Origin of the sequence: Sedimentibacter saalensis (assembly GCF_007830175.1) — a bacterium.
GTDB lineage: Bacteria > Bacillota > Clostridia > Tissierellales > Sedimentibacteraceae > Sedimentibacter > Sedimentibacter saalensis.
On record NZ_VLKH01000008.1, the window covers coordinates 1 to 57,671 of the forward strand.

The window sequence follows — 57,671 nt, forward strand, 5'->3', positions numbered from 1 at the left end:
ATTCCCATGTGGTATTGATTGTATACGTCTGTAAGTCCGTCATAAACCATGTAGTCTATGATTTGGCCGTCTCCCATTCTTTGTCCCCATCTTGTCTTAGGTAAAAGATACGGAGCATTTGTCATGGATTCACATCCTCCGCAAAGTATAACATCGCATTGTCCGCTTTCCACAAATTGTGCAGCCATGCTCACTGCTCTTAAGCCTGAACCGCATACCATATTGATTGTCAGTGCCGGAATTTCTATTGGAACTCCTGCACCCAATGTAACCTGTCTTGCAACGTTTTGTCCAAGACCGGCTCCTAAAACATTTCCAAAATATACTTCTTCGATTGCACTTGGCTCAATGCCTGCTCTTTTAATTGCTTCTTTGGCTGCAATCACGCCTAAGTCAACAGCTGATAACGGTGATAACGCTCCTCCGAAAGAACCTATAGGTGTTCTTGCTGCTGATACTATTACTGCCTTTTTCATATATCCTCCTTGCTAACTATTTTTATTAATTGCCCTTTAATCTATAAAATTATTTGCCTGGTAATCATTATGCAATTTTAATGCCAAAAAAAATACAATTAAAATGCGTTGATATTTTAATTGTATTTTAACTTTTAATATTTATTGACATATTATTTGTTGTATTATTACAACAATTATTCCGTTTTAATTGATTAAATTTAATCAATAAGATGAAAAACATTGATTTAATGCTAATATAATGTGTTGCAATATTACAACACTGTTGTCATTTTACAACAATTATCTTTAAATACAAATTAACAATAAATTACAGGTTCTTCAGCTGATTTTGAATGAGCACACCCACTATGTCTGCAAATCTGTCAAGAGTATTTATTTTTGCAAAATTGCGTCCATAGATTTTTTTTGCCGAGGCTACATCCTCATCAAGTCCTGTGAAAACGCATAACACTGATACGCCTTCGTTAATTCCTTTTTTAACTTCCATTGCCGTGTCTTCAACGCCAGTTGCTCCTGAATATTCAATCCTTGCAGGAATTATGCCCGTAGCAGGATTTGTCTGTATGTCATTTGGCTTGCAATCTGAAAGCACTATGAGTATTTTGTGCTCGCTGTCAGAATTTTTCATCATGTGAAGGGCTGTCCTGATTGCCAGGCCGTCACGGTTGCATCCTGCAGTATTGTAGTTAAAAATTCTGTTATTCTTGTCAGTTTCCATGTAATCGCGATACATATTAATAATGGTGAAATTTCTCAAACTCGAATAGGAATAAACCCTTACAGGAATCTGACACCTTGTTAGGCTTTCTGCAATTATGAACGCTTGCGCAGCTATTATTTCCTGTCTTTCCACCTGAGATGCTGAAGAATCAAGCAAAATGTCAACAGCAATATTTCCGGGATTGTTCCTGAAATTTTTTACAAATATTTTGTTGTCGTCAAGCAGGACGTTTCTCCAAATTTTTTGTGCTGCAAGAGTTCCTGACTTTGACCAGCTTGATGATGATTCAAAATGTGCTATGAGCGTATTTCTGATTTTGTTTGTGAGTTTTGAAATACTTTCATAATTTCTCGCAAAATCTTGCCTGTAATATTCCAAGTTTGTTTCTCTTTGCAGAAGGGCAGATTTTTTGAAGTACTCGGCATCAGCATCATTTCCTGAATTCTTGTCAAACTCTCCCCGAGTAAAGTGAAGATTGGATTTTTTGTGGTTGCCCACACACAAAATATTTTCAAGTTTTTTTGTCATAGGCTCCGAAAGCGTTGAACAGCCAAAATATTTCTGAATAAACTGTCTGTCTTGATTTACTGTCTTATTAGTTGTTCTTATATCAAAAACAACTTTCTTTTGTTTTTCATCCAGTTCCTGAAAACTTAAGTCTCTTGATGTTTCAGCTGACTCATCAACTGCAATGTCCATTGCCGGAGCGCTTTCAAAATTAGATGAAATTTCATCTGTGCCTTCTTTTGTTGCTTCTGCCACAGAACTTCTTTTTTCTTTTTTTCCTGTAAGTGTTTCATAGGTGCCGGCATTGAATCTGAAGTACAATTTGATGATTTGTTTCATGCTGTCTATTATCTGCTCGGTGTCCATATCATTGTGAAACTCAATTGCGTTTAAAATTTCCAGAAGCCTTCCTGAAATTTTAATTTCCTGTCCCAAAGCCCTCATATAATGGGCTTGTTTAACTTCCTGCAATATGTTTTTTTCGGCTGTCCTTCCATTTTCCAAAACCTTACGTGCATAATCCCTTCGAAGATTTTCAAGGACAGGACGTTCATCCCTTATTTTTTCAAAAGCGCTGTTTTCAAGTCCTATCCACGTGAGTTCTCTGTAAAATTCATGATCATTATCGCTTTTGAGATAATTGAAGAAACTTAAGAGTTTAGGATAGTCGTAATGTTTATGAACTGCTCCTATTATAAAGTTAAAATAAAGCTCTGCACTTCCATCTTCTGCATAAGCGCCATCTTCGCTTGTGAATGAATAGTCTCCTGATGCATTCCATATAATGTTCTGAGCCCTCTTTTTTTCGTCGTTATGATTTTCCATATTAATAATTAAAAATTTCTTCCCTTTCAAGTTTGTCAGGTAATCTTAGTCTGATTACATCTTCAACCAGTTTTCTTTCAAAATCATCAAATGACTTATTTGTTATTCCCATCTGCAGTGCCTTGTTTGCTTCAAGCCCTTTGTCCATAAGATTGATTGCTGAAATAAGCCCTCTTAAATCAACTGATTTTGTTGAAATTTCAGAATTTTCGCTTTTTAATCTCAAGTCCTTGAAAAGTCCTGCAAATTGCTCAAGATATTCTTCTTTTAAGTTTGGATATTCTTTATAGAGCATCTTTTTCAGATTTTTCGTTGATATGTTCGGCATGTTTATTACCATGAAACGGGAAGCAAGTGCCTCATTAAGCTCTCTGGTTCCTGCATAACCGTAGTTCATGGTTGCAATGAATCTCCCTGCATCATCAACTTTTATTTTGTCGTAGCCTGGAACATCTATTATTCTTCTGTAGTCCAGTGTTGCGTGGAGTACTGCAACAGAGTCGTTCTTTGCCATGTTTATCTCATCAAGAACCCCGAATCCGCCCCATGCAGCACATTCATATATAGGGCCACGCCTTAATACAACCTGTCCGTTTTCAAATGTGTCCGTTCCTATTAATGAAGAGGAGTCTGTGTTCACATGGAAAGATATATCCCAGCTTGGTCTTGCAAATACTGCTGCAAGATTTTCAGCAAGAACATTTTTACCAGTTGCCTTTGAACCCACAAGAAGAAGATTTTCTCCGCATAATATAGATGTTATTGCTTCTTCCCACACATCGTTTCCGTAATAGTTATATTTTGGACTTGGAATTCTGTATTCCATTTTTGAATCCACTTTATAAAATTTTCTGAATTTATCTATTTCAGTTATCAGTCTCTCACTGATTCCTTCTTTTCTTAAAAAGTCAAGCATTATTGTCTCCTAAATTTAATTTTCAAATAATTAATGATATCTAGAACAACAAATCCATAGCCTGTCTCACGTTATTAACAGGAACTATTTCAATGTCTTTTAAGTCCTTTGTTGCATTTAAGTTAGCTTCAGCAATTACAGCTCTTTCAAATCCCATTTTCTGAGCTTCAATAATTCGTTTTTCTACAGAATTTACTCCCCTTATTTCCCCAGTAAGACCTACCTCGCCCAGGAGAATTGTTTTGAAATCTATTGGAATTTCCTTGAAGCTTGAAGCAAGGGCACAAAGAATTGCAAGGTCGCAAGCAGGTTCCTTAAGCTGCAGTCCACCTGTGACGTTCAAAAAAGTATCTGAACTCTGAAGTGCCAGTCCTGCTTTTTTTTCAAGCACAGCAAGAAGCATTGCTGCCCTGTTGTTGTCAATTCCCGTTGTTATTCTCTTTGCAAAACCGGCAGGTGAATATGTGACCAGAGCTTGTATTTCTATGAGTACAGGTCTTGTTCCTTCCATTGCAGCCGTTACCACGGTTCCATAGGCATCAACTGGCCTGCCCCTCAGGAAAACTTCCGAAGGATTTTCAACTTCAACAAGTCCTTTTTCACGCATTTCAAAAATACCTATTTCATTGGTGGAACCGAAACGGTTTTTAACAGATCTTAAAATTCTGTAGGAAAAATGTCTTTCTCCTTCAAAATAAAGGACAGTATCAACCATGTGTTCCAGAACCCTGGGTCCTGCAATTGCACCTGACTTTGTAACATGGCCCACAATAAATGAAGCCATTTCTCTTACTTTTGTCATACGCATTACCATTGCCGTAACTTCTCTTACCTGGCTTACGCTTCCCGGAGCCGACACAACTTCAGGCGAATAAATTGTCTGTATGGAATCAAGAATCAATAGGTCCGGCTCTTCCTTCTCTACAAAATCTTTTATAATATCTATGTTTGTTTCAGAAAGTATGTAAAGCTCACCTTCACCAAGTCCAAGTCTGTCTGCTCTTAATTTAATTTGTTCACCTGATTCTTCACCTGAAACATAAAGAACCTTTAAGTTCTTTTTTGACACATGGTCAGCAACCTGCAAAAGAAGCGTTGACTTTCCTATGCCCGGATCTCCTCCCACAAGAACAAGTGAACTTTTGATTATACCGCCTCCCAGAACCCTGTCCATTTCCTTGCTGCCAGTAGATATTCTGTCTTTCTTAGAAGACGTTATATTTTGAATTTTTTCTATTTTGCCTTTGCTTATGCCCCTTTGGCTTTTTGTATCAGAGGCTTTTGATTCTATTTCTTCAACAAGAGTGTTCCATTCTCCGCAGGAAGGACATTTTCCAAACCACTTTGCTGTTTCATATCCGCATTCCTGACAAACAAACTTTGTCTTAACCTTTGCCATAATACACCTCATCTATTTATCAAATACAACTATATATAAATTGTAGATTAATGTCAATATATAATGGCAGTGGTTAAGCTGTCTATATCTGTTGGATTTGCTTCGCAAACATAATTAAAATGTTTAGTCATTTTAAACATTTAATGTTCTATATTCACCAAAATCTTTGATATTACCCTAATTTTACCATTTATGTATTGACATTACAATTCGTCACATGTATAATTATAACTGCTTCAAAGTTTAGTAATTTTAAACTTAACTCATGAGAGGTATGTATGAACATAGGAGAAAACCTAAAAAGAATGAGAGTTGCCAATTCTCTCACTCAGCAGGAACTGGCAGACAGATGCGAACTTACAAAGGGATATATTTCGCAGCTTGAAAGAGATTTGACATCTCCATCCATAGCCACATTAACAGACATTTTGGAATGTCTTGGTACAGACCTGGCAAGCTTTTTCAATGAAGCAGTTGACAGCAAAATAGTATTTAAAGAAGAAGATGTGTTTGTGAAGGAAGCAGATGATAACTACATAATTAACTGGGTGGTCCCAAACGCACAGAAAAATGCCATGGAACCCATAATGGTGGAGCTGAAAAGCTACGGCAAGACAAAACTTCATGTCCCCCACGAAGGCGAAGAGTTTGGTTACATACTGTCCGGAACAGTAATGCTCAATTACGGCAGCCAGGTGTACAAGGTTAAAAAAGGAGAATCATTTTATTTCAAATCAAATAAAAATCATTATATAGAAAATGCGAGTAAAAACCCCGCCCGTGTGGTATGGGTCTGCACTCCGCCAAGTTTCTAGCAGGAGAATTAAATGGACAATGCAATTATCGAATTGAATAATATTACTAAAAAATTTGACGGTGAAACTGTTCTTGATGACATTACCCTGTCAGTTAAAAAAAATGAATTTGTAACATTGCTGGGCCCAAGCGGCTGCGGCAAAACAACAACTCTCAGGATTATAGGAGGGTTTGAAACTCCTGATGAAGGAGATGTTTTTTTTGACGGCCATCTTATAAATGATGTTCCTCCTTTCAAGAGGCAGCTGAACACTGTGTTTCAAAAATATTCCCTTTTTCCGCACATGAATGTTTTTGAAAACATTGCATTTGGGCTGAGAATAAAAAAAATGGATGAACGCCTCATTACAAGCAAGGTGGAAAAAATGCTTGAACTTTTCAATTTGAAAAATTACGGAAAACGAAGAATAGACCAATTAAGCGGAGGACAGCAGCAAAGAATTGCCATAGCAAGGGCTCTTGTCAACGAGCCAAAGGTCTTGCTCCTTGATGAACCTCTTGGTGCTCTTGACCTGAAATTAAGAAAAGAAATGCAGCAGGAACTTAAAGCCATGCAGAAGCAAATAGGAATTACATTCATATACGTTACTCACGACCAGGAAGAAGCTCTCACCATGTCAGACACAATTGTTGTAATGAATGACGGAATAATTCAGCAGATGGGTTCTCCAATCGATATTTACAATGAACCTCAGAATGCATTTGTGGCGGATTTCATAGGAGAAAGCAACATTATAGACGGCATAATGCACGATGATTACCTGGTGGAGTTTCTGGGCAAGAAATTTGAATGTCTGGACAAGGGTTTTGGAAAGGGCGAAGAAGTTGATGTTGTTATAAGACCTGAAGATCTTGATATAACTCCTACCGGCCAGGGAAAACTCGAAGGAATTGTAAAATCCGTCACATTCAAGGGAGTGCACTATGAAATGAGAATTGTTGTCCTTGGTTATGAATTTCTGGTTCATTCCACAGACATGGCACCGGCAGGCTCAACAGTCGGGCTCACTCTCACACCGGATGACATTCACATAATGGAAAAGGGGGAATAGATTTGAAGGACAGAACAAAATATTTTGCCTATCCGTACGCTGTATGGATTGTTATATTCATTTTATTTCCATCATTTCTGGTTCTTTTATACAGTCTTACAACAGATTCCGGAGGGCTTACAAACATTAATTTTACAATCGGCAATTTTATTAAGTTTTTCGACCCATTGTACCTGAACATTTTGTGGGATTCCATATTTCTTGCAGCAATATGCACCATTATATGCCTATTGCTGGGATACCCTGCAGCATACATAATTTCAAAATCAAATTTATCAAGACGAAACACCCTGTTGTTCCTGTGCATACTTCCAATGTGGATGAACATGCTCCTTAGAACGTACGCATGGATGACAATTCTTGGGAACAACGGAATACTGAATAATTTGTTTGAATTATTGGGTTTCCCTAAAGTAAACATGCTTTACACCAGGGGTGCAACTGTAATGGGAATGGTTTACAACTTTCTTCCATTCATGATACTTCCCATTTTCACGGCACTGAGCAAAATGGATACAGGGCTTATTGAAGCAGCCGATGATTTGGGGGCTACAAAGTACATTGTGTTCAGAAAAATCATTCTGCCCCTCAGCATGCCCGGCGTAATATCAGGAATAATTATGGTCTTCATGCCTGCAGTAAGCACATTCATCATACCGCAGCTTTTGGGAGGCAACAAAAGCATGATGATTGGAAACCTTGTTGAAAAAATGTTCATATTAAATGGCGACTGGAACTTTGGCTCGGCAATTTCAATAATAATGATGATAATTATTTTGATTTCAATGTCCATCATGAACAAATTTGACGTGGACAAGGAAGGAGGGGCAAGGCTGTGGTAAAAAAACATTTATCAAGAATTTACATGGGGATGATTTTTATTTTCCTTTATGCCCCCATTGCAGTCCTGGCTGTATTTTCCTTCAACGAATCAAAATCCAGGGGAAACTGGACAGGTTTTTCACTCAAGTGGTATGTGGAGCTTTTTCAGGACGTCGACATACGCTCGGCATTTTATTACACCATATCAATTGCACTGATATCCGCCATAGTATCAACAATACTTGGTACAATTGCAGCCATAGGCATCAACAGCATGAAGGGAAAAACTAAATCGATCATGCTAAATATAAACTACCTGCCGGTTGTAAATCCAGACATAGTTACAGGTATTTCCCTCATGATACTTTATATATCATTCAACATTGATTTTGGATTTAAAACAATGCTTATTTCGCACATTGTGTTCAACACTCCATATGTTATATTGTCCATACTTCCAAAGTTAAAGCAAATGGACGTTAATATGACCGAGGCAGCCATGGATCTGGGCGCCACACCCATGTATGCTTTAAGAAAAGTTATAATACCTGAAATCAAGCCTGGAATAGTAACAGGATTTTTGATGGCTTTTACTCTTTCCATAGACGATTTCATCATAAGCTACTTTACAAAAGGAGAAGGTGTAACAAATCTCTCCATAGTAATTTATTCTATGGCAAGAAGAGGAGTTCGTCCTACAATCAACGCGTTATCAACAATAATGCTCACTGTGGTGTTATTGTTAATGATACTTATCAACAAAAGATCAAGCGGAGCTGAAAAAGCTACTAATAAAAGAAAAGAGGCTTAAAATGAAAAATAAATTAATACTTATTATATGTATTATTGCATTGATACTGACTGCAGGATGCAGCAGCAAAACAGAAGAAAAAGAAGTTCTGAATGTGCTGAACTACGACATTTATATGGATAAGACGCTGATTTCAGAATTTGAAAAAGAAAACAATGTTACAATAAAATATGACACATATTCAACACCTGAAGAAATGTACATAAAGGCTAAAGCCGGCGCTTCCGATTACGACCTTATAATTTCAAGCGAATACATGATTGAGAGAATGATAAGCGAAGGAATGGTAAACAAACTTAACTTTGACAACATTCCAAATTACCAGTTCATAGATGAAGAGTTCAAAAATCAGCCATACGATCCCAACAACGAATATGCTGTTCCTTATTTCTGGGGAACATTGGGAATTCTTTATAACAAAACAACAGTTGATGCTTCTTCAGACAGCTGGTCAATGCTTTGGGATGAAAAATATTCACAAAGAATCATAATGATGGATTCCCAAAGAGATGCTTTTGCAGCGGCTCTTAAGCTTTTGGGATATTCATTAAACACAGTTGATGAAAAAGAACTTGATGAAGCAAAAGCGCTTCTCATCAAGCAAAGACCTCTTGTTATGGCGTACATAACTGACGGGGCTCCTGACATTATGATAAATGAAGAAGCAGACATGGCTCTTGTTTGGTCAGGTGAAGCAGTGTCTGCAATGTCAGAAAATGAAAACCTGGACTTTGTGATTCCTAAGGAAGGAAGCAACATCTGGATTGATGCCATGTTTATTCCGTCAACAACCAAAAATCAACCCCTTGCTGAAGAATTCATAAATTTCCTCTGTTCCAAGGAAGCAACATTAAGAAACATTGACGAGGTTTGGTATTCAACAGTGCACACTGAGGCAATCAAAGAAGTTGATGAAGAGCTTTTAAACAATTCAGCCTTCAACATTCCATCAGAAGACATCAAAAAAATGGAAATGTTCCGGGACCCTAAAGAATTCATAGACCTTTACACATCAAGATGGACTGAAATAATGGCAGAATAAAAACACAAATGAGCGCTTTCGCGCTCATTTTTATATTTACAATTATTCGTTGTCAGTTTGTGCTTCTTTTAAATTCACCAAATGAACCGCACTTGATACTGTTATTATTATCAAAGCTGCTAATACCAAGAATGACATATGTATTCCTCCTTTATCCCCTATATATTCCCTGCTACCATAATATTACATGAACCTTGAAGTTTTCTTAAATGTTACAACATTTCAAGGTGCTAGGCACCCTCAGTTTGATGACAAGTAACTTTTGATGCTGTCATTCTGAGTGCGTAGCCCGAAGAATCTCATCTTTTCAATTAAGATGAGGTCCTTCACTATCGTTCAGGATGACAACATCAGGGTTTGTATATGGCCTGAGGGTTTTACAAACCATTTTCTAAAGAAATTCACAATACTTGCACCCTTTGCATATTTCAACCTTGTTTTCAAATATTTTTTTTATTACATCTATAGTATTTGTTGCTTCTTTGTTTTTCTTGTCTATTTTTGCTTCGTGGATAATTATTTTCTTGGGTGATATGCTTAAAAGTATGTTGATTATAATTTCATCGTACAACACTGTTTTTTCAGTAAGTTCTGTTGAAAACTCTGCATTTGTTATGAACGTTAGCTTCTGCATGTTCTTGTCATAAACCTGAAGTTTGTTATTGTTGTACATGATGTTCACAAGTTCATTTTCTTTTTCATCCTTGTCGGATATGAGCTTAATAATACTGATAAAATCAAGGTATTCTTTCTTCATTAGATAAGAATCAATGCATCTTTCAACAACCTGGACTGCGTAAAGCTTTATGAACTTAAGCCTGAAGTTTATAAATCCGTTTAAATTTATTGTACTGGACCTTTCAAGAACTTCCTTGAATTTATTTTTGATTATAAGCTTGATTTTAATGTCATTGTCTATTTCGTCTTCTATGTCTTCTATTATTGATCCCACTTCATCTTCATCAAAATAAAAGTAGTTTTCCTTAAGACAGTTTATGCTTTCCAATTTTGTGTATTCAACCAGAAGTGTTGTCACCTTTGCAATTATTTTTTCAGTGAGTTCTCTTTTATTTAATTTTTCGTTTGTAAAATATCTTACTCGTATATTTCCTTCATCTGTGGAGGATAATTCTATATTAATATCACTTTCATCTAAATTTGTGATTATTTTGATATTATTAAACAATTCATGATTTTCATTTTCATTTAACTCTAATGATAAAAGCTCCACTTAGTCACTCCTCTCTGCCAGGGAGGTCATATTATTGGTATCAGCGATCCCAAATCTATTATTTGCCTTTTTGAAGCTTCTTCATATATATATCCTGCAGTATGGATAAATTGCTTTAATGAACACAAAATATTTTCATCAAGGATTTTGCCTGTTGACAAAAATATTTTTTCACTAATCTTCCCTGCACAGCCACCGATAAACCCGTGGTCATATCCCTTCAGATACACCACCTTGGGATCTATATACATACAGTCTATATTATATGATTTGAGTTTTTCATGTATCAGGACATCTGATGTCAAAGCTTTTGTTTCACTTACTGGGGCTGTGGAACATTTAGAGTAGCCTTGATTGACATGAATGAATTCAACGCCTGCTTCTTCCAAATAATACTTTAAAACCTGGTCTGTATGCTTTGTATTGTGCACAGCATATCTCCCTATTCTTGCTACATTATATGCTATATCCTCAGGATAGTTTCTACACAGAGTTTTTCCACCTTTAATAACTTTTATTCCTTTGTCTTCTAAAACATTTTTATAATAATCGTACACATTTGGAGCAACTATAAATGTTTCAAAATCAACAGGAAAAATAACCATATCCGGATGTCCGTCAACAGGTTCCTGCAAATCCACGCACCTTATGGTTTTTATGGGCTCAATGTTCATTTTTCTTAAATAATTTAAAATTTCATCATCAGCCTTGTAGTCGATTATGACAAATCGCGGCTTTTTATAAGGTAAGTACGGATTCATAATTGCTCCTTGCACAAATTTATGTTTATATAAAATATTTCTATTATTATATCATTTTATCAATATTTCTGATAAAATACATATATATTATTTTGGGGGAAATATAAATGGAAGAATTACATTACTATTTACAAATACGCCTGGCAAAAAATGAGATTTTTTTTGGTCCAGGAGTATTGGCTCTTCTTACTATGACGCAAGAATGTGAATCTTTAAGCGCTGCTGCAAAAAGCATGGACTTATCTTATTCAAAAGCATGCAAAATGGTAAAGGGCGCTGAAACTGCTCTGGGTTTTAAACTTTTGGACAGAAAAATAGGAGGAGCAGGAGGAGGCGGTTCAAAATTAACACCTGAAGGCATAGAATTATTAGAGAAATACTCTTCCTTTATAAATGAACTTAACAGTCACGCCTCTGAGTCCTTTGACAGGTATTTTAGCAAATATATTTAATCATAGCTGCATCAAAAATGCTTTGATGCAGTTATCAGTTCAGCATCAAAATTGAATCATCAGGAACATTCAAATAAAGATATTTATTGTTTTTTCTTTTATTCCATTCATCCTTGCTGACTTTAAATAACATTTCAGAATTTTCATTTCGTATTTTTTGATTCATGTTTTCAACTATTATGGTATATTCAAAGACTTCTTCAACTATTTTATTGATTTTACATACAACCGTATTTTTCACATCTGCTGTGTCTGCTATTTGAAAGCTGTGCTCTCGAATTCCAACATAATTTATATTTTCAGGAACCAGTTCTTCCGTTTCAAATATAAAATCCCAATCAACAGCATAAATTTGATGATTTGATAAAACATTACATTTTGAAATATTCTTGCATCCTGTAAGCCTTGCTGCAGCAAAAAGGTTTGGCTTGGCAAATAATTCTTTTGTCTTTCCTGACAGAACAGTTTTTCCCCGGTCAATAAAAGCAATATTCTCACAGAATCTATATACCTCATCCATGCTGTGGGTGACCATCAACACTTCTCCCTTATAAAGCTTCAATATATCAATAACTTCCGTCTGAAGTTTATCTTTCAAATGTGTGTCCAGTGCAGAAAAAGGCTCGTCCAAAAGCAACACATCAGGCTCATAAGCAAAAATACGCGCCAGGGCCACTCTTTGCTGCTGACCTCCTGAAAGCTGTGAAGGATACTTGTTTTCAAGCCCTTCCAAATGAAATGATTTAATAAGTTCATTGGCCTTGATCTTCTTTTCTTTCTTCGTCATTTTAAGCCCGGAACCTATATTTTGCTCTGCTGTCATATTAGGAAACAATGCGTAATTTTGAAACAAATAACCTATGTTCCTTTCCTGAGGACTTAAATTTATTTTATTCACAGAATCAAAAAGCACTCTCCCATTGAGTACAATCACCCCTTCATCAGGAGTTTCAATACCTGCAATGCATTTAAGAGTCATGCTTTTTCCGCTCCCTGAGGCGCCTAAAATTCCAAGGTATTCTTCATCTGTTTCAAAATCAGCATCCAGTGTGAAACCTTTGTAATATTTCTTTATTGAAACCAATAAACTCATTTTTCCTCATCCTTATTTGCATATTTTCTTCCTTTAATTGTGAAATAGTTCATAAGTGACAGCACAAAAAAGGAAATCATCAATACTACTGCCACATATCCGTATGCTCCTTCCAAGTTGCCTGCTGCAACTTCGGAATAAATTGCCAATGGAAGCGTCCTGGTCTTGTTTGCTATGTTTCCTGCTATCATTGCAGTTGCTCCAAACTCCCCAAGACCTCTTGCAAATGCAAGTACACCTCCTGAAGCTACACCAGGTAGTGCTGATGGCATCACCACACGCCAGAATATTCTCCTTTCTGACATTCCTAGGGTACGACCTGCCATTATTAAAGTTTTATCCACCTGTTCGAATGCTCCTCTTGATGAGCGGTACATAAGAGGAAAAGAAACAACAACAGCAGCCAATACGGTTGCTGTCCATGAAAATACAATTTTGATGCTTAAAAAATCAAGCAGAATTTTTCCAAATGGCCTTTTAACTCCAAAAATCAGCAGGAGAAAAAAACCTAACACAGTTGGCGGAAGCACTAATGGCATTGTCAATAAACCATCAATAACTATCTTTGCCTTGTCAGATTTCATTCCTATAACAAACCTCGCTGCAAAAATTCCAAGGAAAAATGTAATTAAAATTGACAGCGAGGCTGTCCTTAGTGAAATAAGCATTGGAGACCAGTCCATAACCCCTCCTATTTTAAAGACGTAAATCCATATTTTTCAAAAACAGACAAAGCTTCATTGCTTTTCAGGAATTCAATAAGCAATTTTGACGAATCTTTTTTTGTTGAAGATTTTACAATCCCAACAGGATAAATTACAGGGGATACACTTTTTTCAGGTGCTTCTGCTGCAATAACTACATTTTTATTTGAAGCAGCATCTGTTGAATAAACAACACCTGCATCTGCACTTCCTTCAGAAATCCAGTTTAATACTTCGGTTACATTTGTTCCAAGGCTTGATTTTGCTGACACATCATCCCACAGACCAAGATTTTCAAAAATCTCTTTGGCATACTGACCGGCAGGAACACTGTCAGGATCACCTACAGCAACAGTCTCTGCCTTTAAAATTTCTTCGAAAGCAGTAATCCCTTTATCACTATCCTTGGGAACAATTAGGACTACTTTATTTTCAAGAAGCTTGACTATTGATTCCTTAACCATGAGCTCCTGCTCATCCAATGCATTCATCTGCTTCATTGCTGCTGACATGAACACATCAACATCAGCACCCTCTTCGATTTGAGTCTGCAATTTTCCCGAACTGTCATATGTTGCATCCACTTTAATATTGGGATATTTTTCTTCAAACATGGGAATTAGTTCATCTTCAAAACAAATTTTCAGACTTGCTGCTGCTGCAACAAGTAATGTTTCATTTGCAGCAGGTTCAGCCTCATTCACGGAAGAACCCTTATTTTCATCAGTTTCTGCATTTTTGCTGCATGCTGAAAACCCAAGTGCTAAACATACAATTAAAACTACAGCAATAATTTTTTTCACTTCATCCTCCATCAGTTAATTGACTCAACAAACACTTCAACAATACCGCCGCAAACCATACCTTCTTCTTCAGCGTGTCTTCCCGTCATGTCAACTGAGATTAATTTATGTTTTTTATTGTCAATGCACATCAATGCGTCTCCTCTAATGCTTGATTCAACACATCCTCCGCCAATGGTCCCAATCATGGTTCCATCCTTTAACACTAGCATCTTTGTTCCCACGTACCTTGGAGCTGAGCCCCTTCTTGAAACGATTGTAACCATGGCTTTTGGTACTTCTCTTTTTTCATCCATTAGCACGGTATTTAACAATTCATCGCTATAGGCACTTGAACCTGTTTCTTTGTTTTTTACTTCAATAATCTGAGCCATTATTGCCACTGCAATTTCCTCAGGTGTCTCGGCTCCTATTTTCAGTCCTATAGGTGTGTAAACTTCGTTTAATTTTTCCCGGGAAATGCCTTCACTTTCTAAATAATCAAGCACTTTGGCCACCCGAACCTTGCTGCCGATCATGCCTATATAGGCATTTTCCTTTTGGATAATATTTTCAAGGCAAGTCTGGTCATAACGGTGGCCTCTTGTTACAATAACAAAAAACGTGCCACTGCTGCCTTCAATATCTCTTAATGCTTGTTCAAAGGGCTTGCATATAACCTTGTCAGCTCCTGCTTTTGCAGCATTGTTGGCAAATGTGATTCTGTCATCTATTGCCGTCACAGGTAAATCAAGAAGCTTACATATTTTAATAATCGGAATGGAAATATGTCCTCCCCCGCAGACAACAACATTGTAGCTTTGTCTCACGAATTCAACATATATTTTTTCCCCATCTACTGTTAATGACTGGCTCTTTTTGTTTGCAGGCACGGCAGAAATTATTTTTTCCGTGTTCAAATCATTGTTGTCCTTGTATACTATTTCTCCGTCTGATAAAACAATTTTTTCTCCCATGTTATGGCCTGACAGAATATTAATGACTATATTTTCTTTGTTCTTGTCAATTTGTTTAAGAAACTCATAAAAATCCATCTTATTCTCCTATTGTTTACCGCTTATCATTTAAAATTAATATTTTCCGAAATGACAATTTGGGAAGGTGCATACTTGGCACTTCAGGCATTGTCCTCCATATCCCATTCTGGTAATGTCTCTTTTTACAATAATCTCTCCTGCCATTACTCTTGGCAGCAGTATATCAAATGCTGTTGTTGCAGAAAACATCACGCAACCCGGAAGCCCGAAAACAGGAATTCCACCCAAGTACGCAAACAACAACATTGCTCCCGGCAGTACAGGTGACCCGTATGAAACTATGTCTGCACCGGTTGATTTTATTGCACCTGGTGTTTTATCATCAGGGTCCACGGACATTCCTCCGGTTACAACTATGAGTTCTGCTCCCATTTCTTTGCACTTAAGAATAGTTTCCTTGATAATGTCTGAATCATCAGGCACAATAGTCTTATAAAACACTTCAGCTCCAAATTCCAACAGTTTTCTTTCCACAACAGGTCCGAACTTATCTGTTATTCTTCCCTTGTACACTTCACTTCCGGTCACTATTATTGCTGACTTTAAAGCTTTAAACTTCTTGACTTCAAAAATTTTTCCCTTTTCAACGATAATTTTTTCAACATCTTCAATTTTTGTTTTATTTATTTTCAGAGGTATAACTCTGCATCCGCCTATGAGTTCTCCTTCATTTATAGTTCTGTTCCCATGGATTGTGGCAAGACAAATATCTCCAAGTTCATTGACATCATCAAGTACATCACGACTTATCTTAAGCAGTCCTTTATAGTCTGGAAGAATGTTGATTTTTCCTTCACGAGGAGGAGTTGAAAAGTGCACACCCCTGCCGCATATAAGATTTCCTAAAGCCAATGCTGCTTCATCTTCATGGAGTTCATTTTCTTTGAGTTCAAAAATATATATATGTTCTTTACCTATTCTAAGGAGTCTTTTAATATCTTCTTCCTGTATAACATGTCCTTTTTTAAACGCTACTCCTTTGAATTCTCCTGGCACAATTTCCGTAATATCATGCCCAAGCACCATTCCAACTGAATCATCAGTCCTTACTACTTTCATACAAATCCCTTTCACAAAGCAATCCATTTATTTTCATATTTAAAATTCTTGCTATTAACTAATAATGATTTAATAATTATATCAAAATAATGTTGCAAAATATATAATTAACTAAAATTTATTACATTATTTTAAATATCACATGCAAAATATAAATAAAATCGCAAAACATTTGTATTTAAAAAGTTGCTCCGCAACTCCGCTAGGGGGACCTATGTCCCCCTTAGGCGCAAAAAATACTAACGTATTTTTTGCTGAGCACCCCCCTTGACGGCAAGGGCGTCCCGCCCTTTGCAATCCCCGTTTTTTATATACGAGGAAAGAGAACTTTCCTCGTATATAAAAAATCGCACCTGTTTAGAGTGCGATTTTCATTTTTATGATATTATTTTGTATCAAATATACAACATTTCACTCTGAGAATTAACCTCCGGCTAGCAGATGAAGCATTTGAACATCATCACCGTCATTGACTATAGTTGTCTTGTAATCTTCTTCGTCCACGTGCTGACCATTGATTTTAACTATGATTTTAGGCCATGAAAACTTTTTAATCTTCATTATATCTTCAACAGTCATTCCCTGTTCCCACTGAAAATCACGGTTGTTTACTTTTATCATCTACACACCACCTTTTTTTGATTAAGAATGAATAATGAAAAGTTAATAATGAATGAAGGAATTGTGCAACGCACAATTCCAACCACCATTTTTAATTCTTAACTCTTAATTCTTAATTTCTATTGCAGGCCTCTAACAACTTCTATCAGCTCTGGCATATCCATGCCCAGTTCTTTAAGATGTTCTATGGTTGGAACACCGTTTGAATTCCAGCCTCTTCTTTTGTATACTGCATCTGTTAGTTTTTCATACTGGTCTTCTCTGTAGCTTCTCAATACTGACATTTTTTCTTCAGTAGTTTTTCCAGTTATATCATACCCAATTTTTTCTTTTAATTGCGTGTCATATCTTTCCTGTCTTGATTCATATTCTTCTTTTGTAACAGGTCCCATTGAACGGTAAGGAGTTTTGTCATTTTCTCTCAATCCCTTGCCCAATCTTATGTTGAATATTCTCTGGAAGTTGTAAACTCTTTCAGATTCTCTCACCATGTCGTCTGTTCCAAGTCTTTTTCCCGTCACTCCATACACTATGTCCAGGTAATTTTGCACATGTTCAGGAATTTTTGCAGGTTCTGATGTGAACTTGTTGTTTGCAGGAGCTATGTCGTTCCATGGAAGCTTGCACAGACCGTAAAGGCCAAACCATGTTCTGAACATGGGGAAATAATGCAGTGCTTCTGCCTTGTCTTCAAATGTAGGAATCTGGTTGTTAACCATGTCCATGAATATGAGCCATGCTTCATCGTGCTGAGGTCCCTTGTTTGTTAAGCCGTAACCACCCTGCTGAGCCAGTGATTCTTTTGAACCGTACTCTGAATATTCAAGACCTTTTTGCTCCATTCCTATGTCAAACAAGAAATCAGCATCTGCTCCGTACTGTTCAACAAAAAGTTTTTTCATTCTGTGAATTCCCTGGCCTACGACTACACCAAAGCCTTCGCCCTTTGACATCTGGTGGAGCAGCTCAACGGCTGAATAGAAGTTCCCGAAATTAAGTTCAAGACCTCCTGTTATTTCCTTGTTTATTATTCCTCTTTCATAACACTCCATTGCAAATGCCGTAGCAGTACCAAATGAAATTGTGTCAATGCCGTAAGTGTCACAGTAGAAGTTTAGTTCCAAAATTCCTTCCGGATCAAAAATTGCGCAGTTTGATCCAAGACCAGCTGCATTTTCATATTCAGGTCCATCCACTGTAACCTTATGTCCTTTGTATGGTCCGGTTTTTAACAGGAAATTGTCTGCTGCCTTTGCACATGCTAAAGAACAGCCGTACCAGCATCCGTCTTGAACTCCCTGAGTAATGTACTTGTCTATGAATACTGTAGATTTAATTTTTTGAGTGTCAGGATGGCTTCCATACTGATAGTTCATAACAGGAAGCAAGTCATATTCATCCATTACCTCAATAATATTTGCAGTTCCTATTTTCCTCATGTTGTTTTGCTTAGGGTCAAGATCATGAACTTCTTTGTGAAGCTTGATTCCGGTTCTGTTAAGTATTCCCTGGTCAAAAGGATTGTTCAAATCTCCCTTCACTGAGCTGAATTTTACAACAAGAGCCTTTATTTTTTTATCTCTGAATACTGTTCCTATACCTCCGCGGCCTGCTTGTTTTAATCTGGCAACCTTTCTTCGCGGATCATAGAACGTAAAATTCAAAAGACCCATGCGTGTGTGTTCAGCACCGCTTCCGGCAGTTACAACTGCTACGTTTCTTTTGTCTTCTTCGTTATCAGCATACATTTCTGTAAGCTGTTCTCCAAGAACATGACCGTCAACTGCTTCTAAAGGTGCTTCTTCTATTGATACGGTGCCATTGTTGCCGTCAATAACAATTATTATATCCTTTTCTGATTTTCCCTGCAATTCAAGGGCATCCCATCCTGAGAACTTCAATAGAGGGCCAAAGTATCCTCCCACATTTGAATCAATTGGCATGTCTGTGGCAGGTGAAATACTGCAAACAAGAGATTTTCCTGCACCAGGGTACTGGGTAATGCCGCAAACCGGTCCGCCACAAATTATTATTTCATTTTCAGGGTCATTCCACTTTGTTGAAGGTGTTGTGGCATTCCATAAATACCAGAGTCCAAAGCCCTTGCCTCCTACAAATTTATCTTTCATCATCTGGCTTACGGGTTTTGACTCTATTTTATTTTCTGAAACATTTACAAAAAGTGATCTGCCGGTGTATCCCTTGTCAATTTTACCAAGTTCATACTTATATTCCGCCAACAGCTTATGATTATCTCTTAAAACTTTAATATCCATATTCGCTCCTATTTATTAAAAAGTTTATCAAGCTTAAGTTCCTGTGATTGTGAATCATCTTTTTCAGCAATGCTTATAGCTCCTGTTGGACATTTTTTTGCACATAATCCGCAAGCTATGCATTTGAACGGTTCAATATAATCATCATGCTGCCTCATGGACAATTCAGGGCAAAATCCTACGCACATGAAACACCCAACACAAATTTTCTTGTTTATTCTTACTACTCCCTGCTTGTCCCTTGTTATTGCCATTACCGGACAAATATCGATGCATTTTCCGCACTGGCTGCACACGCTGATTTCCGGCTTTCCCTGTTCTTTGTTAATTTGAATGCAGGATTTCAATCTGTCTTTAGTTTTAAAATAGGCACTTGAACACACTTCTTCGCATGTTCCGCACTGAATGCATTTTTGATCATCTTTAGCCAAATATTTCACCATAAACCTCCTGATATACTTCTTTCATTTCAATTTTATTATTGAACTTGCATAAATATTTTATATTTAATTATAAATGATTTTCTTGAATAATTCAATATCGATTAGTTAATTAAACGGTTGTGAATTTTACCATTTGTCATGTTTTATGAGCCAAAACTTTTAAATGTTACCGCTTTTTAAACTCATATATAATATTATGTAGTTCCTGTCCAAAAAATGAGTTTTAATCTTCAAAAATAAATTTTTAAAAAAATCCAGGATATCCCGAATTTAAAAATCATAATGCGTAGGGGAGGACCTCGTGTCCTCCCGTTAATAACCCCGGGCGGACACAAGGTCCGCCCCTACGATATGTGAAAAATTAAGTTTGTCAAAAGAATTAGGGATATCCAGATTCCACTATGACAGTTATTTAATTTAATTTTGAAATTATCAGTGAATTTGAAGTCATAGCACGTAGGGGAGAGTCTTGTGCTCTCCCGTATAATAACCCCGGGCGGACAGAAATCCGCCCCTACGATATGTGAAAAATTAGTTTGTCAAAAAAACGAATCCGGGATATCCCGGATTCCATTAATGTTAAATGCTATTTAAGGTTTTCAAATAAATTTACCAGCTTTTCGCCTTCAAACAAATACTTTTTGTTGCAGAAATGGCACACTGTTTCAATTTTCTGGTCTTCTTCTATGATGTCCTTCAGTTCTTCCTTTCCTAAGGATAAAAGAGCTGAAGCCATTCTTTCTTCAGAGCAGTCACATTTGAAGCTCACAGGTATTTTGTCGGTAATTTCTATTTCAAAATCAGAAAATATTTTTCGTGCAATGTCTTCTACATCATCATCATTGTCGAAGTAATCTGACACTGATTTCATTTTGCCCAATGCATTTTCTAACTTAGTAAGATCTTCTTCCTCAATGAACGGAAGAGGCTGCACTATGAATCCTCCAGCAGACTTTATGTGATAGTCCACATCAACCAGCACTCCCAATGCAACGGCAGACTGCTGTTGTTCAGAAATCCAGTAATAAGATGCTATGTCTTCGCCTATTTCTCCTGTTGTAAGGTCTGTGCTTCCTCCGTAAGGTTCCTTCATTCCTATGTCAGTTAAGACTGTAATTTTTCCGTTTGTTCCTACGGCCCCTCCAACATTTAATTTTCCGTTTTCCTTCAAATCCAAATTAACGTCGGGGTTTTCAACATAGCCCTTTACATGACCCTGGTTGTCAGAAACCACTAGCAATGTTCCAATGGGTCCTCCTCCATTAATGTTAATAGTCAGCCTGTCTTTTTCATTTTTCAACATATATCCCATCATCAGTCCTGCAGTCAATGTCCTTCCAAGGGCTGCAGATGCTGTGGGTGAAGTGTTGTGATGAAGCCTTGCTTCTTCAACTGTGTCAGTTGATTTTACCATGAATATTCTGAATGTTTTTTTCTTATCTATTGCTCTTATCATGTAGTCCATAATATCTCTCTTTCTTAGCTATAATTTTTCAGCGCAAAAAACTGCACGCAAGGATTCCTCAGGTAAGACACCAGATCCATTGTTGTAATCATCGTATATTTTTATGTTGGAGAAACCTTCTGATTTAAGCATGTCAACAATATTTTTTATTGTATGAATGTACTGTGTCTGTTCTTCCGTTATTCTTGAATATTTATCAGATGAATCCCTTACAAAAAAATTAATTTCCATGTCAATTTTATTGCTGCATTCATCAGACATATTTTCCCAAACATAAAAAACTTCACCGTCATCGTAGACATATGTTTCATTGAACATGGTTTCATACTTGTATTCAGTGCTCATGTCAAAGATGAATTTTCCGCCCGGGTTCAAATGCTCACGCACATTCTTGAAAAACAATGCAGTTTGATTTTCTGTAAGATAATTTATTCCGTCACAGCAGCATACACATGCTTCAAACCTGTCGTCAATTTTAAAATTCGTCATGTCTTGATTAAGAAGCTTCACTCCGGGATTTCTGCCCAGCTTCTCATATGCGCGCATGAGCATGTCCTCAGACAGGTCAAAAGCAGTTACCTTTATATCAGCTTCAGCCAATAATCGGGTAATGCTTCCTGTACCACAGGCAGCTTCAAGTATTTTTCTACTGCCATCTATTTTTTCAATTATGAAGGATGTCCATTTTTCGTAATTTATGTCATCCATGAGCAAATCATAAATTTGCGAGAATTCCTTATAGCTTTTATTTTGCATTTTATTTTTTCCTTTGCTTTTTCTTGGCAGTCATCAGTCCGCCAATTCTGCCTGTTTCTTTGGCAGTAAGTCCTCCCCAACCCAATTCTGCGACTTTTTCCATAAGGCCCAGTTCTGCAGCAATCTCCATTTTCATTATGTCTTCAGGTGTTGGTTCTTTTTTCTTTTTTTCAGCCATAATTTCCTCCTTGTAGTATAGAAGTATTATGGTTGAATTTTCATAAATTATTCTTATCTATCTTTTTTGACAAGTAAAATCGCCTTTATTTCCTTCAATGTTAATAGTATTTTGTTCAATGTGAACTGCAAACTTATTAAAATAACAAAAAACATTGTGATCAATATAATTTTTAATTGTAAATTCATAATCACTCCGAAAATTATGATTTGTATTGCTTACTTTGATTTAGCTATTACCTTTATGAATTATAACATAAAATCAAAATATTGGAATAATTTTTTGTTAAAAAAGATAATTATCAAATTGTTAATGTTGGCTAAAATTGATTAACAGTCATATGAATGGGTATAAGTTTAATGGAAATAAAATTTATTCCTAAGGAGGGTAAAATGGAAAAAATACTTGTACCCATTGACGGCTCCGAAGCATCAAACAAAGCTGCTGCCAAGGCTGTTGACATTGCCAGAAAACTAGGAGGAAGTCTTACTTTTATAACTGTTTCTATTAATCCAGTTCCACTCAAGGTGTATGAATATGAACCTTTCTGGGATCCGGAACTAAATGAAATGCTTGATATTATAAAAGGAATTGACAGCAAATTGCTTGAAGATACGCTCAAGAAACTGAATCTTGACAATATAACTTATGATAAAAGGTTTCTTCTTGGAACAGTTGATGAAGAAATTGTTAAAGTTGCCAGAGATGAAAATTACGATATGATTGTAATGGGAAGAAGAGGCTTTTCAAAATTTGAGAGATTTTTTGTAGGTTCAGTTACCCAAAGAGTTATATCAGATGCTCCGTGCCCTGTATTGGTTGTTAACGAACAATAAAAAATTGCAGCCATGCTGCAATTTTTTTATTAATTTGACATAATGCTCAGGCTGTACAGAGGATTAATAAATTAAATACTATATCTTCTTAAAAATATTAAATAAAATTTTACATTAAGTGCTGAAAAATGTTAATATAACATATTATTAAAAAACAGCGATTCATTATAGAATCGCTGTTTTAATCATATTACTTTGCTGACTTATTATTTTTATATTTTTGGATAGCAATTATCACAGCCAATATGGCAAATCCGATAATGTCCTGGTACACATTTTCAGTTATTAGAAGAAGCGATCCTGCAAACGCAGCTATCCTTAAAACGAAATTGATTTTTCCGTTTAGATATCCTTCTGCTGAAGCTCCTATCATAAACACGCCAATCATAGAAGTTATTATTACACGTATAGCTATCATAGGTGTGGTATCAATAAGAAGCAATGATGTGTTGTAAACAAACATATACGGTACAATGAATCCTGCAAGTGCAAGCTTCACTGACTGAAGCCCTGTCTTCATCGGGTCTCCCCCTGATATTCCTGCAGCTGCAAATGATGCCAGAGCAACAGGTGGTGTCAGGTTTGCAAACATTGCATAGTAGAACACGAACATGTGAGCTGCTATGTCAGGAACTCCAAGCTGAATAAGAGCAGGGGCTGCCATTGTTGCCGTGATCAAGTACGCAGGTATTGAAGGAAGTCCCATTCCAAGTATCATACATGTAACCATTGTAAGCACAAGAGTTGCCATGAGGTTTGATTTACCAAGAAGTATGATGGCATTTGCCATATTAAGCCCGAAACCTGTAAGGCTAACCACTCCAATGATTATTCCAACAACAGCGCATGCAACTGCAACCGATACTGTAGAGCGTGTTCCTTCTTCAAAGGCATCCATGAGGTCCTTCATGCTCATTCTTGTTTCCTTCTTCATCATGCTTATTGCTATGGTCACAACAATTGTAAGGAACGCTGAGAATATAACTGTCTTGCCGCTGAAAAGAAGCATGTATAAAAGAAATATTATTGGTATAATAAGGTGTCCTCTGGTCTTCATAACATCGCTGACCTTTGGCAGCTCTTCTTTAGGTACACCAATCAGGTTGTTCTTGTTGGCTCTTAATTGAACCTGCACCATTATTCCAAAATAATAAAGAAGCGCAGGAATAGCAGCACTTACTACTATAACCCCGTATTTAACCCCAAGCATCTCTGCCATAATGAATGCAGCAGCTCCCATAATAGGAGGAAGAAGCTGTCCTCCAACTGATGCAGTGGCCTCTACAGAGCCTGCAAATTCTTTGCTATATCCCGTTTTTTTCATGAGAGGAATTGTGAACGCACCTGTAGTAACAACATTTGCTACGGCTGAACCATTGATGCTTCCCAAAAACCCGCTGGCAATTACAGCAACCTTTGCAGGTCCTCCCTTTGTATGCCCAGCAAGAGCAAGGGCTATGTCATTGAAAAACTGTCCCATGCCCGACTTATTCATAACTGAACCAAACAATATGAAAAGGAATATATAGCTTGCAGCAACATTTACGCTTGTACCGTAAATTCCTTCTGTGTTTATGAAAATGTGGTTAACCAGTTTCGTCCAATTGTATCCCCTGTGAGTGAAAATTCCCGGCATGTCCTTGCCGAACAAACCGTAAAGAATAAACAACAGGCTTAAAATTACCAGAGGCCATCCTGAAATTCTTCTTGAAGCCTCAAGAACAGTAATTATGAGCATTGTACCCATAATGATGTCCATGGTGTTAGGCATACCCATTCTGTTTATAAAATTCTCGTAATCAAACCAAACATATGCAGCAACCGCAACAGACATGAGTGCGAAAACCACATCGTACCAAGTTGCCTTCTTCCTGCTGCTCTTGTTTGTGGCAGGATAGAGAAAGAATGTCATAAAAAGCATCATAGCAACGTGCAGAGATCTATGCTTATGAGTTGCGGGATATCCTATGAAGGATGTTGTAAAATGGTATAAAGCTATTATTATTGCAGTCCAGTATATGAATTTTGCCAAATTCTTATTTTCAAGTTTTCTTGTTTTGGATTCCTTGTCAAACTTCTCAAGTATTTCCGTTTGCTTATCTTCAATTGCTATATTCTTGTTGTCTAGCGAATTGGCCATAAAATATTTTTCTCCTTTACTTGTAAAATGCATGGCTCGTGGTGCGGCAAGCTGCTTCCCTCAATGAGTATGCTGCCGTTAAGCCCTATTTGCGCAAGCGCTGTATTTGAATTAATCCACTTTATTTCATTAAATATCTGATTGATATTTCTCATATATATAATTCCGTTTTCTACTGAAACCTCTCCCTTATTTTCCGGGATCCCGGCTCCAAAACCAGCAACTGAAATGCTGTTAAGCATTAACTGGTTATTTTTTGTTACTGTGTATTCTTCGTTCCATGGTATGTGTTCAAAGGAATGAATCCACGAATATTCAATTATATCTTTTTCATGTACTATTGTCTTAAGATAAACTTCACCTGTAATTTGATGAGAGATAGTTAAAACTTTTATACGTCTTGTTCCTGCAAACAAAAGAACTGCTAAAACAAATATTGTTATAAGAATTTTTATTGGGGATGAAGCTGTACGCTTCATCCCTTCACTGCCGTAATTAAAGCAATGTTCATTGCTTTTATTCAGCAGGTTCTTTTTATTTTTCATTATTTAATGCCTTGTTCCTCATAGTATTTAATTGCTCCTGGATGGAAAGGAATTTCAACTCCTATGTGAGAATTTTCAAGAGATATATGCTTTGCTGCTGTTGCATGGGAAGCCTTGATGTCCTCTATGTTGTCAAATATACCCTTTGTAAGGTCATATACAACTTCATCAGGAAGATCTTTGCTAACAAGCATTATGTTTCTTACTGCAACTGTGTTTACATCTGTATCTGTTCCATATGTGTCCGCAGGAATAACCTCGGGCACAAAGAACGGATATTTTTCTGTAAGATTTTTAAGTCCTTCACCTTCTATTGGAACAACAACTATGTCTGCTGAAGTTCCAAGTTCCATAACAGTTGCATTAGGAATTCCGCTTGTTACAAATACTGCATCAACCAAACCGTTTTTCATCTGATCTATTGCTTCACCGTAGTTCAGGTAATCAACCTTGCTGTCCTCATAAGTCATACCATGAGCTTCGTACATCATTCTCGCATTGAGTTCAACCCCTGAGTTAGGAGCTCCGATTCCAACTTTTTTTCCCTTTAGGTCTTCAAATTTTGTAATTCCTGTATTCTTTGTAGTCACCAGCTGCACGTAGTTCGGATAAAGACCCAGTATACATCTTAAGTCCTCTGCATGTTTTTTGCCTTCAAATGCACCGAATGCGCCGTATGCCTGTGCAACGGAGTCAGACATTGTTATTGCAAGTTCAGCATCTCCTGTCAAAATAAGATTAATATTTTCAACAGAAGCTCCTGTTGCCTGAGCTGAAGATTTGTAACCTAATTTATTTTGAAACACACTGGAGAAAGCTCCTCCAATGGGATAATACAAACCGCTTGTGGGACCTGTTGCAACAGTAATGAAGTATTTACTTCTGTCTATTTCCTTTGAATCGTCCCCTTCATTTTTGTCTGTTGCTGCCTTGTCTGGTTCTGCAGGGGCACTTTGGCTACTGCAAGCTGTAAATGCAGTTGCTGCAATAAGTGTAACTGATAATAATAAAGCTAGTTTTTTGCGTATCATAATTACTCTCCTTTTATGAAATTTATTCTGAACATTTGCACAATTTTAATATATTTTTGAAGGAATGTCAAATGTATATTTCATGCAAACGTTACTAATTTATTGGTTTTACGTTTTCCCAATACTTTGTTGCATTTTTAAAAAATTTAATTTCATAAAATATTGTCGAAAAATAGAAAATCGCCAAATTTCAAATCAAAACTTGCAATTGGTCAAACATTAATAAAATATGCATAATTTTACTTATTTATATGCAAATTTTACAAATATATTTTTTAGCTGCGTGAAGCAATAAAAAAGCAACCCTCATTGAGAATTGCTTTTTGCATATTGGGTATAGTCTTTGTCTGCTAAAATCACATGACTAATAAATATAATTTTATCTTTATTCTCAAAAGGCTTCTGAAAACGGATAATCATTTATATGCTCACTTAAGTAATTTTCACAGAATTCAGTTAACTTTTTGTTTGTATACTCTTCTAATGAAATATTAGGTCTTTCAATGTCGTATAATTCAGATACAGTCTTTCTTACATTCATGATATTTTCAGAAACTTTCATATATATGGTGTCGTATGATATGCTGCTTCCTACTATGGCTTCTCTTATCATTACGTCATTCACAACTTCCCAGTTAAAGCCTTCTTTTTTAACTGTAATATTAATAGTATTTTCCATTATGTTGTTTATATTTCTGTTTACTACGTTGACAGTGAGATCTTTTCTTACTTCTTCAATTTTTTTGTTGCTGTTAATCATACCTGGGAAACCATTGTTGAACATGAGAATTTCGTACATTATCTTTGCTGTATCTACTCCTGTAATACTCATTTCTACATACGCTCTATCCTTAGAATCATTAAGTTCAATAGAGTTAACCTTGTAATCCATTTTACCGGTCAGAAGTTTTAATGACTCTGAATCCCCTATAAAATAATCAAGAAATCCTTCACCGAATTGCTTCTTGATGGCTGATTCGTCATATACCTTAACTGCATCGAAAACCTCTGTCACTTCTTCATAAACCTTTTGTTCAGTCTTATCATCATAGACGATATCTGAAGGATTGTTGTCTATATCCTCAACTTTCCCCGGACCTGAACATGCTGTTAGTATTGCTGTAGACAAAATAAATAATAGTAATAACTTTTTCATATTAACCTCGATGTCTTTTTATATAAAGATTGTACTTTAATACATGATAAAAGTCAATTATACTTTGACTATAAAATTATTTTTATTTCAAATTTATATTATATCTATTAAATAAAATCCTACATTTAATGCGGATTTTCTTACAAAAAAATAGCGGCCCTCACATGAGAATCGCTTTTTATTTTATTTATACAGTTGACATGCTTTTATATTAAATCTGAAAATCCATAAACGGTGTTGGTTCAGTACTTACATCATAGAAATGCCACCATTCTTTATCATAAGCCAAAAAACCAACGCTTTCCATTACTTCTTTCAAATATGTTGCATTCTTTCTTCCTTCTTCTGAAGTCTTTATACAATTAAGAGAGGCTCTTTCTGTCATATCATCAAACTCAGATGGCATAGCTATATCATTTCCATCCAAATCAGTTAAAGTAATATCTACACAAAGACCATTCATATGGGTTGGTCTGAACTTTTTTATCTTTCTCATATCAGGTGGTTTTGCTACAAAATCATGATTAGGCATTATTTCCCAAAACTTAGCCTGTGCACTTATAGGTCTGTATGCATCCCAGACTTTCACCCTGTAACCTGCAGTCTTAAATATGTTTTTGGCTTTTATTAATATTTCTGCAGTATGTTTATCTATCCAGCATTCACCTGAATTATATATCTTTTGACCAGTAAAATTATCAGTCGTTGCGTATTTTAGATATATAATAAATTCATTGTCCATTTCGACTAATTTTACCAAATTTCCTTTTTCATTATACATATTATAAATTTACGCTCCTTCATTAAGCAATGAAATAACATTTTTAACTTGAAGCTTACCCCAAGCATCATGCAATTTTCATCAATAGTAAATTGTGGATGATGCAAGTCTACCATAGTCTCATTTTGTAGATTATGGCAACCCAAATGAAAATAACATGCAGGTTTAGTCATTGCAGGAAGAAAAATTTTACTTTTTCTTTCAATTTATCTTTTAACAAGTTTATGATTCGTTCTGTGATTTCTATAATTTCCTTATAAGGATTATTTTTATTATTTTATCCACATCCATTTCATTCTCCAAATTGTAGAATTTGCCGAGCCCGAAATTAATAAGTTGAGGGCTCGACATATATATTTTTATTATTATATCAATATCCTATCAATACTGCGATTTCAAGCATAATCATTTGAGCTCCAAGTAGCATTAAGAACAGCGGAGTAAACCATTTATACCACTTTTCAAGTTTGATACCACCCAATCCGCAGATGATAACGATGTCAGCTGTAGGCCAGAAAATGTTTGATAAGCCATCACCAAACTGGAATGCAAGCACTGCTGTTTGACGAGTTACACCAATAATATCAGCAAGCTGGGCCATGATAGGCATTGTAGCAACTGCTTGACCTGAACCGGATGGAATAAAGAAGTTTATTAAAGTTTGAACAATAAGCATCAATTGAGCTGATATCCCGCTTGGTGCATTCTTTAACAGATTCGATAGATGGAAAATAACAGTATCCATTATCATAGCATCTTTCATTACTACTACAATGCCCTTAGCAACACCAGTAAGTATACAGCCCCATACAACTGTTTTTGCACTGTCTATGAACTCAGCACACCATTTGTTTGGCGACCATTTCTTGATTCCGGCGCCAACCATGGACATGATTAAAAATAACCCGCATAGCTGAGGATAGTCCCATCCCCATTTCATAAGTCCTAGCATTAAAATCACTAATGTTACTGCTATGTCTATGATTACTAATAAGTCAGATGTAGTAAACTCATAAGAATCCAAATCTCCTTCTGCAAATTCATGTATTGACTTTTCTCCATAAACAACTGAAGATTTAGGATCTCTAGAAAGTTTTTTAGCATATCTAATTACATACACTATTGTAATTGTCATAAATACAACTAAACAAATAGCTCTGTACCAAGTTCCGGAATACAACTCTACTTGAGAAACATTCTGAGCTACACCTACTGTATAAGGATTCAATGTAGCACCCATAAATCCTACAAACTCACCGCAAGCTATAACTGCAAAACCAAACATTGCATCGTAACCCATCGCTATTCCTAAGCCAATAATGAGTGGATAAAAGCCATAGAATTCACTGGCCATACCGAAAATTGACCCACCTAAACCAAAAATTATCATCAGTATAGGTACTAATATCAATCCTTTATTGCCTAGCCGTTTGAGCAATGAGCCTATTCCAGAATGGAAGGCCCCGGTTTTTACCATTACTCCAAAAGTACCACAACAGCATAAAATTACAAAAATAATATCTGCAGCATCAACACAGCCTCTATAGAAAGCTGCGAATAAACCTAAAAAACCTGTAGGTGATACTTCTGACTTATCAACTTCATGATAAGTTCCATCAATAGCTACACTTCTAATTCTTCCGTTAACATCCTGATCTTGATAATCATATGTACCTGATGGTATGACCCATGACAATATTGCCATGATTAAAACCACAGCAGCTACAATTATTAAGGTATCAGGCATATTAAACTTTCTCTTCTTATTTACACTTTCCATTTGAAACCTCCTATATTTGTCAAATAAGCCTTGATTAATATCAATAGCATATAAGCAAATAATGTGCCAACATTATTTAAAAAAGAATTGTGTAAATTTACGCATTCTTATTCGTACAACTACACAATTCTTTTCTGTTTATTACGTTTATCCGGACTCAGTTCGTTTTTCCGGATTTATTTGAGTTTTTGAAGCACAAAAGCGTAATATCTCTCATTATACTTTCTGCATTCCTTGTATTAGAATCCTCAGCTGCCATACATAAAATAAATGGATTTTCACTATAGATAATACCCATATCCATTATCAAATTATCGTCTATACCCGTCTGGTGAGCAATAGGAAGCTCTTCATCAAAGTAATAAGGAATAATGCTGTTTTGTTGATGTCCTCTTAATATTTCAAGCATTTCAAAGCTTGCTTTATTTGATATTATTTGTCCTTTATACATTCTGTAAAATAGACTGGCCATTTCCTTTATGGAAACATAGTTTTCTATACCCTTGTCTATCTTTTCCTTGTCCAGAATTGCCCTGTGAAGTCTGGTCTTAGGAAATCCAAGCATATCCAGAGTTTTATTTATTTCTTCCTCTCCAAACATTCTGAATAATATATTGAAAGCTATGTTATCACTTACTGAAGTGCTTAAACTGTATAAATCTTCCAGTGTCAATTCCGTGCCTTCATGAAGATATTCTAGTGCACCGAACGTCTTTATTCTTTTTTCTTTGTTCCCTATATAGTCGCTCTTTTTAAGAATGTATTTACTGTCTTTTCTGGCCTTTTCAGCCTCTATCCATTTAAATGCCTCAAGAAGAGTGATGATCTTCACTGATCCGGAGGCAAAAAAAACATCACAATTTCCGGCAAAGCAACTTTCACCACTATTTAAATCTATGTAATAAATACCTATCTTGCCACGAAAGTTTTCAATTCTATCTTTAATATTATCTAAAATCATTTTCTTCTATCCCCTCATATATGATGGCATATTTCTTTATCTTATCAAAAATTGCAGTCCTTCCTATATCTAAATACTGAGCTGCCTTGAATTTATCTCCATGGAATAAATCTAATGCATTTCGTATTGCCTGTTTCTCACAATTTTCTTTCAATTCTTTTAAAGTCATGGGTTTTAACGCAAACTTATCATGCTCAGGCAATATTATGTCATCTGGAGGTATTATTTTTTTATCACATAATATGGCAGCCTTTTCCAATACATTTTCCAGTTCTCGAATATTCCCAGGCCATGGATATTCCTTGATTTTTTCCAGAGTCTGATACCCTATCAAAACAGGTTCTATCTCAAGCCTTTCACATATTTCAGGAAGAATGTCTGATATTATAGAGTGTATACAATCTAATCTTTCCCTTAGCGGAGGTATCTCAATTGGAAATACATTTATCCTATAGTATAAATCTTCTCTGAATCTCTTCTCCTTTACCATTTCTGCCAGATTCTTGTTTGTTGCTGCAATAAATCTTACATCAACCTTGTGTTTTTTTGTACCACCCACACGATAAAACGTCTTACTTTGCATTACTTCCAGCAGTTTACCCTGAAGTGTCAGCGGTATTTCACCTATTTCGTCCAGAAATAGCGTGCCGCCGAATGCCATGTCAAGCAATCCTTCTTTACCGCCTTTTTTAGCTCCTGTAAAAGCACCTTCTTCATATCCAAACAACTCACTTTCCAATAGATGATACGCTATAGCAGCACAATTTATATGAACAAAGGGCTTATCCTTCCTTTTGCTGCAATTATGTATTTCTTTTGCCAAGTATGTCTTTCCGGTTCCACTTTCACCCGTCAATAAAATAGTTGCATTGGTAGCACTGCCTTTTTGAAGGAGTTTTTCCAGCTCTCTAAATTTACCTTCATTTCCCCACAATCTGAAACTATTGTATTGTATACTGCCGTACATATCTTCTGATACCTTACATAATATCTTATTATATTTTAAATTATCATCGATAATTCTTTTTATGAGACTATCTTCCTCATCAAATGAGATAACATTATACAGAACATCCTTAACTTTAATTGTTTCACTGGAAATGAAAACCTTTGTATCTTTAAAATCAGTTAATGCTCCACCTCTTATAATTGATTCATATATACTATGATGAATGAGTTTTTTTAGATTCATATCCTGAATTTTCTCTTTATCGCAGTATCCATTAAAAACCTTTTTGTTTAAGGTTATCTCAAAGCTATTCTCTTCCTTATCATCATGAATAAAATATTTTATTCCGTTATCATCTGCAAGAATTACAATTTCTTTATATATATCCGTATCAAAGGACATTATCTGAGTATCGACCTTTACTATGATATACCTATCTTTTCTTATTATTGATATGGATTTTCTCTCATAGATGGTATCTATTAATTCTTCTATTTTTCCTTCATATTTAAAATTCTGCTTTATTATCGGCATTATTTCTTCGCTGTCTATTGAAGCAATAACCAATAGTCTTTTATCATAACGCATTTCATTAGCAGGTATTTTAAATTCCTTAGAAATATATGAATAATCTCTTTCTGAATTGGAAACATAAATCAAAACGTTACCTTTTTCAAAGCTTCCACTTGGAAAAGCAACAGGCGTAACTAAATCTTTTTTTATGTATTTTAAGGTTTTATCACCTAAAAAAACAATATTCTCATTTTGATCTGTTATTATATAATTATCAGTTTTCATTTTATCCCCACCTATTACATTGACCTTATGTATTACTTACACCATTATTTTTATATTTTGTCATTAGAAAAATTTAATCTAACAAAGTAGATTTCATTTCTTATAATTAAGATATAGCTGAAACTTACCTTCTTAAATAGATTTTTAACTAAAAAATTATTTTTCATAATAACCATTTATTAAACCATATTTACATGCTACTACATCATCATAAAACCATTAATTGTATTAAGCAAGATAAACTTCCAGCATTTTTGAAACTAATTATCATTTCACCTAAAGCATCCTGAATATTTATTTTCACTTCATTGTTGAATGTGTAATACTACATTATCCATAAAAATCGCTTATGCAGCCAACCTAATGTCACTTCAGAAAATGAGCATTAGTGTAGTCTGTACTTAGAAATTCTTTCTTCTGTTGTGAGAATTTGATGGTATAATAAAATCAAAATAGTTAATTTCGAAGAGTAAGAAAACTTAATGGAGGTGGATATATGAGCGAGATTTTAGTTTTTTCAAACAGGGAAATGTTTCGTGAATGGTTACACCAAAACGGAACAAGCAGTGAAGGTGTATGGTTGCTTTTCGGCAAAAAAGGAGGGCCAACCACTCTTACTGCTGCTGAGGCATTGGAAGAAGCTCTGTGCTATGGCTGGATCGACGGAAAGATGCAAAGTATTGACAACACAAAATATAAGAAGTATTTTGCGTGCCGTACGGCAAATAGTAAATGGTCGGATAAAAATAAGGAGTTAGTCATGAAACTTGAGGAACGAGGAATAATGACCGATTATGGTAGGGAAAAAATAACGGAGGCTAAGAAAAACGGACAGTGGAATGCTCCTAAATCTCCAGGAGTTTCCGAAGAACAGATAGTTGCTTTATCAGATTTACTCAAAGCACATGAACCGGCCTATACGAATTTTCAGGGTATGTCTCCATCTGTAAAAAAGACTTATACACGGGCATATTTTGATGCAAAAACAGATGCCGGACGGGATAACCGTTTGTCTTGGATGATTGAGCGCCTCAATAAAAATCTAAAACCCATGTAATTTAGTAACAGTAGTCTACTTTCATAACATTACCATAGCTGGTGTTGTCTGTTCCTGCAATTGTACAGTTTTCAAATTTTCATTCCAATCATTAAATAGCGGTGTGCATCATAAAAACGAGGGCCTTGAATTTTTCATTCAAAACCCTCGTCAGACCTATAAAAAATGAGTTTCTCGCAAATACAATGTGATAATTGCAATTCCATTGTGAATATAAAAAGGAATATTTTAAACATTAATAAAATAATTCCTTTTCTGATTTGCAAATAGGTTTACCAAAATATTTATGAATTTTTATTAAAAAAGGTTCTTCTAATGCTGCTTCATCAAGAATTTCTTTTCGAAGAAAAATTTCTCTTGTTTCTCCCTCAGCTAGAATACAGCCTTTATTTAATATATAAATATAATCGCATATTTCATAAATAAAATTCATATCATGGCTTGAAATAACAATTATTTTATTTTCTCTTTCAGTTAAGTTGTTTAAAATATTTTTAACATTTTCTTTAGAAGGATAATCAAGCCCTGCGTTGGGTTCATCAAAAAAGATTATTTTTTGATCCATAACAACAGTTCCTGCTATAGATACATTTTTCTTTTGTCCATAGCTTAAGAAATGGACAGGTTTATTTCTTAAATGGGCAATGTTTGTATTTCTAATTGATGATTCAACTCTTTGTTTTATTTCTTCTTCATTGTATTTAAGATTCTTTAGGGCAAAAGCTATGTCATCGTAAACATTTGAAAAAAAGATTTGCTTGTCTGGATCCTGAAAAACAATTCCAACATTTTTTCTTAAATTATCCAATGTTTTTTTATCATATTTTAATTCTTTCCCGTCAAAAAAAATTTTTCCTTTAGTTGGCTTGAGAAGCCCTAAAAAGTTCATGAACAATGTTGATTTTCCTGCTCCATTTGAGCCAATTATACCTATTTTTTTCCCTTTTTTTAAATCAATGCTCACATTATTAAGGGCGATTGTTTTATCCTCATACATGTAAGATACATTTAACATCTCTAACATAATTTACCTGCTTCTTATTTATTAATATCACTCAACATAAAAATTTCCATCAAAATGTTTTATTTCAAGTACTGATTCCATATCTTTATATCTAATCATTATTCTTACAAACAACGCTCTTGCTAATAATGCTAAAGAATTCATTGAATTTTTATAGTTGTTATATCCAAACTTCATCTTTTGAGCCGTGTGTATCATAACAGCTTCTTCAATAAATAATGCTATAAATCTGTATGTAAGCACATACAGTTCAATAAATACTACTGGAAGTTTAATTTTTTTCATAACATTTATTTGCTGATTAATAGGTGTGGTAAGTATAAAAAAATACATGCTTGATATAGCGCTTAATGCCCTCAAAGTAACTATAATACCTTTATAAACAGAGCCTTTTACAATCCCAACATAAAGATTGAAAAAATCAAATGATTTTATATAAACAAAGTTTGATGTTGCATTCACTTCATTAAAACCAAAGGAAAATACTATGGTTACTACGCCTATTAAAAGATATAAAAAAGGTACACTCAGCATTTTAGCATATGTTTTTAAAGGAATTCGTGCACCTGCTACAGTTAATATAGTTACACCAATAATTGAAGCAGCAAAAAAATATATATTTGAATTAATTATTGATGCTAAAATTAATGATATTGAAAATATCACCTTAAAATATGGATTTACTTCTGCAAAATTATTAGTATAAGCAAATCTGTCAATAATGAACATTAAATTTGTTCCTTTCTGTTGTTAAAACTACCTTTTAATTATTACATGTGACTAGTTGTAGCTTTTTTACCTTTTCCATATCCTAAGAAATATCCTATAACACCTGCACCGATAGCTGCTTGTATTGAAAACAGTAAGCTTTCAATTTCACCGCTTGCAGGTTCAATTATAGGACTGAACCATGGTTCATAGTCTGGATTTATTTCTGCAATAACTTCTTCCGCCTGTCCATCCGCTCCACCAAATTCTGCATCTTTTAAAATTAATAGTGGTGATACAATTAAAATAATTACTAACGCAAACATTAATATATTTTTAGTTGTACTTTTCAATTTCATATCCTCCTTCATTTTGATAATTTACTACTAAATCATATATTATAGCTGTAAGTATACCTTCTGCTATGGCAAGCGGAATTTGCGTAATTGCAAATACCCCTAAAAATTTAACCATGGAAGCCATTACTCCTCCAACCATATCAGGATGAGCAAAAGCAAGCTGCACTGATGTTACAACATATGTAAATAAATCACCGCAAGCTGCTGCTAAAAATACAGCAGCTTTTTTATTTTTGCTCTTAAAAATTTTATATATAAAGAAAGAAACAAAAGGTCCTGCAATACCCATGGAAAACAAATTTGCTCCTAATGTTGTAATTCCACCATGAGCCAGCAACAGTGCTTGAAACAAAAGAACAATTAGTCCTGACACAGACATAGGCAAGGGTCCTAATAATATTGCTCCCAGACCCATTCCAGTAGGATGTGAAGTGCTTCCTGTTATTGATGGCATCTTTAATGCTGATAATATAAATACAAATGCTGTAACCAAAGCAAACAACAATTTTTGATTCGCATTAACTTTAAACATTTTAGATATTTTTCTCATGCTTAAAATTAAAAAAGGCAAACACACCACAAACCAAAATATTCCCCATTCAAGGGGTAAAAAACCTTCCATAATATGCATTCCTAATGCATAATTTGGTGTTAAAATCAATACTGACACAAATAATAGTATAAAGTTATATTTCCCTTTCATATGTTCTCCTTAAAAACTATTTAAAAATGCTGTTGTTTTATAGATTCTTTCACTTTAGCATTTCATTTATATTCACATATGTACGATTGGTAAATGTGCTAGCTGCATTTTTTATTATGATAAACTTTCATTTCACAATGACTCTCATTATTTGTTGTAAATGAATTTCTTACATTATGTCAGCAATTCTATTAACAAATAATTCTATTGTTTTTTTGTTGTTTCCAAGTCCAGTAATGAAAGCTTCAGCATAAAAACCCTTCTCTTCGAAATATGATTTTATTGAATCTTCTTCATCAGAGGCTATATCATTAATTGCATGGTCACCGGCCACAACCATGAACGGGTAAATATATGCTTTTTTTACGTTCATTTCTTGCATTTTAGTTGACACTTCATCCATGTAAGTGTCGCCTTCCACGTTTATGATAAAAATATTCCTGCAGTCACTGTTTAAAAGTTCTTCGAATTGTTTATAGTATTTATGAGCTTCATGGTCAGAACCATGCCCTACTAAGACAACCGCTTCATCTTCACCAAGTCCACTTTTTATATATGACTTAACAGCACTCACTTCTTTTTCTCCCATTCCATCATCTAAAAAAGTTCTGCTCACCTTGATTTCTGCAAAATCGTTTTTACATTCATCAACTTTATTAATTATTTTTTCATATTCAAATCCAGGTATTATGTGTGAAGATAGTATGTAAACGTGAGAGTAATTTTCATCTTTTAACTTATTCAAACATGATTCCATATTGTCTATAAATATGTTTTCTTCTCTGTAAATTTTTTTTCTGATTATTTCAGATGTAAAAACACTGAAACAATCAATGTTTTCAAATTTACTTTTTACCGCATTTTCAATTGTTTCAATATATGTTTGTCTTGACTCTTTAATTGAACATCCAAAACTGGCAAATATAATAGCTTTTTTCATTTATCCACCTGCTAAATTGAACTTAAAACTTTTAAATTAGACTCAATAGTAAAATCTATGTCTTCATCTGACAAAGCTTGATTCATAAACATAACTTCAAACTGCGAAGGAGGAAGCAATATACCCGAATCCAACATTCCCTTAAAATATTTTGCATACATTTTAGTATCAGAATTCATTACATCCGCATAAGAATTAACTGACTTTTCTGTGAAAAATATTGTAAGCATTGATTTGTATCTCACAACTTTTGCATTAATACCTGTTTTTTCAATATTTTTATTGAACCCTTCTTCAAGTTTGATTGCCTTTTTTTCAAGACCGTCATATATTTGAGGATTGTTTCTTAATTTTTTAAGAGCAGCAATACCGATTGACATTGCCAATGGATTTCCTGACAGTGTACCTGCCTGGTAAACTGCTCCTAAAGGAGAAACAACGCTCATTATTTCTTTTTTGCCTCCATATGCCCCAACTGGAAGACCTCCTCCAATAATTTTGCCAAAGCACACCATGTCCGGAACTATGTTAAATACTTTTGCTGCACCACCGTATGATAGTCTGAACCCAGTAATCACTTCATCAAAAATAAGCAATATGTTGTTTTCCTCTGTAATATTTCTTAAATCATTCATAAAATCCATGTCGGGAATTACAACACCCATGTTCCCTGGAACAGGTTCAATTATTACACAGGCAATTTCGTTTTTATTTTGTTCTATTGCATCTTTTACTGATTTTATGTTGTTAAATTCGCATACTATTGTATTTTTAACAAAATCTTGAGGCACTCCAAGGCTTGTAGTTACGTTATACGTTAGAGTTCCTGACCCCGATTTAACCAAAAGGCAATCAGAATGTCCATGGTAGCATCCTTCAAATTTTATTATTTTGTCTTTTTTTGTATAGCCTCTTGCTGTTCTGATAGCACTCATTGTTGCTTCCGTCCCAGAGTTTACCATCCTTACCATTTCACAGCCCTTATAGGCATCTGTAATAATTTCTGCCATTTCAACTTCAACTGCTGAAGGAACACCATATGATATACCGTACTTCAAAGCTTCAATTGCAACATTATTTAATTCTTCATCTCCATGTCCAAAAATCATAGGTCCCCATGAAGAAATATAATCAATGTATTTATTGTCTTCAACATCATATATATATGATCCTTTTGCTTTTTTTATAAATATAGGATCCATTTCAACTGAGCCGAAGGCTCTAACAGGACTGTTCACTCCTCCGGGGATAATTTCTTTTGCTTTTTCAAACAATTTTTTTGAACTATTCATAATTATTGCACCTCATTCAAAATTTTTGCAATATCTTTAGCAAAATATGTAATTATTATATCTGCTCCTGCTCTTTTAATTGAAAGAACGGATTCATAAATTGCTGATTTATTCAGTAGCCCGATTTTTACAGCATTTTTTAACATAGAATACTCACCGCTCACATTGTATGCAGCTATGGGGATATTAAAATTATCCTTTGCTCTTCTTATAACATCTAAATATGACAAAGCAGGCTTAACCATAACTATGTCTGCTCCTTCTTGTATATCAAGGCTAATTTCCCTCATTGCTTCATCAGAGTTTGATATATCCATTTGATAACTTTTTCTGTCTCCAAACTTAGGTGCTGAGTCAGCAGCATCTCTGAAAGGCCCGTAAAAAGCTGATGCATATTTAGCACTGTAAGCCATTATTGGAACATTTGTATATCCGTTTTCATCCAAACATTTTCTTATACTTTCTATACGAAAATCCATCATATCCGAAGGTGCAACCATATCAGCACCTGCTGCTGCATGGCTTAATGCTATTTTAGATAAATAAGGCAATGTTTCATCATTTAATACTTCATTGTTATGGCCTAATATTCCGCAATGTCCATGGGAAGTGTATTCACACATGCACACATCGGTAATAACATACATATGAGGATTGATTTTTTTTATTTCCTTTATTGCTCTTTGTACTATTCCGTTATTATCATATGCGCTGCTTCCTATTTCATCTTTATAGTCCGGAACACCAAAAATCATAATATAGTTTATACCAAGATTTGTGAGCTCTTCGATCTCTTCTCTTAGCCTGTCCACGGAATAATGGTAGCAATCAGGCATTGATGGTATTTCTCTCCTTATGCCTTTGCCTTCAACTGCAAAAATTGGATAAATCAAATTATTTTTAGATAAATAAGTTTCTCTTATCATATTTCTTGTAAACTTACTATCCCTCATTCTTCTCATTCTCATTTTATTTCTCCAGATCATTTAAGATTGTATTAATTAAATTTTCAATATTATATATCTCTGACTGCTTGTATACATTTAAACCGTTATTTTCTGCTGTTTTAGTTGTTATTGGACCAATGGATATTATTCTAGCATTTCTAATATTTTCAAGAGTTTCACTGTCAATTAATTTAATAAAATTTTCAACAGTAGAAGAACTTGTAAATGTTATATAATCAATTTTATTTTTTAAAATTTCTTTTTCATATTCTCCGATAGTTCCAATAACAGTGTCATATATAAAAACTTCAACTGTTTCACAAATTTCTGATAGCTTATCCTTTAAGAATGATCTCGATTTTAATGCTCTTGGCATTAAAATTTTATCAGAATGTTTAAGAAAATCTTTTATTTCTTCAAACAGTGTTTCAGCAACAAAGCTGCTTGGCACAAAGTCTGCCTTTATACCATATTCCATAAGCTTAGCAGCTGTACCGTCTCCTATGGCAAATATTTTTATATTCCCAAGGCTTCTTACATCTTTTATTTTAAGTAGATTGTCCATAAATATTTTTACCGCATTAGTGCTTGTAAAAATAATATGGGAGTATTTTTGTAAATTATTTATTTCTTTAGATAATAATTCTATATTGATTTGTTTTATTTCTATTGCGGGAACCTCAATAACATTTGCCCCATGGTCCTTAAGTGCGCTCACCAATGAACTTGCCTGAGCTCTTGCTCTTGTTACAACTATATTTTTTCCAAATAGGGATTTATTTTCAAAAAAATTAAGTCTGCTCCTTAATTTAACAACATCACCTATTACAATTAAACTTGGACTTTTTATATTTTTACCTTCAATATCTTTTAATATATTTTCTAAAGAAGAGGCTACAACCACCTGGTCCGGATATCCTCCATGGCTTATTACCGCACAGGGAGTATCAGGACTTTTCTCATTTTTCATAAAACCACTTACTATGTTTGATAAGTTTTCAAGGCCCATGTAAAATACTACTGTACCGTTCAGCTTGGACAGAGCATAAAAGTCCAAATAAGACTGCGTTTTTTTGTGACCTGTTATTAAGTGCAAAGATGAGCTGTAATCCCTGTGTGTTATTGGTATCCCTGAAAAACATAAACCTGCAATTCCCGATGTTATACCTGGTACAACCTCAAACTCTATTCCTCTTTCTACAAGGTATTCAGCTTCTTCTCCACCTCTTCCAAAAACATAAGGGTCTCCCCCTTTAAGTCTTGCTACTGTTTTTCCTTCTAAGGCCTTTTTAACCATTATTTCATTAGTTTCATCCTGGGTCAAATAATGATTTGCAGATTCTTTACCGGCATATATGAATTCCTTTGACGTATCGTTTAAATTTATTAATCCCATGTTTAATAGTCTGTCATAAACAATAACATCTGCCTGTTCTAAAACTTTTTTGCCTTTTATTGTTATATTTTCTTCACTGCCAATACCTGCACCAACCAAATAAACCTTTCCATTTTCTTTCATTCTTCGGTTATCCTTTCTGAACTTAATTCATGGCTTTTTTCAATCAATTCTTCGGCTAACATGATGCCAAGATTTTCTGCCTGAGATATTGGAGCAGTGCCTTTTGTCGTCAACAAGAACCTGCCGTTTTCATCACCGTACATTGCATACAAAGTCATGGATTCATCATTAATTTCTGTATATGCACCCATGGGAAATTCACAGCCAACTCCCAATTTTTTTAGGAATGCCCTTTCTGCCTTTGCTCTAATTGATGTTTCATAATGTTCAATGGTTTTTAGTATGTTTTTTATTTCTTCATCTTCTTCTCTTATTTGAAGAGCTAAAATTCCTTGACAAGGGGATGGTATAAACAACTTTGGATCCAAGTAACAGCTTATCCTGCTTTCATAGTTTGCTCTTTTTAATCCTGCTGCTGCAAGCATTACACCATCAAGATTTTCTGTTTCGATTTTGTTCATTCTGCTTTCAATGTTTCCTCTGATACTTTTAACTTCAATATTTTTAATGAATTTTTTAAGCTGGACGTCCCTTCTTACGCTTCCTGTTCCAATTAAGCATCCTTCCAAGTCCGATAAAGAGTTAATAATTTTTTTTGAAACTATAACATCCCTGGGATCTTCTCCTTTGGGCACTGAACCAAATGTAAGACCTTTTGTATGCCTAGACGGCATGTCTTTCATTGAATGAACAGCTAAGTCAATCTCTTTATTAAGCAGTGCAGTTTCTATTTCCTTGGAAAATATTCCGTTATCGTTAAATTTATGAAGAGGTACATTTAGTATTATATCTCCCTTTGTCTTTATTACTTTTATTTCAAATTCCAAGTGAGGGTTATTTTCTTTCAGTTCTTTAATTACTAAGTTTGTCTGAATTAAAGCTAAATTGCTGCCTCTTGTTCCCACTTTTATTTTCATTTAGTTCTCCTGCCTGACTGAATCCTCAATATCATTTAAAAATATTTTCAAATCCGAGTTATTTTTACATATCAATGAATCCATGGTAGATTTTATATTTCCAATATTTAAACCTTCGTTATTTTTCATTTTTAACTGCTCTCTTATTTCGCACAGCAAGCTTATTTTTTCTGTGAATTCTTCATTAAGGATTTTACCAGTTTCATTTAATATTAGTTTTGCAGCTGTCGGGCTTTTGCCCTGTGTATTTACCGATACTGTTATATTATCTTTATGTAAAATAGCTGAAGTAATAAAATCTGATTTCTCCCTACTGTCAGCAACCATGACCAAGAATTTTTTATCTTTAAAATATTTGCAGATTTCCATGTTCAACTCATGATTGTCAGTACAGATAAAAACCATGTGATAATCATCTGAAATTTCAAAGTTTTCAATGTTTTCTCTTATTAGAATAATATTTCTATTGATATTATTCAGCTCATCAACTTCCTTTAAAAACTTTTCTGAAACAACGTCTATATGAGCATCAGTCTTTGCAAGGTCTTTCAGCTTTAAATATGAGGCGTTTCCTCCACCCACAACTAGTATTTTTTTATTTAATGTATCAATACATATAGGATAATAGCGCATTAAAATCCAAAAAGTTCATTGAGCACTTTTACATACTCATTAAGCTTTTTTTCCTCCCTTGTATCTTTTAGTGTTATAACTGCTTCTCTCATAAGTCTTTTAAGCGATGATTCAATCATTTTATCAATTATTTTTTTATCTTTTACACTTAAATTTGTCTTTCGGTAAATGTATGAAACAGTGTCTTCTTTTATATTGTTGCATTTTATATACATTGATTCTAATACCTTGTCTGCTTTTAAACTGCTTTTCCATATGTTAAATTCATCAATGCATTCGTCAATAAAACTTAAGTTTTCATTTAAAAGAGTTTCTCTCATAATTTTATTTTCTTCAGATTCTGTTTTTAACGAGTCCACATCATACAATAAAATGTTTGGAATGTTTTTTATATTTTCATCAATATCCCTTGGCATTGCTAAATCAAGAATATATAAAGCTTTATCTCTATTCTTTTTCATGTCCTCTTCTTTTATAATTACATGAGGGGATGAGGTTGCACTTATGATAATGTCTACTTCATTGATTATATTTTTCAAATTTTCGTATTCCACTACTTCTACGTCTTTATATTTTTCCCATATGTCTATGGACTTGCACTTGTTTCTGTTGCAGATAAATATTTGACCAGTCTTATTCTCTCTTAGGTGAGTTAAAGCCAGAATACCCATTTTTCCAATTCCAATAACAAGAATTTTTTTATTTGACAAATCCTTGATATTCTCCCTAAGCTTTTTTACGCCAATATAACTAATTGATAGTGGATTTTCAGATATCTTTGCTTTTGTTTTAATTTTTTTTGCAGCAGTAATTGCTTCTCTAAATAATTTATTTAATATTTTACTGCTGCCATTTAATACCATTGCCGTAGTCAAGGCTTCTTTAACCTGTCCAAGTATTTGATCTTCGCCTATTACAATTGAATCAAACCCGGCACATACCTGAAAAATATGTCTAACAGCTTCATCATTAATTTTTGAAAAAATATATTCATCAATCGTTTTATCGTTAAAAAAAGATAAGTAAAATTCTTTAACAATATGAACAGCCCTTTCTATATTGTCTGATACTACATATATTTCACTTCTGTTGCACGTTGACAAAATAATTATTTCATCAATATTTTTATCTAATAATATAGTAGTTGCTTCAATCTTTTTAGCTTCAGTAAAAAAAACTTTTTCTCTTATTTTAATAGGTGATAAATTATGATTAAATCCTATTACCGCTACTTCCATGCTCACCTCTTGTTCTCACAACCTCTTTTGGTAATGATTTTATTTTCAATATAAGTTGAATTGTTTTAAACTGGAAATCCTTTAATTCTGGTACAGATATTACTGGCAAACAACTAGCAATATCTCCTGATTATAATTCAGACAATAAAAAAACTTCCGAAGTTTTTCGGAAGTTTAAATAAACATAATAATTTACAATAACAATTTTAATTATTATACGATAATCCTCCCGAAAATCTATAAAAAAGTATTATGGCAGGTCTCCTGACTTTCGGTTCAACTAATATTCACCTTCCCATGCATACGCACAGTGGCATTGAAAATTATCACCTTTCACAGTAGCGGGGGCTGTAACAGCTTTTACTGTTTTCCCTATTAAAACTTATGTTACCACAACACAAATATTCAATTTGCCTAAATTATATATTAAGATCTTTATATTGTCAACAAATATAATCCCACTCCAGATAAAGAGCACACTATAGTTTCTTAGAGTGAGCATAAAAAAAAACAATCTCATTTTATAAGATTGCTTTTTCATTATATATTGGTACGGATGACAGGACTTGAACCTGCATGGAGTTACCCACACGGACCTGAACCGTGCGCGTCTGCCAATTCCGCCACATCCGCATATCGCTTAATTATATTAACACAAGGAGTTTAGATTTGCAACATTTTTTTTGCTAAGTTCTAAACTTTTACTGATTTGCAACAAAATTTATAAAGTTGTTAACAAGTGTAAGGTTTTAAAAGAATTTTATTCACAGACTTTCATTGAAAAGATGAGATTCATCGGCTGCGCCTCAGAATGACAGCAATCAAATGTATAGCTTTTCAACAATCTTTGCAAATCTTGCTTCTTCAATTTGTAAAAAACAGGGACTGTCACCAGACAAATCCCTGCATTTTTCTATTCCATTATATATACTTCGTACTTGTCTGTAAGTTCAGCTTTTTTATCCATGTATACTTTTTCTTGCTTTTCTACAAAGAAACCTTCTTTAACTTCCTGATAAACTTCTTCAAATTCTGAATTTCTTGCAGGTATGTGTTCTGTAAGTTTAATTATGTGGTATCCGAACTGTGTCTTCACAGGTTCGCTTATTTCTCCAACCTGCATTGAAAATGCAGCATCTTCAAATTCTTTTACCATTTGTCCTCTTCCGAACTGTCCAAGAGCACCACCGTTTTGTTTTGAAGGGCAGCTTGAAAATTTCTCTGCAGCTTCTTCAAATTTCAAGCCATCTGTTATATCTTCAAGAATTTCATTGGCCTGTTCTTCAGTTTCAACAAGTATGTGGCTTGCTGCAACCATTTCTTCTGTCTTGAACATTGATTTGTGCTTTTCGTAGTAATCTTTAAGTTCTTCATCTGAAACTGTAATGCTGTTAAACATTTTTCTTAAGGAATACTGCTGCAGCATGGACTTTTTCATGTTTTCCATAACAGCTAAAAATTCTTCATCCTTGTCAAAGTTCTTTTCTACAGCATCAGAATACATCAGTTCATGCATAACAAGTTCATCGATTAACTTTGCTCTTCCTTCAGCACCTTGAAAATATGCCGCATTTTGTCCTAAATTACCCATAAGGGCTTTAAGGTCAGATTCTTTTATTTCTCTGCCGTCAACAACAGCCAAAACTTTATTTTCCATTTTATCTCCTATGATTTATTGATTTTGCAAATGAATTATGTATTTATCGCGCAGTTTCGCATCACAAATTTGTTTGCTCCTCACGTCGCACAAATTTGGTGCTCATTGCGGTTGACCTGCCGCCATTTTTCAGAAAAAACACCCTGAAAAATGGGGCTAGGGCATACAATAAATAAGAGGGTTTACACCCTCTTCAGCAAATTGACATACCCTATTTTACAAACTGTAGGGGCGGATCTTGTATCCGCCCGCGGGAGGACACGAGGTCCTCCCCTACATGTTTAATTGACTTTGTCATCAACTGAGAGGTTTACACCCTCTTTTTATACTTTATTCTTCTTCTTCCATGAATTCCAATAAGTTTGACAATTCAGCTATGCACTTATCTTCATCAGAACCTTTAGTAATGATAATAAGTTCGTCACCTTTCATAGCTCCTAAAGCCATTATGCTAATAATGCTTTTTCCATTAGCTTCCTGGATTCCTTTTTTAATAATAATCTCACTGTCAAAATTTCTAGCTTTCTTCACAAATATAGCTGCCGGTCTAGCATGCAGTCCTATCTTATTTTTTAATATTACTTTTTGTGATCTCATCTTCTACACCTCTTTTCTCATGCTTCATTAAATCTTCAGCAATCTCTTCAATTTTTCTTAATCTATGATTCACACCTGATTTTCCAAGGGGTGGATTTAGCATTTCTCCAAGTTCCTTTAAGCTTGCATTGCTGTGTTTCAGTCTTAAATATGCAAGTTCACGCAAATGGTCGGGAAGATTATCAATAGCTTTATGCTTTTTCAAAATCTTAATGCTGTTAATCTGCCTCATGGATGTGTCTACTATCTTATCAAGATTAGCAGTTTCACAGTTTATTACCCTGTTGATTTGGTTGCGTGTTTCTTTTACTGCTCTTACATTTTCAAAGTCAAGCACTGCCTTGTTAGCGCCCATGAGCGCCAGAAGATCTGAAATTTGTTCGCTTTCCTTTATGTAAGTTACATAGTTGTTTTTCCTGTAAATTACCTTTGCACCTATGTCGTAGCTTTCAAGAAGACTACAGATCCCCTTGCTTTGTTCCTCCCTGCTACTGACAAACTCAGCATGATAGGATTTTTCAGGGTCGCTTATGGAACCGCATCCCATGAAAGAACCTTTTATGTAAGCTCTTCTACACAGGTCATTTTTAATCAATTCTTCAGGAACGCCGTAGTCAAATGCCATTATGTTGAAGTCTTCCTTGTCGGCAATCCTTGTGTCCAGTAAAAACTTTCTGGCTAGATTATTTTCAATATTTATGATGTAATTATTATGTTTTTTAAGCCTGTTGGTCTTTTCCACGCTTACCTGAGTGGAAATTCCGTACGCAATCTTAAGAAGCTTGAAAATTCTTCTTGCTACCGCAGCATTTTCTGTTGAAAATTCCACTTCGATCTTGTTAAAACCCTTAAAGCTAATATAACCCATTGTTCTCACTAAAGCTGAGATTTCTGCCTGTGCTGCCACATCGCTGTTTATTTCTGTTCTTGACAGCTCATCCTTAATTTTAGAAGAAAAAGTCATATTATCACCTTATTTGTAGCAATGAAATTTTATATCTTCAACAGCTTTTTTAATAATTTTTCTTTCATCGTCGTATCTTGCAATTATCAATGATCTCTCAAAAGGAAGGTATTTAGCTTCTACAAATCCTTCATTTTTCTGTGCGGTGCAATTCATGTTCCGTGCCATCATCAAATACCAGTGAACTTCTTTATTTATATGAACCCTGTCCATGTAGCTGGTTCTGTTAAACTCATAATTGATTTTTCCAAGATATTTAATGGTGGTAACTTTTGCCCTGGTTTCCTCAAATACCTCGCGCAAGGCAGTTTCCTTAAGCGTCTCGTTTTCTTCAACTCTTCCTTTAGGAAGCACCCAATCTCCGTTAAATTTCTTTAACATCAATATGCTGTTTTTGAAAAAAACAATCCCCCCAGCACTTACTTCTTCAATCATATATGCCTCACCTTTATAATATTGTAGATTATATAATAACACAATATTTAAAAAAATCAAACATATATTTACAGTGTACAATAAAAACGGATATATTTCAACTAATTTTGTGATAAAATATTTACAAATAGAAAAATTTTAATCTTCCTGTTTTTCAGGTCTTTCTCCGTAATACTGATAGAAATCCACTCTTACATCCCCATTGAAAAGCTTCCTTTTTCTGTCTGCTTTTCTGCCGAAATCTTTCTCAAAGCTTTCAATTGAAGTAATGAAATAACTGGACCACGTCTTGTCTCTGCCGAAAACTTTTCCAAGATGTTCGTGTATTTTTTCAATTTCAGATATATCACCAATTCTTTCTCCGTAAGGAGGATTTGTAATCAATATGCCATATGGACACATTGGTTCTTTTATGTGCATTACATCCTTTACAAAGAACTCTATGCAGTCATCAACTCCGGCTTCAGCAGCATTTTCCTGTGCAATTTTAATGGCCTTGGCACTTATGTCTGATGCATAAATTTTAATTTCAGAATCAAGGTCTATATTTTTTCTTGCTTCAATCTTTGCGTTTTTCCAGTATTCTTCTTTGACAGCAGGCCAGTTTTGAGATGCAAAGCTCCTGTTTAAACCCGGAGCTATATTTCTCCCAATCATTGCAGCTTCAATTGCAATTGTTCCTGAACCGCACATGGGGTCATAAAGGATTCGGTCTTTTTTCCAGTAGCTTAAACTTACCAAAGCTGCAGCCATTGTTTCCTTAAGAGGAGCTTCCATTGATCTTTCTCTGTAACCTCTCTTGAACAATCCTTCCCTTGCTCCGGTTGTATCAATTGAAACAGTTGCAACATCTTTATGGATTGATATGAGAATTGTGTATTCAGCACCTGTTTCAGGCATCCACTCAACATCATATTCTTCACACAACTTTTTTGACACTGCTTTTTTTACAAGGGCCTGGCAATCAGGAACGCTGTATAACTTTGATTTTACTGATTTACCCTTTACAGTGAACCTTCCGTCTTTTGAAATCCACTTTTCCCATGGAAGTTCATAAGTTTTATCAAAGAGCTCTTCAAAGCTTAATGCTTCGAACTGCCCCATTACAAGCATAACCCTGTCAGCACACCTCAAATTGATATTTGCTCTGGGTATGTCTTTTGCTTCTGCGTCAAAGTACATCCAGCCGTTGTCTGTAACAACATTTTCATATCCCAGGTCATTGAGTTCTCTTTTTACAACTGCCTCCAGACCGAAGGCGCTGATTGCCGCTAATTTTATTTTATCCATATTTTCCTTTCTTAACAATCAATTGTTCAATCAATTGATATGCCGTATTTATCCATTTTGTAATAAAGCGTGGCTCTTGGTATCTTAAGGCTTTTTGCTGCTAGAGCCTTGTTGTTCTTAGACTCTTCCAGTGTTTTTTGTATAATTCTTTTTTCAATTTTTTCAAGATATTCTTCAAGTCCCGTGTCACTGTTTACAATTTCATCTATATTTATAATTTTGTTTATTTCGTCTATTTTTATTCTCTGAAGCTCATAAGGAAGGAATTCTTTTTCTATTTTGTCTTTTCCGCTTTGAGAAGCAATGACAACCGACCTTTGAATTACGTTTCTCAGCTCCCTCACATTTCCTCCCCAGCTGTACTGGTTGAATATGTCGAAAACCTCATCAGGGATTTCTACAATGCTTATTCCCTGTTCCATGCAAAATTCCTGCAGAAACTTGTTTGCAAGAAGTGCTATGTCTCCTTTTCGATCCCTCAGCGGCGGTATGTTTATCTGAAACACATCAAGCCTGTAGTACAAATCCATTCTGAATTTGTCCTGGGTAATTAGTTCTCTTATATCCTTGTTTGTTGCAGAAATTATCCTTACGTCGATTTTCTTTTGTTTGTTGGAGCCTATTCTTGTAACAACTCCATCTTCAAGAATCCTCAAAAGCTTTGGCTGAAGTTCAAGGGGCATGTCGGCAATCTCATCAAGAAAAAGTGTTCCTCCCTCGGCTTCCTCAAACTTTCCCATTTTGCCTTCATTTTTTGCTCCTGTGAACGCTCCTGCTTCATAACCGAAAATTTCGCTTTCAAACAATTCCCTCGGAATTGCGCTGCAGTTAATTGGAATAAATTTTCCCTTTCTGCCGCTTTCATAATGTATTGCTTTTGCAAACAACTCTTTTCCAGTTCCGCTTTCCCCTTTGAGAAGAATGTTTAGGGGAGATTTTGCAATATTTCTGCACAGGTTAATTATCTGAATGAAATTTGTACTGTTGCTTATTATTTTTGAAAAATATGCTTCACCTGAAGAAGCCATTTTGGAATATTCTTTTTCAAGCTGCAAAAGATTTGTCTGGGTCTTGTTTAATAAATCACTGAGCTTTACAATTTCAGTGATGTCTCTATCTCTTGCAAGTCCTCCTATCAGGTTACCAAGCTTGTCGTAAAGTGGAACTGCACTGGAAATAACATAGCTGTTTTCCCTGGGACTGTTGTAAATGTTGTAAAATGATGTCTTCCTTTCAAGCACTCTCGGAAGTATGGCATTAGGGAAAAAAGTTCTTATGTCTTTGTCGATAATATCCTTCCTTTCAACCGCAAAATACTGTTCTGCTGTTGAATTAAAAAATATTACTGTTCCGTCCTTGTCAACAACAGTAATAGAATCTGGTATGTTATCCAATATGTATTCAAATAATCCTCTATCATGCTTGTTGAAGCTCTTTTCGCCCACCATGTACCCCCTTACTTAATTGCATTAAAATATTTTTCTATAAACAAGTCATTTAAGTTCCAGAATTTTTTAAATTCTTCATATTCCGCCTGGGACTTTTCAATGTCTTTATTTGATTTTACTGCTCTTATTAAAATGTTTTTAGGAGTGTGTTCCATGGCTATGAATTCCATGAGCTGTACTTTGTAGCCTTTTGTTTCCAAAAACAAGCTCCTCAATGAATCCGTAACCAAAGATGATACCCTTTCCTTAATCAAGCCATGCTTAAGCATGGGCTCTAAGTTCATGTTTTCAATTTTATCATAAAATTCGTGCTGACAGCATGGAACAGATAAAATTATGTCAGTATTCCACATGACTGCCTTTACCAAGGCTGCATCTGTAGCATTATCGCAGGCATGAAGAGTGACAATCATATCCACCTTTTCCTTGTATTCAAAATTCTTTATGTCTCCGTGCAAAAATTCCAAATGTTCATAATTTAAACTTTTTGCTGTCTGGTTGCAAAACTCTATTACATCCTTTTTTAAATCAAGGCCGATTATTTTCACTTTAATGTTTTTTATAAAATAAAAGTAATAATACAGTGCAAATGTAAGATATGCCTTCCCGCATCCGAAATCAATTATCATGAAATCATCCTGAAGTTTTTTGTCCTTTAAGGAATCATCCACAATTTCCAAAAATTTATTTATTTGTTTAAATTTATCGTACTTCTTGGCATACACATCGCCTTCGGGGTTCATTACGCCCAGATGACACAAGAAATCACAGGGTTCATGTTCCCTGATGATGTATTGTTTCTTTTTGTTGTGTTCATCAATTTTTGGTTTTTTGCTCGCTTCTTTTTCTGTAACCTTAACCATTCCTTTTTTGCTGACCATTAGCTGAAAATCAGAATCTTCCGTGAATATATTTATGTTCCTGTAATCATGTACTATCATGTTCACTATTCTTTCAGCAGCATCCTCGTAGGAGCAGTTTTCATGGAAAGCCTGCTTGTCGGTAAATTTTTCAAACTGTATGAAGTTTTCTCCCTTTAAGGAAACAGTCCTGGCTGTTATTTTTATGTAGGGATTTTCAGACTTGTTTCTTGGAGTTGTAAACACAGCGTAAATAAACTTATTTTGCTTTAAACTGTTTGTAACTATTTCATGTATGTTCAATATAACACCCTCCATATTAATGAAGAATGAAGAGTGAAGAATGAAAAATTAATAGATGGATTTGTGCTTGAGCACAAATCCTTCCATAATTCTTAATTCTTAATTCTTAATTCTTAATTGTTTTAATTATTTGTAGCTGCTTTTCAAAGAAACTATGCGGTTGAAAACAAGATGGCTGTCATTTGAGTCCTGGTCTATGATGAAATAACCATGTCTTAAGAACTGGAATCTTTCACCCACATTCTTTTCTTTAATTGAAGGTTCAACCTTGCAGTTTTTCAGCACTACTTTAGAATTTGGATTTAGTTTTTCAAGGAAATTGGTTTTATCATAATCCTGATCTTCCATCATGTAGTCGTAAAGTCTCACTTCAGCATCCTGGCAGTGTCGTGCAGAAACCCAATGCAGCGTTCCCTTAACTTTTCTTCCTGTGAATCCTGAGCCGCTTCTTGTTTCAGGGTCATATGTGCAGTGAACTTCTGTCACATTTCCGTTTTCATCCTTTACAAAATCCTCGCAACGAACAAAATAAGCATTTCTAAGTCTTACTTCATTTCCCGGGAAAAGTCTGAAATACTTCTTCGGAGGAACTTCCATGAAATCTTCTCTTTCAATGTAAATTTCTCTGCAGAAGGGTACCATTCTTGTTCCCATTTCAGGATTGTCCGGGTTATTTTCAGTTTCCATGTATTCTACCTGGTCTTCAGGATAGTTTGTTATGATTAGTTTTATAGGATCCAATACAGCCATTGTTCTTTCAGCCTTCAGGCTCAAATCATCTCTCACTGCATGCTCAAGCATTGCAATGTCAACAACGCTTTGTGCCTTGGAAACACCAATTGCTTCACAGAAATTGTTGATTGCTTCAGGAGTGTAGCCTCTTCTTCTTAAGGCTGCAACAGTTGGCATACGTGGATCATCCCATCCGTCAACATATCCTTCTTCAACCATTTTCTTAAGATATCTTTTGCCCATCATTGTCTTTGTAAGAAATAATTTTGCAAATTCTATCTGTTTTGTTGGAGCAGTTTTGAAATCTTCCAGATTGCTTAAAAGCCAGTCGTAGAATGGTCTGTGGTCTTCAAACTCCAGCGTGCATATTGAATGAGTTATTCCTTCTATGGCATCTTCTATTGGATGTGCGTAGTCATACATTGGATAAATGCACCACTTGTCGCCTGTGTTGTGATGAGATTCATGAAGTATTCTGTAAATTACGGGATCACGCATGTTTATGTTAGGGCTTGCCATGTCAATTTTGGCTCTTAACACCTTTTTACCGTTTTCAAATTCACCGTTTTTCATTTTGTCGAAAAGTTCAAGGTTTTCTTCAATGGATCTGTTTCTCCATGGACTTTCTTTCCCCGGTTCAGTAAGAGTTCCCCTGTATTCCCTTATTTCATCTGCTGAAAGGTCGTCAACAAATGCAAGGGATTTTTTAATCAGCTCCACAGCATACTCGTACATTTTTTCAAAATAATTTGAAGCAAAGAATATTCTTTCTTCCCAGTCAGGACAAAGCCACTTCACATCTTTTATTATAGATTCAACAAAAGAATCATCTTCCTTTGTAGGATTCGTATCATCAAATCTCAAATTGAATATACCATTGTTTTTCTTTGCCAGGCCATAGTTCAGGCATATGGATTTAGCGTGGCCCACATGAAGGTACCCATTTGGTTCCGGAGGAAATCTCGTCTGCACCCTGTTGCCGTAAGTTCCTTTAGCCAGGTCTTCATTGATTATTTTTTGAATAAAGTTAACCGATTCCCTGTTTTCTGAATTATTTTCGATTTCGCTCATTTAATTCCTCCTTGAATAATTTATATTATCAATATTTTATTTGCAATAACAGTAATTATGAATAGTCAATATTCATCTTAAACTGGACAGACTCCTGCCACAATAACTTCACTTTATTATACTTAATGAAGCTCTTTATTTCAAGTTAATTATTCCAATATATTTATTATATCCCATAATTGAATAAATAGTTATTGCAAAGAAATTTTTGAATCTAAACTTTATTATCTTCTGGAGAACAGTAGTTCTCCCCTACAATCCGAGATTCCAAGTTCACCACATAATATAAAATTTTCATTCCTTAGGGGCGGACCTTGTGTCCGCCCGTTGCTATTGATTCATTAATTTTATTATCTTCGGGAGATTTCAAGACTCTCCCCTCACTATTGAAACAATTCTATCCAAAAAAATAAGGAACGGCACGCCGTTCCTTACAATTAATTCTTAATTCTTAACTCTTAACTTTTAATTGTACTCGTAGAAGCCCTTGCCTGTTTTTCTTCCAAGCAGATTAGCTCTTACCATTTTGCGAAGAAGTGTATGAGGTCTGTACTTAGGATCTCCGAATTCATTGTACAATACTTCCATTATTGCAAGGCAAACATCAAGACCGATTAAATCTCCTAGCTCTAATGGTCCCATAGGATGATTTGCACCTAATTTCATGGCTGTGTCTATTTCTTCTTTTGTTGCAACTCCATCTGCCAGTATGCCGATTCCTTCATTGATCATTGGAACAAGAATTCTGTTTACAACAAATCCAGGAGCTTCTTCAACGCTTACAGGAGTTTTTCCAATAGCCTGTGATAAAGCGTAAATAGCTTCATGAACTTCTTCGTCTGTAAGTTTTCCTTTGATTATTTCAACAAGTTTCATCATTGGAACAGGATTAAAGAAGTGCATTCCTATAATCTTTCCAGGTCTTTTGGATTTTGATGCAATTTCAGTTATTGACAATGAAGATGTATTTGTTGAAAGTATTGCGTCTTCTTTTGCAATTGCTTCTATATCAGCAAATATTGCATGTTTTGTTTCCATGTCTTCAGCAATTGCTTCGATGAACAAGTCAGCATCGCTGCATCCTTCATATGTAACAGATTTTGTAATGTTGCCGAGGATTTCATCCATCTTAGATTGTTCCATTTTTCCCTTTGAAACAAGTTTTGACAGACCTTTTCCTATTGTTTCTTCCAATGTATCAAAAGTTCTTCCAGCTCTTCCTTTTACAACAACAGGATATCCTGCCTGTGCAAATGTCTGCACAATTCCTTTTGCCATTGTTCCAGTTCCAACAACACAAATTTTCTTAATTTCCATCTTTTCCTCCTATTTTTGGACCATGTCCTTTTTTTGCCTAGAATCATTATAACACTCTGCTTTTTTTTAATCAAGATACTATTTTGATAATATTTTAACATTTTATTTTTGATTATAAATCGTTCAAATGTCAATAATATTATTGGTGTATATGCAAGATAAAGAAATTATACAAAGTTCTATGGAGAGTGCACATGATAAAAAAAATTGTAATGTCAGTGATGAGACTGTTGAACAAAACAATAGAGGACAATATATTTGCCCTCAGCGCCCAGTTTTCTTACTTCATAATTCTCGGAATTTTTCCGTTTTTAATATTTGCAATATCACTTCTTTGCAGCTACAGCGAATATATTTATTACTTGCTTGACACACTTAATTCTTTCATGCCTGAGGATGTATATAAAATAGTGTACAACATAGTAAGATATGCCATAAACAGCTGCAGCAAATCATATTTATCTCTTAGCATGCTGGTTTTATTGTGGTCTGCAACATCAGGAAGCGCTACAATCATCAGCGGAATAAACAAAGCATACGGCTTTACGGCCAAAAGACATTTCCTATTCTTAAGACTTGAAGGAATTGTTTTTGCTGTGGCAATAATGATATCCATGCAGGTAATTTTTGCCCTGGTGGTAGCAGGAAGACCAATACTCATATACCTTGAAGAACTAACAATTTACAAGAATCTTAACTATTTGCTCATACATATTCTTCGCTATGTTATTCCATTCTTACTGCTGTTTCTATTGTTTTCCGCAGCCTACAAATTTCTTCCCTATGAAAAAGTTGATTTTTCATTTGTGTTCCCAGGTGCATTATTTGCAGCAATTTCCATGATTACAGGCTCATACTTTTATTCTCACTATGTGAGCACAAGGTTTATGTATTATAACTCCATTTACGGAAATCTTTCAGGAGTGTTTGTTTTCATAATATGGATTTATATATTGTCCATAATTTTCCTAATGGGAGCAGAAGTCAATTACCTGGTTTCAAAAAACAAAAAATGTAAGTAGACTATCGATAAACCCATGACGCTGTCATCCTGAACGATAGTGAAGGTTGCCCTAACACTATTTTTCAGGTATTTTACTGAAAAAAAGCGGTAGGTCATTCACAATGAGAACCAAATTTATGTGAGCGTTAGCAAATAAATAAATTTGTGTTCGAAACTGTGGGATCTCATCTTTAATGAAAACATGAGATTCCTCGGGCTACGCCCTCAGAATGACACCGATGTAGCTATTTTACTGCTCTGAATATGAAGTATCCTGATTTTTTTTCTGCTGTTTCACAGTTTCCGAAGAGGCTTTCAAGCTTTTCCTTTGTGCTTGGAGCTCCTTGTTTTTTTTGAATTACTACATACAGGTGTCCGCCTTTGTTCAAATGCTCGTATGCTCCTTCATAAAAGGAAAATACGACATCCTTTCCTGCACGAATTGGGGGGTTTGTTACAATCATATCAAAATTTTCATTTATATTTTCAAATGCTGAGGAGCTTAATGTTTTGACCCTTGCTTTTACCTTGTTTTCCTCTGCATTCATTTTTGCAAGTTCAAGTGCTCTTTCATTTACATCAGACATTGTAACATTGGCGTTTTCAATGAGTTTTGCAAGCATCACTCCGATTGGTCCGTATCCGCACCCTAAGTCAAGAATATTTCCTTTAAAATTTGCATTTTCCTTTATAACGGTTTCAACCAGTAACATTGAGCCGAAGTCAACTCCATTTTTTGAAAAAACGCTGTTGCTGGTATAAAAATAAAATCTATCTTTTCCTAAATTCCAGTCAAATTTATAAATTTCCTTTTGAGTTGTGGGGTTTTTGGTAAAGTATTGTTCCATAATTCCTCCAGATTAATTGATAACTTATTATATATTATTTTTACCAATATTCAAATAATAATTAATGTGTAAATTTTTATAAAAAAAATTAGAAGTTGATACATAGCATACATCTGTTTTCATATAAGACCCGGGAGGGCACGAGGCCCTCCCCTACATATTGGAATTTCAAATGTATAGCAGTATCTAAAATTACTAGTTCGTAGGGGCGGACCTTGTGTCCGACCGTTTATTATTTCAACCCTACGTTGCTGCATAAAAAAATGTGAAGACTTACGCCTTCACATTTTTTCATCCAATCGGGAGTCACTGGGATGAGTCCCTGATTTACTAAAAGCTGCATTGAACGACGAATAAATTGTTCGCCCAAGGGTCTTTTAAGGATTGCTTTTGTTCTTTTAAACTGCCTTTACGCAGTTTGATTTTAAATCAGCTAAAAATTGCTTTTCAACTGTGTCATAAACTTCATATTCTTTTTCTTTGCTTTCAAATGTTGGTACATACAATTCTTTTGCATTTTCTTCTGCAGTAAATTTGTACTCTTTTGCATTTAGCATTTCTGC

Annotated in this window: 56 protein-coding genes, 1 tRNA gene and 1 riboswitch (1 of these 58 running past the window's edge); of the genes, 9 read left to right on the plus strand and 48 right to left on the minus strand. The window is 34.9% G+C overall.

Annotated elements, in window-relative coordinates:
- The 4 genes from LY60_RS12740 to radA all read right to left on the minus strand — a co-directional run.
- On the minus strand, positions 1-476 hold a 476-nt coding region (locus LY60_RS12740; protein WP_281291856.1), incomplete at its 3' end, for a thiolase family protein.
- 310 nt (positions 477-786) lie between these two features.
- A complete protein-coding gene (locus LY60_RS12745) occupies positions 787-2,532 on the minus strand; it encodes a vWA domain-containing protein (RefSeq protein WP_145084466.1) in 1,746 nt (581 codons plus the stop codon).
- Between the two features lies 1 nt (position 2,533).
- Positions 2,534-3,448 carry an AAA family ATPase gene (locus LY60_RS12750; RefSeq protein WP_145084469.1) on the minus strand — a complete coding sequence of 305 codons (915 nt, stop codon included), beginning with the start codon at positions 3,446-3,448 and terminating at the stop codon, positions 2,534-2,536.
- A gap of 40 nt (positions 3,449-3,488) precedes the next feature.
- On the minus strand, positions 3,489-4,847 hold the full coding sequence (gene radA, locus LY60_RS12755; protein WP_145084472.1) for a DNA repair protein RadA: 1,359 nt from the start codon (positions 4,845-4,847) through the stop codon (positions 3,489-3,491).
- Positions 4,848-5,125: 278 nt separating this feature from the next.
- Between radA and LY60_RS12760 the strand changes: the two genes are divergently transcribed.
- The 5 genes from LY60_RS12760 to LY60_RS12780 are packed head-to-tail and all read left to right on the plus strand — an operon-like array spanning position 5,126 to position 9,390.
- Positions 5,126-5,662 carry a helix-turn-helix domain-containing protein gene (locus LY60_RS12760; protein WP_019228312.1) on the plus strand — a complete coding sequence of 179 codons (537 nt, stop codon included), beginning with the start codon at positions 5,126-5,128 and terminating at the stop codon, positions 5,660-5,662.
- Positions 5,663-5,674: 12 nt separating this feature from the next.
- Positions 5,675-6,715, plus strand: coding sequence for a spermidine/putrescine ABC transporter ATP-binding protein (gene potA, locus LY60_RS12765; RefSeq protein ID WP_145084475.1), 1,041 nt, complete (start codon positions 5,675-5,677; stop codon positions 6,713-6,715).
- A 2-nt stretch (positions 6,716-6,717) separates the two neighbouring features.
- Entirely contained in the window at positions 6,718-7,557 is an 840-nt protein-coding gene (locus LY60_RS12770) for an ABC transporter permease (protein WP_145084478.1), read from the plus strand.
- The gene (locus LY60_RS12775) at positions 7,551-8,348 is read left to right on the plus strand and encodes an ABC transporter permease (protein WP_212633486.1); all 798 of its coding nucleotides are present in this window, start codon (positions 7,551-7,553) and stop codon (positions 8,346-8,348) included. Before LY60_RS12770 ends, LY60_RS12775 begins: the two co-directional genes overlap by 7 nt.
- 1 nt (position 8,349) lies before the next feature.
- Complete coding sequence (locus tag LY60_RS12780; protein ID WP_145084481.1) at positions 8,350-9,390, plus strand: ABC transporter substrate-binding protein; 1,041 nt, start codon at positions 8,350-8,352, stop codon at positions 9,388-9,390.
- A 391-nt stretch (positions 9,391-9,781) separates the two neighbouring features.
- Here LY60_RS12780 and ytxC read toward each other — a convergent pair whose 3' ends face one another.
- Both ytxC and LY60_RS12790 read right to left on the minus strand, forming a co-directional pair.
- Positions 9,782-10,621 carry a sporulation protein YtxC gene (ytxC, locus tag LY60_RS12785; RefSeq protein WP_145084484.1) on the minus strand — a complete coding sequence of 280 codons (840 nt, stop codon included), beginning with the start codon at positions 10,619-10,621 and terminating at the stop codon, positions 9,782-9,784.
- A 26-nt stretch (positions 10,622-10,647) separates the two neighbouring features.
- Complete coding sequence (locus tag LY60_RS12790; protein ID WP_145084487.1) at positions 10,648-11,382, minus strand: DUF6873 family GME fold protein; 735 nt, start codon at positions 11,380-11,382, stop codon at positions 10,648-10,650.
- 107 nt (positions 11,383-11,489) lie between these two features.
- Here LY60_RS12790 and LY60_RS12795 point away from each other — a divergent pair, with 107 nt between their 5' ends.
- Positions 11,490-11,834 carry a winged helix-turn-helix domain-containing protein gene (locus LY60_RS12795; protein WP_145084490.1) on the plus strand — a complete coding sequence of 115 codons (345 nt, stop codon included), beginning with the start codon at positions 11,490-11,492 and terminating at the stop codon, positions 11,832-11,834.
- A 34-nt stretch (positions 11,835-11,868) separates the two neighbouring features.
- On the opposite strand, the gene LY60_RS12800 is transcribed toward LY60_RS12795, so the two are convergent.
- From LY60_RS12800 to LY60_RS12850, 11 genes are all read right to left on the minus strand, one after another.
- Positions 11,869-12,927, minus strand: coding sequence for a sulfate/molybdate ABC transporter ATP-binding protein (locus LY60_RS12800; protein WP_145084493.1), 1,059 nt, complete (start codon positions 12,925-12,927; stop codon positions 11,869-11,871).
- Positions 12,924-13,610, minus strand: a complete 687-nt coding sequence (modB, locus tag LY60_RS12805; protein WP_145084495.1) for a molybdate ABC transporter permease subunit — start codon at positions 13,608-13,610, stop codon at positions 12,924-12,926. Before modB ends, LY60_RS12800 begins: the two co-directional genes overlap by 4 nt.
- Positions 13,611-13,618: 8 nt before the next feature.
- Entirely contained in the window at positions 13,619-14,446 is an 828-nt protein-coding gene (modA, locus tag LY60_RS12810) for a molybdate ABC transporter substrate-binding protein (protein WP_145084498.1), read from the minus strand.
- Positions 14,446-15,468, minus strand: coding sequence for an XdhC family protein (locus LY60_RS12815; protein WP_145084501.1), 1,023 nt, complete (start codon positions 15,466-15,468; stop codon positions 14,446-14,448). The genes modA and LY60_RS12815 overlap by 1 nt, the downstream gene beginning before the upstream one ends.
- A 36-nt stretch (positions 15,469-15,504) precedes the next feature.
- Positions 15,505-16,530, minus strand: coding sequence for a molybdopterin-binding protein (locus LY60_RS12820; RefSeq protein WP_145084504.1), 1,026 nt, complete (start codon positions 16,528-16,530; stop codon positions 15,505-15,507).
- A 423-nt stretch (positions 16,531-16,953) separates the two neighbouring features.
- A complete protein-coding gene (gene thiS, locus LY60_RS12825; protein WP_019228326.1) occupies positions 16,954-17,151 on the minus strand; it encodes a sulfur carrier protein ThiS in 198 nt (65 codons plus the stop codon).
- 119 nt (positions 17,152-17,270) lie between these two features.
- Positions 17,271-19,427 carry an aldehyde ferredoxin oxidoreductase family protein gene (locus tag LY60_RS12830; protein WP_145084509.1) on the minus strand — a complete coding sequence of 719 codons (2,157 nt, stop codon included), beginning with the start codon at positions 19,425-19,427 and terminating at the stop codon, positions 17,271-17,273.
- Between the two features lie 8 nt (positions 19,428-19,435).
- Complete coding sequence (locus LY60_RS12835) at positions 19,436-19,867, minus strand: 4Fe-4S binding protein (RefSeq protein WP_246145458.1); 432 nt, start codon at positions 19,865-19,867, stop codon at positions 19,436-19,438.
- 589 nt (positions 19,868-20,456) lie between these two features.
- Positions 20,457-21,335, minus strand: a complete 879-nt coding sequence (gene hslO, locus LY60_RS12840; protein ID WP_145084512.1) for an Hsp33 family molecular chaperone HslO — start codon at positions 21,333-21,335, stop codon at positions 20,457-20,459.
- Between the two features lie 18 nt (positions 21,336-21,353).
- Positions 21,354-22,091, minus strand: a complete 738-nt coding sequence (locus tag LY60_RS12845; protein WP_145084515.1) for a class I SAM-dependent DNA methyltransferase — start codon at positions 22,089-22,091, stop codon at positions 21,354-21,356.
- Between the two features lies 1 nt (position 22,092).
- Positions 22,093-22,269 (minus strand): alpha/beta-type small acid-soluble spore protein, encoded by a 177-nt coding sequence (locus tag LY60_RS12850; RefSeq protein ID WP_019228331.1) that lies wholly within the window; start codon positions 22,267-22,269, stop codon positions 22,093-22,095.
- Between the two features lie 392 nt (positions 22,270-22,661).
- Between LY60_RS12850 and LY60_RS12855 the strand changes: the two genes are divergently transcribed.
- A complete protein-coding gene (locus LY60_RS12855; protein WP_170226217.1) occupies positions 22,662-23,105 on the plus strand; it encodes a universal stress protein in 444 nt (147 codons plus the stop codon).
- A gap of 190 nt (positions 23,106-23,295) precedes the next feature.
- Here LY60_RS12855 and LY60_RS12860 read toward each other — a convergent pair whose 3' ends face one another.
- The 8 genes from LY60_RS12860 to LY60_RS12895 all read right to left on the minus strand — a co-directional run bounded on the left by LY60_RS12860 (position 23,296) and on the right by LY60_RS12895 (position 33,246).
- Positions 23,296-25,245 carry a TRAP transporter permease gene (locus LY60_RS12860; RefSeq protein WP_145084521.1) on the minus strand — a complete coding sequence of 650 codons (1,950 nt, stop codon included), beginning with the start codon at positions 25,243-25,245 and terminating at the stop codon, positions 23,296-23,298.
- On the minus strand, positions 25,230-25,790 hold the full coding sequence (locus LY60_RS12865) for a DUF1850 domain-containing protein (RefSeq protein WP_145084524.1): 561 nt from the start codon (positions 25,788-25,790) through the stop codon (positions 25,230-25,232). The genes LY60_RS12860 and LY60_RS12865 overlap by 16 nt, the downstream gene beginning before the upstream one ends.
- Positions 25,790-26,821, minus strand: a complete 1,032-nt coding sequence (locus tag LY60_RS12870; protein ID WP_145084527.1) for a TAXI family TRAP transporter solute-binding subunit — start codon at positions 26,819-26,821, stop codon at positions 25,790-25,792. The genes LY60_RS12865 and LY60_RS12870 overlap by 1 nt, the downstream gene beginning before the upstream one ends.
- Before the next feature lie 391 nt (positions 26,822-27,212).
- Positions 27,213-27,977, minus strand: a complete 765-nt coding sequence (locus LY60_RS12875; protein ID WP_145084530.1) for a hypothetical protein — start codon at positions 27,975-27,977, stop codon at positions 27,213-27,215.
- 211 nt (positions 27,978-28,188) lie between these two features.
- Positions 28,189-28,758 carry a M15 family metallopeptidase gene (locus LY60_RS12880; RefSeq protein WP_145084533.1) on the minus strand — a complete coding sequence of 190 codons (570 nt, stop codon included), beginning with the start codon at positions 28,756-28,758 and terminating at the stop codon, positions 28,189-28,191.
- 370 nt (positions 28,759-29,128) lie between these two features.
- A complete protein-coding gene (locus tag LY60_RS12885; RefSeq protein ID WP_170226218.1) occupies positions 29,129-30,505 on the minus strand; it encodes a YfcC family protein in 1,377 nt (458 codons plus the stop codon).
- 190 nt (positions 30,506-30,695) lie between these two features.
- On the minus strand, positions 30,696-31,499 hold the full coding sequence (locus tag LY60_RS12890; RefSeq protein ID WP_145084539.1) for a serine hydrolase: 804 nt from the start codon (positions 31,497-31,499) through the stop codon (positions 30,696-30,698).
- Positions 31,486-33,246: a sigma-54 interaction domain-containing protein gene (locus LY60_RS12895; protein ID WP_145084542.1), complete on the minus strand. Its 1,761-nt coding sequence runs from the start codon at positions 33,244-33,246 to the stop codon at positions 31,486-31,488. The genes LY60_RS12890 and LY60_RS12895 overlap by 14 nt, the downstream gene beginning before the upstream one ends.
- A gap of 496 nt (positions 33,247-33,742) precedes the next feature.
- Between LY60_RS12895 and LY60_RS12900 the strand changes: the two genes are divergently transcribed.
- On the plus strand, positions 33,743-34,303 hold the full coding sequence (locus LY60_RS12900) for a YdeI/OmpD-associated family protein (RefSeq protein WP_145084545.1): 561 nt from the start codon (positions 33,743-33,745) through the stop codon (positions 34,301-34,303).
- A 235-nt stretch (positions 34,304-34,538) separates the two neighbouring features.
- Here the strand turns inward: LY60_RS12900 and LY60_RS12905 are convergent, their stop codons facing one another.
- From LY60_RS12905 to LY60_RS13005, 21 genes are all read right to left on the minus strand, one after another.
- Positions 34,539-35,327: an energy-coupling factor ABC transporter ATP-binding protein gene (locus tag LY60_RS12905; RefSeq protein WP_145084548.1), complete on the minus strand. Its 789-nt coding sequence runs from the start codon at positions 35,325-35,327 to the stop codon at positions 34,539-34,541.
- Between the two features lie 27 nt (positions 35,328-35,354).
- Positions 35,355-36,056, minus strand: a complete 702-nt coding sequence (cbiQ, locus tag LY60_RS12910; protein WP_145084551.1) for a cobalt ECF transporter T component CbiQ — start codon at positions 36,054-36,056, stop codon at positions 35,355-35,357.
- A 41-nt stretch (positions 36,057-36,097) separates the two neighbouring features.
- The gene (locus tag LY60_RS12915; RefSeq protein ID WP_145084554.1) at positions 36,098-36,394 is read right to left on the minus strand and encodes an energy-coupling factor ABC transporter substrate-binding protein; all 297 of its coding nucleotides are present in this window, start codon (positions 36,392-36,394) and stop codon (positions 36,098-36,100) included.
- Complete coding sequence (locus LY60_RS12920) at positions 36,372-37,097, minus strand: energy-coupling factor ABC transporter permease (RefSeq protein WP_145084557.1); 726 nt, start codon at positions 37,095-37,097, stop codon at positions 36,372-36,374. Before LY60_RS12920 ends, LY60_RS12915 begins: the two co-directional genes overlap by 23 nt.
- Before the next feature lie 169 nt (positions 37,098-37,266).
- Positions 37,267-38,037 carry a sirohydrochlorin cobaltochelatase gene (locus LY60_RS12925; protein WP_145084560.1) on the minus strand — a complete coding sequence of 257 codons (771 nt, stop codon included), beginning with the start codon at positions 38,035-38,037 and terminating at the stop codon, positions 37,267-37,269.
- Positions 38,038-38,048: 11 nt separating this feature from the next.
- A complete protein-coding gene (gene hemL, locus LY60_RS12930) occupies positions 38,049-39,329 on the minus strand; it encodes a glutamate-1-semialdehyde 2,1-aminomutase (protein WP_212633487.1) in 1,281 nt (426 codons plus the stop codon).
- A 2-nt stretch (positions 39,330-39,331) separates the two neighbouring features.
- Positions 39,332-40,297 carry a porphobilinogen synthase gene (hemB, locus tag LY60_RS12935; RefSeq protein WP_145084565.1) on the minus strand — a complete coding sequence of 322 codons (966 nt, stop codon included), beginning with the start codon at positions 40,295-40,297 and terminating at the stop codon, positions 39,332-39,334.
- Between the two features lies 1 nt (position 40,298).
- On the minus strand, positions 40,299-41,795 hold the full coding sequence (gene cobA, locus LY60_RS12940; RefSeq protein WP_145084568.1) for a uroporphyrinogen-III C-methyltransferase: 1,497 nt from the start codon (positions 41,793-41,795) through the stop codon (positions 40,299-40,301).
- On the minus strand, positions 41,792-42,712 hold the full coding sequence (hemC, locus tag LY60_RS12945) for a hydroxymethylbilane synthase (RefSeq protein WP_145084570.1): 921 nt from the start codon (positions 42,710-42,712) through the stop codon (positions 41,792-41,794). Before hemC ends, cobA begins: the two co-directional genes overlap by 4 nt.
- Complete coding sequence (locus LY60_RS12950; RefSeq protein WP_145084573.1) at positions 42,713-43,345, minus strand: precorrin-2 dehydrogenase/sirohydrochlorin ferrochelatase family protein; 633 nt, start codon at positions 43,343-43,345, stop codon at positions 42,713-42,715.
- Positions 43,345-44,583 carry a glutamyl-tRNA reductase gene (gene hemA / locus LY60_RS12955; RefSeq protein WP_145084576.1) on the minus strand — a complete coding sequence of 413 codons (1,239 nt, stop codon included), beginning with the start codon at positions 44,581-44,583 and terminating at the stop codon, positions 43,345-43,347. Before hemA ends, LY60_RS12950 begins: the two co-directional genes overlap by 1 nt.
- A 237-nt stretch (positions 44,584-44,820) precedes the next feature.
- Positions 44,821-44,993: riboswitch (cobalamin riboswitch) on the minus strand.
- Between the two features lie 138 nt (positions 44,994-45,131).
- Positions 45,132-45,216: transfer RNA gene (locus LY60_RS12960), tRNA-Leu, on the minus strand.
- A 280-nt stretch (positions 45,217-45,496) separates the two neighbouring features.
- Positions 45,497-46,240 carry a peptidylprolyl isomerase gene (locus tag LY60_RS12965; RefSeq protein ID WP_246145466.1) on the minus strand — a complete coding sequence of 248 codons (744 nt, stop codon included), beginning with the start codon at positions 46,238-46,240 and terminating at the stop codon, positions 45,497-45,499.
- 330 nt (positions 46,241-46,570) lie between these two features.
- Positions 46,571-46,837 carry an HPr family phosphocarrier protein gene (locus LY60_RS12970; protein ID WP_019228359.1) on the minus strand — a complete coding sequence of 89 codons (267 nt, stop codon included), beginning with the start codon at positions 46,835-46,837 and terminating at the stop codon, positions 46,571-46,573.
- Entirely contained in the window at positions 46,806-47,801 is a 996-nt protein-coding gene (whiA, locus tag LY60_RS12975) for a DNA-binding protein WhiA (protein ID WP_145084579.1), read from the minus strand. The genes LY60_RS12970 and whiA overlap by 32 nt, the downstream gene beginning before the upstream one ends.
- Positions 47,802-47,810: 9 nt before the next feature.
- Positions 47,811-48,236 (minus strand): NUDIX hydrolase, encoded by a 426-nt coding sequence (locus LY60_RS12980; protein WP_019228361.1) that lies wholly within the window; start codon positions 48,234-48,236, stop codon positions 47,811-47,813.
- 138 nt (positions 48,237-48,374) lie between these two features.
- Positions 48,375-49,526, minus strand: a complete 1,152-nt coding sequence (locus LY60_RS12985) for a THUMP domain-containing class I SAM-dependent RNA methyltransferase (protein WP_145084582.1) — start codon at positions 49,524-49,526, stop codon at positions 48,375-48,377.
- 26 nt (positions 49,527-49,552) lie between these two features.
- On the minus strand, positions 49,553-50,971 hold the full coding sequence (locus LY60_RS12990; RefSeq protein WP_212633489.1) for a sigma-54 interaction domain-containing protein: 1,419 nt from the start codon (positions 50,969-50,971) through the stop codon (positions 49,553-49,555).
- A gap of 11 nt (positions 50,972-50,982) precedes the next feature.
- Entirely contained in the window at positions 50,983-52,137 is a 1,155-nt protein-coding gene (locus LY60_RS12995) for a class I SAM-dependent methyltransferase (RefSeq protein WP_246145467.1), read from the minus strand.
- A gap of 126 nt (positions 52,138-52,263) precedes the next feature.
- Complete coding sequence (locus tag LY60_RS13000; RefSeq protein ID WP_145084588.1) at positions 52,264-53,940, minus strand: glutamine--tRNA ligase/YqeY domain fusion protein; 1,677 nt, start codon at positions 53,938-53,940, stop codon at positions 52,264-52,266.
- A gap of 465 nt (positions 53,941-54,405) precedes the next feature.
- Positions 54,406-55,257, minus strand: a complete 852-nt coding sequence (locus tag LY60_RS13005) for a 3-hydroxybutyryl-CoA dehydrogenase (protein ID WP_145084591.1) — start codon at positions 55,255-55,257, stop codon at positions 54,406-54,408.
- 194 nt (positions 55,258-55,451) lie between these two features.
- Here LY60_RS13005 and LY60_RS13010 point away from each other — a divergent pair, with 194 nt between their 5' ends.
- The gene (locus LY60_RS13010; RefSeq protein WP_145084594.1) at positions 55,452-56,279 is read left to right on the plus strand and encodes a YihY/virulence factor BrkB family protein; all 828 of its coding nucleotides are present in this window, start codon (positions 55,452-55,454) and stop codon (positions 56,277-56,279) included.
- 226 nt (positions 56,280-56,505) lie between these two features.
- Here LY60_RS13010 and LY60_RS13015 read toward each other — a convergent pair whose 3' ends face one another.
- Together LY60_RS13015 and LY60_RS13020 are read right to left on the minus strand one after the other, a co-directional pair.
- Complete coding sequence (locus tag LY60_RS13015) at positions 56,506-57,108, minus strand: class I SAM-dependent methyltransferase (protein WP_246145468.1); 603 nt, start codon at positions 57,106-57,108, stop codon at positions 56,506-56,508.
- Positions 57,109-57,506: 398 nt separating this feature from the next.
- On the minus strand, positions 57,507-57,671 hold the 3' portion of the coding sequence (locus LY60_RS13020) for an FAD-dependent oxidoreductase (protein ID WP_170226220.1). The gene runs 3,285 nt beyond the window's last position; 165 of the gene's 3,450 nt are visible here — the last part of the coding sequence; its start codon lies beyond the right edge, outside the window; the stop codon is at positions 57,507-57,509.

Bases quoted from the DNA above. Each gene is read 5' to 3' on its own strand.
- LY60_RS13015 (WP_246145468.1), bottom strand. From the start codon at position 57,108: ATGGAACAATACTTTACCAAAAACCCCACAACTCAAAAGGAAATTTAT.
- LY60_RS12885 (WP_170226218.1), bottom strand. From the start codon at position 30,505: ATGCCTGATACCTTAATAATTGTAGCTGCTGTGGTTTTAATCATGGCA.
- whiA (WP_145084579.1), bottom strand. From the start codon at position 47,801: ATGACTTTTTCTTCTAAAATTAAGGATGAGCTGTCAAGAACAGAAATA.
- hemA (WP_145084576.1), bottom strand. From the start codon at position 44,583: ATGGAAGTAGCGGTAATAGGATTTAATCATAATTTATCACCTATTAAA.
- LY60_RS12800 (WP_145084493.1), bottom strand. From the start codon at position 12,927: ATGAGTTTATTGGTTTCAATAAAGAAATATTACAAAGGTTTCACACTG.
- LY60_RS12845 (WP_145084515.1), bottom strand. From the start codon at position 22,091: ATGCAAAATAAAAGCTATAAGGAATTCTCGCAAATTTATGATTTGCTC.
- LY60_RS12745 (WP_145084466.1), bottom strand. From the start codon at position 2,532: ATGGAAAATCATAACGACGAAAAAAAGAGGGCTCAGAACATTATATGG.
- LY60_RS12850 (WP_019228331.1), bottom strand. From the start codon at position 22,269: ATGGCTGAAAAAAAGAAAAAAGAACCAACACCTGAAGACATAATGAAA.
- LY60_RS12980 (WP_019228361.1), bottom strand. From the start codon at position 48,236: ATGATTGAAGAAGTAAGTGCTGGGGGGATTGTTTTTTTCAAAAACAGC.
- LY60_RS12830 (WP_145084509.1), bottom strand. From the start codon at position 19,427: ATGGATATTAAAGTTTTAAGAGATAATCATAAGCTGTTGGCGGAATAT.
- LY60_RS12880 (WP_145084533.1), bottom strand. From the start codon at position 28,758: ATGTATAATGAAAAAGGAAATTTGGTAAAATTAGTCGAAATGGACAAT.
- LY60_RS12815 (WP_145084501.1), bottom strand. From the start codon at position 15,468: ATGGATTTTTATGAGTTTCTTAAACAAATTGACAAGAACAAAGAAAAT.
- LY60_RS12970 (WP_019228359.1), bottom strand. From the start codon at position 46,837: ATGAGATCACAAAAAGTAATATTAAAAAATAAGATAGGACTGCATGCT.
- LY60_RS12900 (WP_145084545.1), top strand. From the start codon at position 33,743: ATGAGCGAGATTTTAGTTTTTTCAAACAGGGAAATGTTTCGTGAATGG.
- hslO (WP_145084512.1), bottom strand. From the start codon at position 21,335: ATGGACTACATGATAAGAGCAATAGATAAGAAAAAAACATTCAGAATA.
- hemC (WP_145084570.1), bottom strand. From the start codon at position 42,712: ATGAAAATAAAAGTGGGAACAAGAGGCAGCAATTTAGCTTTAATTCAG.
- hemB (WP_145084565.1), bottom strand. From the start codon at position 40,297: ATGAGAATGAGAAGAATGAGGGATAGTAAGTTTACAAGAAATATGATA.
- LY60_RS12860 (WP_145084521.1), bottom strand. From the start codon at position 25,245: ATGGCCAATTCGCTAGACAACAAGAATATAGCAATTGAAGATAAGCAA.
- LY60_RS12895 (WP_145084542.1), bottom strand. From the start codon at position 33,246: ATGAAAACTGATAATTATATAATAACAGATCAAAATGAGAATATTGTT.
- LY60_RS12865 (WP_145084524.1), bottom strand. From the start codon at position 25,790: ATGAAAAATAAAAAGAACCTGCTGAATAAAAGCAATGAACATTGCTTT.
- cbiQ (WP_145084551.1), bottom strand. From the start codon at position 36,056: ATGTTCATTATTGACAGATTTGCTTATACTAATAATTTTGCAGAAGTA.
- LY60_RS12915 (WP_145084554.1), bottom strand. From the start codon at position 36,394: ATGAAATTGAAAAGTACAACTAAAAATATATTAATGTTTGCGTTAGTA.
- potA (WP_145084475.1), top strand. From the start codon at position 5,675: ATGGACAATGCAATTATCGAATTGAATAATATTACTAAAAAATTTGAC.
- LY60_RS12750 (WP_145084469.1), bottom strand. From the start codon at position 3,448: ATGCTTGACTTTTTAAGAAAAGAAGGAATCAGTGAGAGACTGATAACT.
- modB (WP_145084495.1), bottom strand. From the start codon at position 13,610: ATGGACTGGTCTCCAATGCTTATTTCACTAAGGACAGCCTCGCTGTCA.
- LY60_RS12985 (WP_145084582.1), bottom strand. From the start codon at position 49,526: ATGGATAAAATAAAATTAGCGGCAATCAGCGCCTTCGGTCTGGAGGCA.
- LY60_RS12920 (WP_145084557.1), bottom strand. From the start codon at position 37,097: ATGAAAGGGAAATATAACTTTATACTATTATTTGTGTCAGTATTGATT.
- hemL (WP_212633487.1), bottom strand. From the start codon at position 39,329: ATGAATAGTTCAAAAAAATTGTTTGAAAAAGCAAAAGAAATTATCCCC.
- LY60_RS13000 (WP_145084588.1), bottom strand. From the start codon at position 53,940: ATGAGCGAAATCGAAAATAATTCAGAAAACAGGGAATCGGTTAACTTT.
- LY60_RS12950 (WP_145084573.1), bottom strand. From the start codon at position 43,345: ATGCGCTATTATCCTATATGTATTGATACATTAAATAAAAAAATACTA.
- LY60_RS12760 (WP_019228312.1), top strand. From the start codon at position 5,126: ATGAACATAGGAGAAAACCTAAAAAGAATGAGAGTTGCCAATTCTCTC.
- LY60_RS12875 (WP_145084530.1), bottom strand. From the start codon at position 27,977: ATGAAAAAGTTATTACTATTATTTATTTTGTCTACAGCAATACTAACA.
- modA (WP_145084498.1), bottom strand. From the start codon at position 14,446: ATGGAGGATGAAGTGAAAAAAATTATTGCTGTAGTTTTAATTGTATGT.
- LY60_RS13010 (WP_145084594.1), top strand. From the start codon at position 55,452: ATGATAAAAAAAATTGTAATGTCAGTGATGAGACTGTTGAACAAAACA.
- LY60_RS12820 (WP_145084504.1), bottom strand. From the start codon at position 16,530: ATGAAAGTAGTAAGGACTGATGATTCAGTTGGAATGGTGCTTGGGCAT.
- cobA (WP_145084568.1), bottom strand. From the start codon at position 41,795: ATGAAAGAAAATGGAAAGGTTTATTTGGTTGGTGCAGGTATTGGCAGT.
- LY60_RS12790 (WP_145084487.1), bottom strand. From the start codon at position 11,382: ATGAATCCGTACTTACCTTATAAAAAGCCGCGATTTGTCATAATCGAC.
- LY60_RS12965 (WP_246145466.1), bottom strand. From the start codon at position 46,240: ATGGAAAATAAAGTTTTGGCTGTTGTTGACGGCAGAGAAATAAAAGAA.
- LY60_RS12870 (WP_145084527.1), bottom strand. From the start codon at position 26,821: ATGATACGCAAAAAACTAGCTTTATTATTATCAGTTACACTTATTGCA.
- LY60_RS13005 (WP_145084591.1), bottom strand. From the start codon at position 55,257: ATGGAAATTAAGAAAATTTGTGTTGTTGGAACTGGAACAATGGCAAAA.
- thiS (WP_019228326.1), bottom strand. From the start codon at position 17,151: ATGATAAAAGTAAACAACCGTGATTTTCAGTGGGAACAGGGAATGACT.
- LY60_RS12890 (WP_145084539.1), bottom strand. From the start codon at position 31,499: ATGATTTTAGATAATATTAAAGATAGAATTGAAAACTTTCGTGGCAAG.
- LY60_RS12855 (WP_170226217.1), top strand. From the start codon at position 22,662: ATGGAAAAAATACTTGTACCCATTGACGGCTCCGAAGCATCAAACAAA.
- LY60_RS12905 (WP_145084548.1), bottom strand. From the start codon at position 35,327: ATGTTAGAGATGTTAAATGTATCTTACATGTATGAGGATAAAACAATC.
- LY60_RS12795 (WP_145084490.1), top strand. From the start codon at position 11,490: ATGGAAGAATTACATTACTATTTACAAATACGCCTGGCAAAAAATGAG.
- radA (WP_145084472.1), bottom strand. From the start codon at position 4,847: ATGGCAAAGGTTAAGACAAAGTTTGTTTGTCAGGAATGCGGATATGAA.
- LY60_RS12925 (WP_145084560.1), bottom strand. From the start codon at position 38,037: ATGAAAAAAGCTATTATATTTGCCAGTTTTGGATGTTCAATTAAAGAG.
- LY60_RS12780 (WP_145084481.1), top strand. From the start codon at position 8,350: ATGAAAAATAAATTAATACTTATTATATGTATTATTGCATTGATACTG.